The sequence below is a fragment of the Brevibacillus massiliensis genome (assembly GCF_000311785.1).
Lineage (GTDB): Bacteria > Bacillota > Bacilli > Brevibacillales > Brevibacillaceae > Brevibacillus_C > Brevibacillus_C massiliensis.
The window spans coordinates 203,869-261,539 of the sequence record NZ_HE978540.1; the positions used below are offsets into that span (position 1 = coordinate 203,869).

Here is a 57,671-nt window from a genome sequence, read left to right on the forward strand (position 1 = left end):
ATTGGACGTGCCGGTAATTTTTAAATCAGGCCGCTTTTGATTTTTCTCTTCCATGTCTGTTTCCTCCCATTGGTTTAGGTCCGTCACATCTTTTCATTAGACGTTACTCTCGCTCCCTTATCCTGCTGAAATACTCCTTTGTATTCGACCCGTTCGATCTCACAGCCAGGGCCGATCGCAACATTGTTTCCTCTGACGATTCTCGCCTGGGTCGCCTCCAGATAGATCTCGTCGCCTTCGATAGTGTCCGCGGTAAGCTTGGGGGTAAAGGATACGAAGGGAAACGAAGGCATCGCCCAAAACCGGTTTTTCCTTTTTTGACCCGGATCGCATCGCCGCCGATTTCCTTCGCCCGACAGCTGCCGTGCAGTTTGATCTGAATCGTACCCGCGTTCAGCAGTCCGTTGATGGTAAAACCCCCGTCCATCACACACGTTTCCGCCTGACAGTTCTCCGCCACCGAGAGGTAGCCCTCCACGTCAAGCTCTTCTCCGCTGAAGCCGCCGCCGATACTCGCGTGGCCCTGGATTGTCAGCTTATCGGCCGACATGCTGCCCGCGATGCTCACCATGCCTTCGATTCTGGCGTCTCCCACTTTTACGCTGCCTTTGATCGTGCACTTCCCGCTCGTTTTGAGATCGTTGCATTCCAGATCGCCGTGCACTTTTCCAATCCCTTCGATTTCCGCCTTGTCATAGGCGCCGCCGGAAGCATTTGCGATTCCCGCTATCTTCAGATCGCGCCCCTTTTGCTGGACCATAAAGGTAAGTCCTCCGTTCGTTACGATATTTTTATTTTTAACTCCTCGATGCTGCTTGCCAGATTGAGCCGGGTTACCACCTTTACCCCTGGCTCGAAGTAGATCTCAGCCGGGGTCGATAGCAAAAAGAACGTGGAAACCCCCATCTTGCGAATGAAGACCAGTTCACAGTTTTTGCCCTGAAACTTCGGGTAGTGGTCCTCCAAGACCCGCAGCAGCATTTTCCCTTCTTCCAGGCTGATATCCCCTGTCTGGAGCAGCTGATCCAGGATGGATACGTAAAGAATTTTTTCAAAGGGAAACACCTTGGCATCGCCCGCCTGCTCTGTATACAAATCGAGCGACGTATTCGAAACAATGTTACGTTTGATCAATTCCTCCTTAAAGACGGCCGTTTCAGCCAGGTTGGGCGAAAACACATCAGCCAATTCATCCAGCGACAGATCGTCTTTCATATTGATGATCTTATCGATTCTGGCGAGAATTTTCTCTTTGGGGAAAAACGTCTCCTGCCCGGTAAACGTAGACTTACGGATAAACCAGTCCTCGGGAATCAGATTTTTCCGCTTCCATCTGTACAATTGGCCGTAGGAAATGCCTGTCAGTTCAAGCAGCTCCTTTTTCGAGATCAAATCCTGTTCCATGTACTGAGCACCACCTTCGAAAACGAGTGTAACATAACAATGTTACGTTGTAAAGGAAAAACAATGCCCTATTCTCTGGTCTTGAAGTTGACTTCAATGTCCCGCGTTGTGTTTATCTACTTTTTACCTAATTTTCACAGAAGACTCCCACCTCTAAGCAAGGCGCAGGTGGCGGGAGTCTTCAAATAGACTTTCCATTTGCCAGACAATCCGCTTCCATCGGGCATATAAAACCTTCGTACAATTTCGTCACGAGGCCCAATAGATTTATAGCCGAAGTCAGTATCGCTATCAACATGAGTTGCCTTTAACTTGACGGTCATAGAACTGTGATTATTTTTTCCCCAAACATTGAATTCTTTACCGTTGTCCGGGGACGGTGTAAATTCTTTCGCATAAGCCAAGCTGATTTTCCTGCATAATCCCGGATACCCCGCTGCACCTCACTGCAGTACGGGATCGATAGACAGCTTTGCGCTTGCATCGGCGAAGCGATGAAGCGCATCTGGCTCCTTCGCCGAAGATCTAAAGCCAGCCAAAAAGAGGCCAAATGCCCTTCCGAAGCGAAGCGCATATGGCCTTGTTTGCGATTGGAAGCATTCGGTACAATAAAATGGTATCGATCCGATTTTTCCCAACCCCGCCATGCTCAGGCGGTGGTTGCCGTTCCGTACTTTTCCTTGAAGGATGCCAGCGAAAAACCTTCAAACAGCGCGAGGAAACTCGCTTCGTCGTTGAAATACTGGCGGCTCGTTTTCACATCGGGATGTTTCTCCAAAAAAAGAGCCGCTGCCATGTGGTTGACTGGCACGCCTTCTGCCTCCTGGTCGTAGATGCCCTTCTCGGCCAACACTTTTTCAAAGTATTTTGGATATGTGACAGTAAGCGTTTTCGTTTCTTTGCCTGCTACGTAGGTGGCGATGGAGCGAGTAAAGGTATCCGCCGGCGAACCGCCCTTGCCCGGCGGTATTTGTTCACCGGTTACTGACAGGATCTTCATCGTTTTTCCCCCTCATTTCATTCTCTCTTCATTATAGGCCGCCTGGCGGTTTCTTACAAATCCAAGATGAAAGCCGCAGCTTCATCCCGCTGCGGCTTTTCATCCTACATACTGATTTTCTCTGTCATCACGGCAAGTTCCCTGACGGCCGCATCGTCCACATCCAGCCCCAATCCCGGCTTCTCCCCCAGGTAGAGTCTGCTGCCCTGATAATTCATCCAAGCCACGTCCCGGGAGAACATCAGCGGACCAACCATTTCATTGGCGATGATGTTTCGCTTGGCACTGGCGAGATGGGCACCGGCGGCCGTGGCGACAGCTGATTCGACCATCGAACCGACCATGCACTCGATGCCCGCCATCTCCGCCTGGCTGACCAGCCTCAATGCCGGATAGAGGCCGCCGCACTTCATCAGCTTGATGTTCAGTTTATCGGCAGCCTGCTTGGCGATGACCTCGCGCAGCTCCCGGTCGCCATGTACGCCTTCATCCACCATGACGGGAATGTGCGTCTGCCTGCGAATCTCCGCCAGGGCAGTGATGTCATCCGCGAGCACCGGCTGTTCGATCCAATCCATCATGCAGTCCTCTACCTGCTTGAGGACGAACATCGCGGAAGCCCTGTTCTTCCAGCCCTGATTGGCGTCCACTCGCAAGAGAATCTTGTTGCCGACTGCCTGTCTGACGCACGAATCCGCTCGATGTCAACGACAGGATCGGTCCCTACTTTCACCTTGATCGTCGTGTAGCCTGCCTGCACCGCATCGGCCGCTTCGCGGGCCATCACCTCCGGATCGAGGATGCTGATCACATACGGGACGGCAAGCGAGTCGTGGTACTTGCCGCCTAGCAAGTTATAAACAGGCTGGCCGCAGGCTTTTCCCATCAGATCGTAGCAGGCGATGTCGATCGCCGCTTTGGCTGCCGGGCAGCCGTAGACGGCCGCAGACATCTTCTCGTGAATCCGCTCGATCTGAAATGGGCTTTCCCCGATGACGGCAGGAGCCAGTTTGTATTGCAACACCGCGAAGGTGCTCTCCCAGGTCTCCCCTGTCACATGCTCGTCCGGCGTCGCCTCGCCGTAACCGATCTGGCCGTCATCTGTCTCCACCTTGACCAGAATCGTCGGCATATCGCGATAGGCATGGTAGGATACGATAAACGGCCGGATCAGCGGCAGCCTGATGGCATAGATGCCGACGGATGCGATCTTCACACTTGCCCCTCCCTTTTCCTCAAGCATAACCGATCAGATGGGCAATCGTTACGAAAACAGCCCCCAGCACATACTGAATGATGATCAAAGGAAGAATCCACTTGGCCCATTTGACCCAGGAGATTCCGGCCAAGGCCAAGCCGGCCATGAAGTATCCCGATGTTGGAGTGAAGATGTTGGATATGCCGTCGCCAAGCTGGAACGCAAGAACGGCTGTCTGCCGGGTAACGCCGACAAGATCGCCCAGCGGAGCCATGATCGGCATCGTCAGCGCTGCCTGGCCGCTTCCAGATGGCACGATGTAGTTGATCAGACATTGCACGAGGTACATCCCGATAGCCGTCAAACTGCTCGGCAGGGTGCTTACGGCAGAGGCCAAACCGTACAGAATCGTATCCATGATCTTGCCATCCTGCAAGACAACCAGTATTCCCCGGGCAACACCGACGACGAGCGCACCCATGACCAATGTGCGGCATCCCTCGATGAACGCTTCCGCAATGTCGTTGACTCTCATCCGCGAGACGAGCCCCATGAGTATGCCCATCAGCAGAAACAGGCCGGCGATCTGGGTCAAGCCCCATTCGAATTTGGAGACGCCGACAGCCAATGTGACAATGGTGGCCAGGAGGATCAACAAGACGACCTTCTGGCTGCCGGTCAAACGCGTGTCATGTCCGGCAGCTGCCGTCTCTTGTACCGCTGCCAGATCAGCCGAGTACATCGGGCTTTTCGTCGGATCCTTCTTCACTCTGTCAGCATGCCGCATCACGTACCAAATGCTTACGGTGACAAAGACGACCCAGATGATCATACGGTAGCCGGCACCGGAAAACATTGGAAGTTGGGCAATCCCCTGGGCGACACCCACAGTGAATGGATTCATAAAAGCTGAGGTGAACCCGGCCGTTGTACCGACCAACACAATCGCTGCTCCCGTCAGTGAATCGAAGCCCAGCTTCATAACCACCGGAACGAGAATCGTAATGTACGGAATCGTCTCTTCCGCCAACCCGAGCATGGCTCCGCCAAGCGCGAAGAAGATCATCAGCACAGGAATGATCAGTTTTTCCCTGCCTGCCAGCTTCTGCGAGACGCTGCCCACCGCGCCTTCAATCACATTGGTCGCACGCAGGATGCCAAACGAACCGCCAACGAGAAAAATGTAAAAGATAATATCCGCCGCCTGCGTCATTCCCGTATAGATCGATTGGAAAATAGACATAAATCCGGCAGGCGATGAATCCGTCTGATGATAGCTGCCAGCCACGGCGATCATTCGACCGTTCGCGTCAGGCGCTCTGTCATACTCCCCGGCCGGAACCAGCCAGGTAGCGACAGCCGCAAGTACAATCACACAAAATAAAATAACAAACACGTGCGGAACCCTTGATTGCAGCTCCTGCGACAAGCGGTTTCCCGCAACGGACTCTGTGCCGCCTTTACTCATGTTGTTGTCCTCCTTACAAGCAGTTCACAATAACTCTATTATCGCGGCAGTAATTTTAATTGATTTAAAATATACGAAGAATTTGTCGAATCGTCAATATTTCCCTTCTTTTTACTATTCATCCCATTTTTTTCGTCCTCATGCAAACAGACCCCAAACAAGTTGATTACTCGTTTGGGGCTCTGCCAGAAACGCGGCTCTAATCATTTCTGATAGACCACATCTCCGCCGACTACGGTTGTCAGCACGGTAATATCTTTTAATTCCTCTTGGGGGCACGTCATCAGATCCCGGTCGATGACGATGAAGTCTGCCAGTTTTCCCGCCTCCAGCGACCCTTTGATGTTCTCTTCAAACGATCCTTCGGCCGCCCAGATGGTGAATGCTTTCAGCGCTTCCGTTCTGGTCATCTTCTCTTCGGGATACCAACCCCCGGATGGATTTCCGTCGCGATCCATGCGGGTTACGGCCGCATATATGCCGTGGAAGGGATTTACCAGCTCTACCGGAGCATCCGATCCGCCGACGATATGCGTGCCGACATCGAGCGTCTTGCGCCAGGCGTAGGCGTATTTGATTCGCTCCGGCCCCACCCGATTCTCAGCCATATTTTTGTCGGAAGTGGCATGCGTTGGCTGCATGGAGGGAATGATGCCAAGGTCGGCGATACGCTGGATTTCGCTGGCGTTGGCCACTTGAAAATGTTCAATTCTCCAGCGGTGATCGGGGAGCGGATCCTCCTTCAGCACCTTTTCATACGTGTTGATCGCTTGCAGTATCGCCCCGTCGCCGATCGCATGGGTCGCCACCTGCCAACCGTGCTGGCGGGCTTCCTTGACCAGGCGGTATAATTCTTCATCTGTAAACCGATAGTTTCCTTTATGGCCCGGACGGTCGCTGTAGTCAGCCAAGAGGGCTGCGCTGCGGGAGCCGAGCGAGCCGTCGCCGACAAGTTTGACCGAACTGACGTTTAAGCGGTCTTGGAACAGGCCTCTCTCCGGCCCATGCTGATAGTAGTATTCGAGACTTTCGCCTGTTGAACCGCCCTCGCCATTGGCTACCATGACGTTCAGCCTGACTTTCAGCTCACCTTTCTCGTACAAGCTTTTCATATCGTTGATGTAATTCAGATGCGTCCCGGCATCGGTCGCGCTCGTAATGCCGTTGGAGAACAGTTCCTGCTGTGCCTTTAGCAGCCCTTCTTGAATCCGCTCGGTGCTGTATTCGGGAACTTTTGCCTGAACAGGCACACCAGCGGTATCAATCAGGACGCCAGTGGGCTCTCCCTTGCTGTCCCGGATGATCTCCCCTCCTTGGGGATCGGGCGTATCTTTTGTAATGCCGCCGATCTCCAAAGCTTTGGAGTTGACCCAAATGGAATGCCCGTCTACCCTGTCCAGCAAAACCGGATTGTTCGGAGCGGCGGCATCAAGCTCCTGCTTGGACGGAAACATCTTGTCCGGCCACAGTTCATGGTTCCACCCATACCCCAAAATCCACTCGCCCGGCTGGCGGCGAGCCGCTTCTTCCTTCACCAGCTTCAGGATTTCCTCCTTCGGCTTGTTAAACCCGTTAATTTGAAGCAGATTGATTCCGATGGACGGGAAATGCAGGTGTCCGTCATTTAATCCCGGAATGACTGTTTTCCCCTGCAAATCGATAACCTTGGTGTTTGGTCCGATGTAATTCTTGGCGGTCCCTTGTTTTCCGACAAAGATGAGCTTCTGTCCTTTGATGGCCATTTCGCTGGCCTTTTCACTGCGGTTGTCCACCGTGTAGATGTTGCCGTTTACATAGACAGTGTCAGCAAATTCCTTGGAGTCAACAGCAAAACCGGAACCGGCAAAAACGCTGAAAAGGAGCATCACAGATAACACCATCGTCAGTATCTTTTTCAATGCTTCGTTCGCCTCCTGCGAAAGAAATTGGCACAGCTTGCTGTTTTGCCCATATGTATAATCCGGCACTGCAGCGAGACAGATGCCGGACCATGTTTATCATACGTGATGCAATTTGTTAATGTCAATACAATATTCTGAAATTACTAAATATTCAACCCTATTGATTTTTCGCTTACGCGTTTGTATCAGTCATTGCCGGAATATCGATCTCTTTGACGCAGGAGACTTTCGACAGGCTGGCTATGCATTTGACCAACGAAACGATGTCCTGCACGGGTATCCGCGTGCCGCCGTAAGCGGAAACAGCTGTATCCGCCCCCGCTTCATAAGGGACTTCCGCCGCAAGTTCACCCGGATTGATGCAGGTGACGCCGATGCCGTACTTTCTCGCGTGTTCCCGCAAGGAATGGCTGATCCCGCGCAATCCGAATTTGGACGCCACGAACGACACTTGGCTGTTGTTGGTATTTTCCAGGCCGGCGCTGGAGCCGATCAGGAAAATATTCGCCTTTTCCGACTTTTTCAGATGGGGCAGCAGCTGTTGGATGCACAGAATCGGCGAGGTTACATTGACATGGATGAGATTGGCGATCTCTTGCGGGTCGTCCTGCTCAAAGTCGTAGTCAGCCGAAAAGCCGCTGCTCTCCCAGATGCCGACGTTGTAGATGAGCACATCCAGTCTCTCCCCCTGCAGGGCAGCTGTGATCTGACCGCTTGCGGCATCATCGGACAGATCGGCTTCAATCCAACATCTTTGGACCCCGTCTTCCCGCTCCAGGCTCCTGGGACGGCTCCTCGATACGATCCAGACCTTGTCGCCTGGTTCGGGCAGCCCTTTTGCAAAGGCGTCCCCTAATCCTTTGCTCGCCCCGAATACGATAAAGTGCTTCATCTTATCCCCTCCACGCAGATTGGTCAAAGCCTTCCGACTTACTAGCCTCATTATAATGCAAGTTTAACGAAGAGGGAAAATTTGGGTTGACATCTTATTCCAGTTCTCGGTAAAATGCAATTAACTAATATTTTCCAAATTCGCCGAGTCACCTAAAACGATTTGACACAGGATTGCTGCTATTCCGAAAATAGCGAGCAAATTCCCACAACTACCACTATTTTTTTCGCTTGCCGGTTGGTAGAGTAGGCGCTTACCGCATGAAAAGAACATAGGCGTCGTTCAGCTTTATCGAATCTTGCTAAAAGCATTTTGTCCAGCTGTGGAAAGCGGCAGCCTTTGCTCCGCTGCTGGTCGTGCTTCAACTTCCGAACGCGGGAAACCGTATGACTGGCAACTAGTGTGACAGAAGTGCTGGAAGAGAGTGGGAGTATATTCTGCATGAACCATAAAAATGGAGGAAAGGAGTGAGGTGGAACGTTTGCTGGATCGACGCTGCGACTTCACCGTTTTGTCTACTCAAGCAGCAGTAAGTGCGGATTTTTTAAGAAAGGGGATCATTTTATGAAAAGAAAGTTACGTGCATTTTTAGTTGTTGCCATGTCGGCTGCGTTATTTTTGAGTTCGTTTGAAGCATCTGCTCGTGAGGACAATACGATTCCGCAATACATGTTGCCCGGCACAGTATTGATTTATGATGATAATCTTCAGATTGTCATAGAAAAAGGCGGGTATCCCAATTCCGATGTTAGACCGGCTTCCAGGAGTCTGGATGGACCGCATATTGCGAATGTTCCTGAAGATGCCACAGAAGAAGAAGCCAGGCAGATTGAGCTTGAGAATGAATTGGCAATAAAAGCGTTTCAAATGAGTTTGGCGGGCGATTATATTCAAGCGCCTCCACCTGAAATATATCCGGGAATGAAAGTAGTTTACGACGAAGTTACGGGCGAATTAAACAACATTTATTATGTGGATGAAAACGATCCTTCTGGTTATTCCCTTCATAATGAGCCGGTTTCAGAGCTGAATCCTAATGCCAATTCGGGACAAGCGGTTCCCAGTGCTGCTGGCAATGTTCAGTGGAAATGGGGGAAGAATGATCGAAACGTATTGACGTATCAGGCTGGTGACGATAGTTTTTTAGGAACAGGCAGAGCGACTCATTTTACGGGTTCAATCGGCAATAGAGATAATAAGCTGAAAGACTATGATTGTGCTACTCATAAGGAGTATGATTATTCTAAAAAGGGAGATAAGGATATTACAATAAGAAATTTAGATACAGATAAAGCCTTTACTTTTTATCAGGCATCTGTAGGGACTTTGCCTGATGCTATTATCGATATTTGGGGATTAAGCAATTTGCAAACGGTTGCGGGGAATACAAGAGATACTTCAGTGCCTAATGTAAGGTATTACCATAAGAGATTTTCGGATCAGAGCATACCTAGATAGCCTTTTATTAACCGCGAGTCGATATGCCAATTAATGTTTGTTAGGGTTTAATCCTTTTAATTGGTATACGCTGTTCTTTTAAAAGTTTTAGAAGTAATGGCGTATACCATTTCAACAGAGATATCATTCAAAATCTTTAGCTTAGGAGTATCATTTGAATATGAAAAAGAAAATGATAACGTTTGGCGGCATCATCGTTGTTGTTATCTTAGCTATCATTGCTATAAATCATCATACACTTGAGGTTAACACAAAAAGAGAATTAAAGGAATATTTACATATAACGGCTACAGCTTATAATAATGGAAAAAATGATGATGACGGGGTTTCTTTAGTGTTGTACCTTTATTCGATTCAGGATCAAAAAATGTCGGAATTCTTGAAGATTCCTATAGATCCTGGATATCCGGTGGCTTTTGCAGATCTTCGGAACAATAAAGTGTATTTTAGTGATAGCGTTACAGGTGACGAGGTTGATAATTTGTATGAATATAATCTAAAAACGAAAGAAAGAAAACAATTAACCTTTGGCAAGTTTCTTTTCAATGATTTGTTTATAGTAGATAACAAAATGATTACAAACGTTGCACCGCAATACGTTACCGTTACCCAACCGGCAATTTTTGATCGGACGACGAGAGAATTTACTTATCTAAATCCAGACGACGATGACACCTGGTGTTTCTCATTGTCCTATAATTATACGACGAAGAAGTTATTGAGTCTTACTGCTTCCGATTCCGAAATGAGAACACGTAAAGTTACGGAAGTTACACATATTAGACCAAAAACCCTGTATTTGATGGATTTGGATTTTGGACATTATCAGCCGATCTACCATACGGACCAATTTGAAATCAGACTGACCAGGCAGCTTGATGCAAATAGAATCTTAATGACATACGATCCCTTTATGGGTTCGTCCAAACCCAGGACGTTAAAAATGTTGTATATCGACAGTCAAAAGGTCGAAGACTTTGATGTTCCGGGTATTAAGGAAGTGAAATCTTTTTACCCGAGGGATCATGCGGAAGGTTTATTTATTTTAGGAAGGGATGCCAATAACCAATATGGACTTTTTTATTATGATATGGTTACAAAGAATCTAAGCAATGTATTTGAAAATTACCCGCTTCCAAAGGATCATCGCAGTTTGGTCGATTTCGTTTACAGTATGGATTGAATCCCTGCCATGCGTCTGGCGGGGATTTTTTCTGCGAAAGGAAAACAACCCAAGCCCGCATGAACATCGGACTCAGGTTGCGTAAAATGACCGGGATTACAACTGTTCAATCGCCTCTACAAGCAGCTTGTTGACCATCGGCGGGTTGGCCTTGCCCTTGGTCTGCTTCATGACTTGTCCGACCAGATAGCCGACCGCCTGCTTCTTCCCGGCCTTGTAGTCTGCGACGGATTGCGGGTTGGCGGCGATGACTTCATCGACGATGCGCTTCAGTTCGCCCTCGTCGCTGATCTGCACCAATCCCTGCTCCTCGACGATCTTGGCCGGCTCTTTGCCGGTCTCGACCATCTCCTTGAAGACGACTTTGGCGATCTTGGTCGAGATCGTGCCCTTTTCGATCAGTTTGATCATCTCGCCCAGCCCCTGCGGCGTGATTTTCACATCCGCCAGCTCGAGGTTGTTGGCATTGAGATAGCCGAACAGATCGCCCATCAGCCAGTTGGCGACCGCTTTGGGATCTGCGCCTGTCTTGACCGCCTCGTCGAAGAAGTCGGCAGAGTCTTTGGAGATCGTGATGACCCCGGCGTCTTCCCGAGACAGGCCGTATTCGTCGATATAGCGGGCCTGCCGCGCGTCGGGCAGCTCCGGGATCGACGCTTTGACCGCCTCGATCCACTCTTCGGAGATCTGCATCCGCACCAGGTCGGGATCGGGGAAGTAGCGGTAGTCGTGAGCTTCTTCCTTGGAGCGCATGACGACCGTCTTTTTGCCTGCCTCATCCCAGCGGCGGGTCTCCTGGGTCACTTTGCCGCCGGATTTGACCACTTCCCGCTGCCGCTCCACTTCGTACTCCAAGCCCAACTGCACGTTGCGGAAGGAGTTCATGTTCTTCAGCTCCGTCTTGGTGCCCAGCTCTTTTTGTCCGACCGGACGGATGGAGACATTGGCGTCGCAGCGAAGCGAACCCTGTTCCATTCTCACGTCCGAGACTTCCGTGTACTGCAGGATCGCCTTCAGCTTTTCCAGATACGCCTTGGCTTCTTCCGGCGAGCTGATATCCGGTTCCGAGACGATCTCTATCAGCGGAACGCCGACGCGGTTGTAGTCCACCAGCGTGCCGCCGCCGTACTCGGCATGGGTCAGCTTCCCGGCGTCTTCCTCCAGGTGCAGGCGGTTAATCCCGATCCGCTTCTTTTCGCCGTTCACTTCGATGTCGATCCAGCCGTTTTTGCCGATCGGCTGGTCGTACTGCGAGATTTGGTACGCCTTGGGCAAGTCAGGATAAAAGTAATTTTTTCGGTCAAATTTCGTTTCGCGGGAAATCTCGCAGTTGAGCGCGAGCGCCGCTTTCATCGCAAACTCGACCGCCTGCTTGTTCGTCACCGGCAGGACGCCCGGATGGCCCAGACAGATCGGGCAGGTATGCGTATTGGGCGGCGCACCAAACGTCGTCGGGCAGCCGCAAAAGATTTTACTATTCGTAGACAGTTCGGCGTGTACTTCCAGGCCGATTACCGTTTCAAATTGGCTCATCCTATTTCCCCCCTCACCAGTTCCGGCTTCTTGAGATGATGGGTGGTCGCCTGTTCGTAGGCGTGGGCCACGCGCAAGATGGTAGACTCGTCAAACGCCTTTCCGACGATCTGCATGCCGATCGGCAGGCCCTTGGACGAAAATCCGCAGGGAACGCTGATCGCCGGCAGCCCGGCCAGGTTGACCGGCACCGTACAGATGTCTTCCAGGTACATTTTTACCGGATCGTTGATGTGTTCGCCCAGTTTAAACGCAGTCGTCGGCGTCGTCGGGTGAAGAATCACGTCAAAATTGGCGAATACCTCAGTGAAGTCGCGGATGATCAGCGTCCGCACCTGCTGCGCCTTTTTGTAGTACGCATCGTAATAGCCGGAGGACAGCGCGTACGTCCCGAGCATAATCCGCCGCTTTACTTCCGGGCCAAAGCCCTGGCTGCGCGACTCCTTGTACATCTCGATCAGGTTGTCGGCATTGTCGGCCCGCACGCCGTACCGCACGCCGTCAAAGCGGGCCAGATTGGAAGAAGCCTCCGATGAGGACAGCAGGTAATAGGCCGGTACCGCGTACTCGGTATGCCGCATCGATACCTCGCTCCAGGTAGCCCCCATGCTCTCCAGTTGTTTTAAGGCGGCGAGGACGGCATCGCGGACTTCGCTGTCAATGCCATCGCCGATCAGTTCTTTCGGCACGCCGATGCGCAGTCCCTTGACGTCTCCGGTCAGAGCCGACAAAAAGTCCGGCACCTCCACCTTTGCGGACGTGGAGTCGTACTCGTCATAACCGGCAATCGCTTGCAGGACGTATGCGGCATCCTCCACATTCTTCGTGATCGGACCGATCTGGTCGAGCGACGAAGCGAACGCGACCAGACCAAACCGGGAGACCCGGCCGTACGTCGGCTTCAGTCCGACCACACCGCAGAAGGCGGCCGGCTGGCGAATCGAACCGCCCGTATCCGAACCCAGGGTGAAAAAGAACTCCCTGGCTGCCATCGCAGCCGCCGAGCCGCCGCTGGAACCGCCCGGCACGTACGCCGGGTTCCACGGGTTTTTCGTCTCGTAAAAACCGGAATTTTCTGTGGACCCCCCCATGGCAAACTCGTCCATGTTGCATTTGGCCACGATCACGGCATCAGCCGCTTTCAGCTTTTTGCTGGCGGTAGCGTCGTAGATCGGATCGTAATTGGAGAGAAACTTGCTGGCACAGGTCGTCCGCACTCCCTCTGTGACGATGTTGTCCTTCACTCCCGCCGGCAGGGCAAATAACAGCCCCTGCTCGGACTCTCCCTTCGCCAGACGCTCGTCCAACGCTTTTGCCTGGCGGCGAGCCCCTTCCTCATCCACGGTCAACACAGCCTTGATCTCTTGGTCCACTTCCTTGATTCGCGTCAGGCTGGCCTCGACCAAATCGCTTGCGGACAGCTGCTTGCTGCGCAGTTCGCTATGTATTTCAGACAGTTTTTTATCGAACAAAGACACGTTGTATCCTCCTTCCGCTGCTCTTATTCAAATACCGCAGGCACTTTCAACTGCCCGTCTTCCTGATCGGGAGCATTGCGCAGCGCCACTTCCCGGGGAAGCGACGGCCGGTTGACGTCTTCGCGCATGACGTTTTTCACGTCTGTCGCATGGCTGGTCGGCTCCACATTGGACGTGTCGAGCTCACTCAGCTTTGCGGCAAACTCCAGGATCGCATTCAGGTCTTTCGTATATCGGCCGATTTCCTCCTCAGGCAACTGCAACCGGGCCAAATCGGCTACGTGTTCTACCTCTTTTCGAGAGATTGCACTCATCTGTTCCACCTCCGCAAACATCTGCAAACCGTGTTCAACCTGTTTTTCCACATAATATTGATGATACTGTACGCGGCAGTGTTCGTCAATTTTGGCCTGGTCGGCCTTCTTTTCTTCTACTTATACATCTATTGCATGCCAGCTGCCGTGGACAGGCCTCTGCTGCTTGCGATACACGAGGACGAGCCGCCCTCCTTCATGCCGTACCGACGACGGCCGATCTCTTACATTTGCGGGCAGCAGCACGGTTTGCTCCAACTGCTGCGTTTTCCTTTTACTGTAAAACTCTCCGCCATCTCTGCGGACAGACTGTTCTTCGTGCAGCTCGCCCTTCAAATAAAAGCTTTGTCCGACAACACGTGCCTGCCATTTGAATTGATCGGGATGATGACCGGGAACCTTTGCGATGATTTGGACCGCATCGCCTTGATCCTTGACTCCAACCTGATGCCATTCGGCAAAAAGCGGCTGAAGATGCAAACTGTCATGCCAAAACAGGCGTTCAAACTCTCTGAACAGGTCGGGAAACAGCTCTTTCACCCATATCCACCTCCAAACATCCTGATACAGCATACGTCGGAGCGGAATGAGGCGTGTGGGCTTTCGCCGTCTTTACCCGACAGATTCTGTTTTGAACACAAACAGGCCCTGCACCTTGATGGACACAGGGCTTGGCGGGGCAATCCGGTCAATTCACAGATTTTCGCAATCTCCAATCCTTTTGCCAGCATGTTTCAAGTTGAGAATGTTTATTGTGATCGTCTTCGCTAGAGTTCTGTGTACGTCATTCCGTCGACAAAACGCACAGATCGTATACAAAGTGGTCATAAGGGCATCCATTCAAGGATTAGAATGGTTCAGATGCCTGTAAAACAGCTTGTAATAAACCTATAAAGGCATCATTCGTTGCGAAGCGCCCTCGCCTGTTCCAGCACCCTCTTCGCCCGCACCGCCACCGGGTAGTCGACCAGTTTGCCGTTCACCTGAATCGCCGCGCTGCCGGACGCGACGGCTTCGTCAAAAGCGGCGGCGATGGCCTGCGCCTCTGCGATTTCCTCTGCTGTCGGCGAAAATGCCTGATGAATGACCGGAAGCTGGTCAGGGTGGATCGCCAGCTTGCCCTGAAAGCCGAGCTGCCTTGCCAACAAGGCATCCCGCTTCAGACCTTCCCCGTCCTTCACCTGGACGAACACAGCGTCGATCGGCGGTTCGATCTCTGCCGCCCGGGAGATGACCACCAACTGCGAACGCGCATACAAGATCTCCTTGCCCTCCGTCGTCAACTGCGCGCCGATATCAAGGGTAAAATCGACCGAGCCAAACGCCAGCCGCTTCACCCTGCTGCTGGCAGTGGCGATCTCATAGGCGCGGTAGAGTCCGGCAGCCGACTCGATCAACGGGACGATTTCCGTTACCCCAGTCGGCAGGTTGTGCTGTGCTTCTACCAGAGCAAGCTGGCCGCAGGCAGCCAGTATCTGTTCCTTGCCCGCTGCTTTCGGGAGCACGATCCCGGCGGTTTCCGGACTGACGGCGCCGTTGATGTCTCCCGGGAAAAATGGCGTCGACGGGTCATTGACGCGGACGTACTGCACGCGGCTTTTATTCTCCCGCAGAGCCTGCCGCACCAACTGCCTGGCCTGCTCCTTCTCTGCCAGCGGCACGGCGTCTTCCAGATCGTAGATCAATACGTCTGCCGCCAGTTCCCCCGCCTTGGCCAACCGGCGTGACTGGTTGCCGGGGATGAACATCCACGAACGAAACAACGTCATGGTCTACAGCCTCCTCACTCCTGTTTGAACTGCTGTGCGCCCTGCTGGTACAGGTCCTGGCCGTACATGTCGTTGATCACCACCGCCGGGAAGTTCTCGATGACCAACCGGCGGATCGCTTCCGGGCCGAGGTCCTCATACGCTACCATCTCCTGGGATTTGATCGCTTTCGCCAGCAGCGCCCCCGAGCCGCCGACCGCTGCGAAGTAGACCGCCTTGTGTTGGACGATCGCGTCTTTTACTTCCTGATTGCGGTAGCCCTTGCCGATCATCCCTTTCAAGCCAAGTTCCAGCAGCCGCGGGGCGTATTTGTCCATGCGTCCGCTCGTCGTCGGCCCTGCTGACCCGATCACCTGCCCCGGTTTCGCCGGTGTCGGGCCGACGTAGTAAATCACCTGGCCTTTGACATCGAACGGCAGCGTTTCCCCTCTGTTCAGCGCTTCGATCATCCGCTTGTGGGCGGCGTCCCGGGCCGTGTAGACGACGCCGCTGATCAACACCCGGTCACCCGCGCGCAGATTTGCTGCCTCCTCTTCGGTCAGCGGGGCGGATATGTGTTTGGCCTCCATCGTCCCTCTCCTCCTCACAGTACGGCATGCTTGTGGCGGCTGGCGTGGCAGTTGATGTTGACCGCCACAGGCAGGGCAGCGATGTGGCACGGGTAGATCTCAATCTTCACGTCCAGCGCCGTCGTCCGGCCGCCCATTCCCTGAGGGCCGATGCCCAGTTTGTTGCATTCCTGCACCAGTTCTTCCTCCAGAGCGGCAAGCCCAGGACGCGGGCTGCGTTCGCCAATGGGGCGAAACAGCGACTTTTTCGCCAGGTAGGCCGCTTTTTCAAACGTGCCGCCGATGCCTACGCCGACGACCATCGGCGGACAGGCGTTGGGGCCGGCGTTCCGAACCGTATCGAGGATAAACGCCTTGACCCCGTCCAGTCCGTCAGACGGCTTCAGCATTTTCAGCGCGCTCATGTTTTCGCTGCCGCCGCCCTTGGCCGAGAAGTGAATCGTCATTTGATCTCCGGCGACTAATTCCACGTGAATCACCGCCGGCGCGTTATCCCCTGTGTTGACGCGCTCCAGCGGATGGCCGACGATGGAATTGCGCAGATACCCTTCGCCGTATCCCTTGCGCACCCCCTCGTTGATCGCGTCGTACAAGCTGCCGCCTACGATCCGGCAGTCCTGCCCCAATTCCACCAAAAAGACGGCAATGCCGGTATCCTGGCACATCGGCACCCGCTCGGCAGAAGCGATCCGGGCATTTTCGATCAATTGGGACAGCACGTCGCGCCCCGTTTCCGAGACCTCGGTTCGCAATGCCCGCCTGAAGGCCTGCACCACATCTTCGCCCAGGTCGTAGTTGGCCTCTTGGCATAGATCTGCCACCGCTTCCACAATCTCGTCGTACTGAACTTCTCTCATGAGCGAAACCACCTTTTCCAGACATGCCGGTTGGCATCCCGATTTAATTCGCCCAAGGCCTTCGTCAGCGGAATCTCCTTGGGACAGACCTGCACGCAGTTTTGCGAACTGCCGCAGCCCGCGATCCCGCCGTCGCCTGCAGCCACATCCAGCCTCTGCTGCCGCATCATCGCGCCGGTGGGATGGGCGTTGAAGTAGCGGATCTGCGCCATCGCCTGCGGCCCCAGGTAAGGTGAGCGGTCATTCACATTGGGGCATGCTTCCAGACAGCAGCCGCAGGTCATGCAGGTGGCATAGGCGTAAGACTCCTGCTGCTGCTCCTGCGATATCCGCGGTCCCGGTCCCAGCGCGTACGTGCCGTCGATCGCGATCCATCCCTTGATGCTTTGCAGCGCGTCAAACATCCGTTGGCGGTCGACTGCCAGATCCTTTTCGACGGGAAACGTGCCCATCGGCTCCAGGGTGATCGGCTGTTCCAGCTTGTCGACCAGCGCTGAGCACGCTTGCCTGACCCTGCCGTTGATCACCATGCTGCACGCCCCGCAGACCTCTTCGAGACAGTTGGACTCCCAGGCGACAGACCGCACTTTTTGGCCCATTGCGTTGACCGGATTTTTTTGTATCTCCATCAGCGCCGAGATCACGTTCATATTGGGGCGGTAGGCAACGACAAACTCCTCCCAGTACGGCTCGCTCTCCGGGCTGTCCTGCCGCTTCACTTTCAGTTGCACCGACTTCATCTTCCAACTCCTCCTCCCCGGTTATTGGCGGGCTGCCGCAGCGTTCCCGGCCGCCGCCGAACCCGCCGCCTCTTTGACGACGTCGTACCGGCGAGGACGCGGCTTGATATGGGAGAGGTCGACAGGCTCGTAGCGGAAAAGCGGCCCCTCCGGCGTGTAGATGGCAAGCGTTGTCTTCAGCCAGTTCTCGTCGTCGCGCTCCGGAAACTCCGGCTTGTAGTGGGCTCCCCTGCTTTCGTTGCGGTTCAGCGCCCCGAGTGTAATGACCCGGGCCAGCTCCAGCATGTTCCACAGCTGCCGGACGAATGTCACGGTCCGATTGCTGTAATGGGATGTGTCATCGAGGCCGATCCGCTGCCAGCGTTCCATCAGCTCCTGCAGCTTTTCGTCCGTCTTCTGCAGGCGGTCGTTGTACCGTACCACGGTTACGTTTTCTACCATCCAATCGCTCATCTCCACGTGAAGCTGATACGGATTTTCGTATCCGTCCATGCGCGAGATGCGCTGCAGGTACTCCTCCTGCCGCTTTTGCTCGGCGGCCAGCAGGCTGGTGGGCAGGTCTTTGGCCGACTGCTTCAGGCCGGCCGCGTATTGGACAGCTTTTGGCCCCGCGACCATACCGCCGTAGATAGCGGACACCAGCGAATTGGCGCCCAGCCGGTTAGCCCCGTGGTACTGGTACTCGCACTCGCCGCAGGCGAACAGGCCGGGGATGTTGGTCATCTGGTTGTAATCGACCCACAGCCCGCCCATCGAATAGTGCATCGCGGGGAAGATTTTCATCGGCACCTTGCGCGGGTCGTCGCCGACGAACTTTTCGTAGATGCTGAGAATTCCGCCCAGCTTCTGTTCGAGCTGTGTCTTCGGGAGGTGGGACAGGTCGAGATACACCATGTTTTCCCCGTTCAGCCCCAGCTTGAGATCGACGCAGACGTGGAAGATCTCCCGCGTGGCGATGTCGCGCGGCACCAGATTGCCGTAGGCCGGGTACTTTTCCTCCAGAAAATACCACGGCTTCCCGTCCTTGTAGACCCAGATTCGCCCTCCCTCGCCGCGTGCCGACTCGGACATCAGCCTGAGTTTGTCGTCGCCGGGAATGGCCGTCGGGTGAATCTGGATGAATTCCCCGTTGGCGTAGAGCACGCCCTGCTGATAGGCGATGCTGTGGGCGCTGCCCGTATTGATCAGCGAGTTGGTGCTCTTGCGGTAGATCATTCCGATGCCCCCGGTCGCCAAGATGACGGCATCGGCGGGAAACGCGCGAATTTCCATCGACTTCAAATCCTGGGCGACGATCCCTCGGCACACTCCCTCGTCGTCCTTGATCAGGGACAGCATCTCCCAGTATTCGAACTTCTCCACCCGTCCTTCCGATTCGTACCGGCGCACCTGCTCATCCAGGGCGTAGAGGATCTGCTGTCCGGTCGTCGCCCCGGCAAACGCGGTACGGGAGTACTTGGCTCCGCCGAGACGGCGAAAGTCGATCAGTCCTTCCGGCGTCCGGTTGAACGGCACGCCCATGCGGTCCAGCAGGTATATGATCTCCGGAGCCGCCTCGCACATCGCTTTGACAGGCGGCTGGTTGGCCAGGAAGTCTCCGCCGAAGATCGTATCGTCGAAGTGTTCCCAGGTGGAATCGCCTTCTCCCTTGGTATTGACCGCTCCGTTGATCCCTCCCTGGGCACAGACGGAGTGCGAGCGGCGAACCGGCACGACGGAGAACAGCTTGACCGTGCCGCCCGCCTCGGCGATTTTGATCACGCTCATCAGCCCGGCCAGTCCGCCGCCGACGACGATGATGTTTTCATTCATTTCAGATCCCCCTCTACCAAAATGAAATCAGCGTGCCCAGACCGACTCCCGCCAGCACGAGGAACAGCGCGGCGCGTACGGCGGAAGAGATCCGCTGCATACGCGGTCCGGTGGTGATCCCCCAGGTAATCAGACCCGTCCACAACCCATTGGAAAAGTGGAAGGTCGTAGAGATCACGCCCAGCACGTAAAAGCCGAAGACCACCGGCTGCTGCAGATGAGCCTGCACCGCCTCGTAATTGACCGGCGTTCCCAGAAACAAGCTGGACAGGCGGAAGGCCCAGAGGTGGTACAGGACAAATACCAGCGTGACCAGCCCGCTCACCCGCTGCGCGTAAAACAGCCAGTTTTGCCGATAGGAGTAGCGGTACGGGTTGTTCTTCGCCATCGTTCCGATGTAAATCCCGTAGCCGGCGTGGTACAACAGCGGCAGGGCAATCAACAGGATCTCGATCACCGGCAAAAAGGGAATGCCCAAGAGCGCCTCCACCTGCCGGTCGTACGCCTCTTTTCCCAACATGGCGACGGCATTGGAGTACAGGTGCTCCAGCAAAAACAGGCCAAGCGGCACCAGGCCGGCCAGGGAATGGAGCCTCCCCAGCAAAAATCGTCGGCTGGACAATTCGCTCACGACACCCGACTCCCTTCATTCCAGAACTGGGTCAAGTCAGATACTTCCTCCAGCCCCAGGACAAGGTCGACGTAACGCTGCCTCGCTTCCTTTGGCAGATGGGCAGACAGGAGGTGAAACTTTTCCGTCAACTCGGCTGCTGTCACGGCGTTTTCGGGATCGCCCTTCGGGTAGTCGGCGACAAGCTGCAGCGTCTCGCCCTGCACCGTCTCCACTTCCATCGAGGAGCCCCAGCGGTCGGGATACGCCGCGTCGACAGCGGGATCGAGCGCAAGCTCCACCCGCTCCATCAGCGAGCGAACGGCCGGATCGTGCAGCATCTCCTCGGAAAAGTCGGCCAATCCGGCCCTGCCTTTGACCAGGGCGAGCGCGACGCAGAACTGCAGGCTGAACTTCGCCGCATAGACCGTCTGCGGGTCGGGATTGTCGGTGATCGCCAGGACGGATTGGTAGCCCCCGACACGTATCCGCCGCACCTCCTGCGGCCCAATTCCGCGCTCGCGGCGCAGCTTCAGGGCGAGGTCGACCGCCGGATGGGTGTGGCGGCACGAAGCGTGAATTTTAAAAGAATTTTCCGTAATTTTAAAAGAACTGCCAAGCCCGTCAACGATCCGCGTCTCGTCGCAGGACTCCGTCATCGCCCGGAAAAAGCCCCGCTCCCCTTCGAGGATCCTGGACGGTCCGGTAAAACCCTTCTTCGCCAAGAGGGCGGCCAAGAGTCCGTTCATCGCCGCCTTGCCGGTGTGCAGCTGCTTGGACATCGCGCCGTCGACGATGAACTCCCACAAGCCTGCCGCCTGTGTACCCGCGTTGCCAAGGGCGTGGACGATTTGCTGTTCATCCAGCTCCAGCAGCTTGGCTGCAGCCGCGGCCGCGCCAAACGTACCGCAGGTGGCGGTGTTGTGCCAGTAGCGGTAATGGGACGGGCTGACCGCTTCGCCGATGCGAAAACAGACATCGTAGCCGATCGCAACCGCGGTGATCAGGTCTTTTCCGCTTTTCCGCTTCCATTCGGCAACAGCCAGCGCCGCCGGAATGACCACGGTAGCAGCGTGGATGATTGACGCTTTGTGGATGTCGTCCAGCTCTACGACGTGGGAGGCCGCTCCATTGACGAGGGCGGCGTGCGTGACCGAGGAGACGCCGCCGGTGACCAGTGTCGCCTGGCTGCTGCCGCCCAGTTCTTTTGCCAGCTCATCGATCATCCGCACCGGCAGTGCGGCCGTGCCGGCCAGCGCTGAACCGAGCCAATCCAGAATACACAGCTTGGTGAACGCCGCCACTTCGTCCGGAAGGTCCGCGTAGCGGGTCCTGACGATAAAATCAGCCAATTGTCTGCTGTGGGACATGTTACTTCGCCTCCTTTGCGGCGAGCACATGCTGCAGCACTTCTATCAGCTCATCGTAGCGGTCGACCACATGGGCGCCCGCTTCGCGCAGCCTGGCCGCTTTGCCCGAGGGCCGCCCGACCGAGCCTGAGATGAGCGCTCCGGCGTGGCCGAAGATGGTTCCCTCCGGCATCTGCTCCGTAAACCGCCCGGCGATGTACGAGATCAGCGGCTTGGTGAAACCGCCGTTTTTGACAAAGTCGGCTGCCTGCTCCTCGAACATCGTACCCGGCTCGGAAAAAGTGACGACCGCATGCGTATCGGGATCGAGTTCAAACAATTCCAGCAAATCGCGAATCGTCGTGCCGATCAAGGCGTCGCCGCCAATCCCTACGCTGGTGCTGACGCCAAATCCGGCCCGTTTGACCATCCACGATGTCTCCGCGGTCATCCCTCCGCTGCGGGAGATGACGCCGACATGTCCCGGGACAAAACAGCGCTCCGGATTGTCGCCGCCGATCGAGCCCAACTTCACCCGGTCGTTCGGGTTGATTAACCCTACCGTATTGGGACCGATGATTCGAACGTCGTGCAGCTTGGCCAGGTGCAGCATCTTGACCGTATCAAGCTGGGGGATGTTTTCCGTCGTCACCACGATCACCTTGATGCCGTTGTCGATCGCTTCCCGCACGGCATCCAGCGCAAAGGCCGGCGGAACGACGATCAGACTGGTGTTGACCTGATGTGCTTCCACAGCTTCCCGCACGGTGTTGTAGACGGGTACGCCATGCACGTCCTGCCCTTTTTTTCCGGGTGTCACCCCTGCCAATACCTTGGTGCCGTACTGAAGCGTATGCTGCGTCACCATCGACGCTTCCCTTCCCGTTATCCCCTGGATGACGATGCGGGAGTCCTGCCCAATCAAGATAGCCATGCTTTTTCCTCCTCTCTTGTCTCCGTCAGTACAAATCCGGATAAGCGGAGCGCATCCGCTGAAGCATCGTTGCCGCCGCCTCGCAGATCGTCACGTCCTCTCCGTAGTACTCCACGCCCGCTTCTGTGAAGATCTGTTTGCCCAATGTGTCATTGACTCCCGCCTCGCGGACGACCACCGGAAAAGTCTTGGGATCGACGCCCATCTCGGCGAGCGCCCGGACGATCCCCTTGGCCATCACATCGATCTGCGTGTTGTTGGTGATGTTGTGGGCGACAAACAGCCCTTTGACCCCGGGCTTGGAGAGAATTCCTCTGGTCAAGCCGTACACTTTTTCCTCGGATGGATTGCCGCCCGTTTCCGTGTAGTTGGCCGGACGTCCGCCCAGATCGACCAGCGCGTCAAAGCTGAGCAGGCTGCCCCCGCCGCCGCCGCACATAAAGCCGATCTCTCCGCCGTCCATCTCTGTGTAGCGGGCAGTTCCGCGGTAGTCGGCGTCGTTGACGGCGATTATCTGCCGCTCCAGCTCCGTCAGCGGACGCCACGCCCGCTCGCTGCCTACCTCCACCTTCCCTTCCAGCTCCTTCTGGCGGAACATCGCCGAGTCGTCGACCGCCATCACCGTGGCCGCCGCCATCAGCTCTCCCGCTTTGGTGATGACCAGCGGATTGACTTCCAGCAGGTAGCAGTCGTAGCGCAAAAACGCTTCGTACAGCTTGCCTGTGACCTCGCCCGCCCGCAGCAGCAGCCTGTCATCCAGGCCGAGACGGCTCCAGATTTCTTTCGTTTTGTATCCGGCCAATCCGTACAGCGGGTCGACGTGCTCGATGACCACCTTGTCCGGGTGCTCTGCGGCAAGCGTTTCGATCTCCACACCGCCCTCGGTTGAAGCGATGATGACGGGCATTTGCCTGTTTTTGTCGATCGTGATGGAAATGTACAGTTCCTTGGCAATCTCCAATTTTTCTTCGACCAGGATCTGCTCGACAGGAAAGTGGCTGACCGTCATATTGAGCAGTATTTGCGCCTGCTCCCTGGCTTCCTCAGCCGTGTCGGCAAATTTGACCGCCCCCGCCTTGCCCCTTTTTCCGACCGGTACCAGCGCCTTCAGCACAACCGGTTTGCCAAGCTGTTCACAGAGCTTGGCTGCCTGCTCAGACGTCCCGGCCACCCCGTTTTTCGGCACGGGCACGCCCGCCTGCCCGATCAACTGCTTGCTGTGATGCTCCAAAATTTTTCCCACTTGGGCCCCTCCTCTTCTCTCTGTCGATACGGATACAGGATATTGGATCCAATTATGTGCAGCAAAGGACTGATTACTCAATCCCTACGCTTTTTTTCACTGCTTAATTCCTGATGAATCAAATGTTCTTTAAACGCCTCACCTGTTCGCATGATGTGTTTGCGGATGACCTCAGACAGACGCCCCGCGTCACCTGCTTCGATCAACTGGAGCATTTCCCTGTGTTCGTTCAAGGAGCGCTCCATCTGACCGGGCAGCATGCCGGGCGTATGCGGCGGAAAGCCGTGCCACAGCATCTCCAAAATCATATTTGCCCGCCGCCAGTGACAGCCTTTTCGCAGCAGGCGGTGAAACTCCGCATTTTTGGCGATGAACTGCTCCGCGTTCCCATTCCCTGCGGCCGTTTCCATCTCTTTGTTCAACTGATGCAGCATTTGCTTGTCTTCGCTGCTCAGATTAGCCAGAAAACGCTCGGCTACGGCTGCTTCCAGGACAGATCGCAAATAGTAAATCTCTTCAATGTCGTCGGCGGTTACCTGCGTCACAATCGCCCCTTTATGCGGTTCCAGCGTGACCAGACCTTCTTTTTCCAACTGGCGCAGCGCCTCCCGAATCGGCATTCGACTGACACCCATGGCCTCTGCCAGCTCTTCCTGAACGAGCCGTTCTCCCGGCTGAAACTCCCGCTGCAAGATCGCCTCCCGCAGACGGGACACTACGCGCTCAAGCAGGGTGGAACGGTCATCTAATCGCAAGCGGCTTCGATTCATGGGTGCATCATCTCCTGAACATCGGGTTCTCAACTTCTTGTGGTTTCATCTCCCACCATTGTTGCAGAATCGGCTGCCGCAAGTCAATTGCCACTTACCTTGACATTTGCACCGGCAGCCAGAGCGACAATTCCGGCCAGACGACGATGATCACCAGCACGACGATCATCAGGCCGATAAACGGCATGACGCCCTTGACCACCTCTTCCAGCTTTGCCCGCGAGATGCCGCTGACCACAAACAGGTTCAATCCGACAGGCGGCGTAATCATCCCCAATTCCATGTTTACCGTCATGATGATCGCAAAGTGGATGACGTCAATGCCCAGCAGTTTCAGGATCGGCAGGAAGATCGGCAGGGTGATCAGGATAATCGACGTGGGCTCCAGGAACATGCCCATGATGAAGAACAGGATGTTGGACGCGATCAAAAACGTCCATTTATTTATATCGCCTTCCATAATCCAACTGGCGATATTCTGCGGCACCTGTTGATTTGTCAGATACAGACCGAACACGGTAGCGCCGGCGATGATAAAGAAGATCATCGAACTGGTGTTGACCGTCTCCCGCAAAATGGTACGGGTGTCCTTCCACGTAATCTGGCGGTAGACGAACACGGCGACCAACAGCGAGTAGACACAAGCTACGACAGAGGCCTCCGTCGGCGTCACCACCCCGAGGTAGATCGAGCCCAGGATCAAAAACGGCAGGAAGGCGGCCGGCAGCGCCTTTACACTAAGCTTGATCCGCTCGTTCCAGTCTGTCTTGGGCAGACGTCCGAAATTTTTCACTTTGGCATAGATGATCGCGACGACGACCAGTACAGCGGTCAAGAACAGCCCGGGTAAAAAGCCCGCCATAAACAGTTTGCCGATCGACTCCTCCGCGACTGTTCCGTACACGATGAGCGGGATCGACGGCGGGATGAGAATCCCCAGCGTACCGGAGGCGGCCACCAGCCCCATCGCGTAGCGCTTGCTGTACCCGGCCTCCACCATTCCCGGGATCATGATCGCCCCTACAGCCGCAGCGGTAGCCGGACTTGATCCGGAGATCGCCGCAAACACCGCACAGGCGAGAATCGTGACCACTGACAATCCGCCGGCATAATGGCCCACCCAGGCCCGCAGCGCTTCGATCAGCGCCTTGGAGATTCCGCCGCGGGCCATCAATACGCCGGCGAGGATAAATCCGGGAATCGCCATCAGCGTGGCGACGTTCAGGGAGGAGAAGATTTTTTGCGGCAGTACATCCAGGTTGAACCCGCTGTCAAGGAGCGCCAGCGAAGCCGATACCACCAGCGAGATGGCCACGGGAACGCGAAGCAGGAGCAGCACGAAGAAGACGAGAAAGACTATCCATTCCACTCGGCCTTCACCTCTTTTTTCAAACTGGACAGCAGGTTGTCAATGAAGCGGAATCCCAACATCAGTCCGCTGAGCGGGATGACGAGATAGACGATCCAGAGGTAGATCCCCACATCCGTCGACTTTTGCTGTGTCACCCAGTAAAGCGACAGCAGCTTGCCGCCGAAAAAGATAAAGAAAATACAGAACAAGACGCCCAGTGCGTTGGAAAACACGTTAAACACCTTTTGGAAAAAGGGGGGAACACGGTCGAACAAGATGTCTACCTGAATGTGATGCCCTTCCCGCAGCGCTACCCCAAGGCCTGTCAGCGTTCCCCAAACGATGCAGTAGGTAGAGATCTCATCCACCCATGCTTTCGGGTTGTTGAATACGTAGCGGCAGACCACTCCGTAAAAGATCAGGAACACGCCGACAGCGATTAGCGTCCCAGCGAAGTAATCCTCAAATGCGGCATATCTTTCCCGCCATTTTTCCATCGATCCACTCTCCTTGTTTAGATGATTGCAGGAGAGGCACCATCCCCAAGGAAGGTGCCTCTAACGTTCCAGCGGAGCAGTCGTCGTCCTTTACAGTTGTCTGGCGCCGTCAATGATCTCCTTGCCGACCGATTCAGCAAAATCGCTGTATACCGCTTCCATCACGTTGACGAATTTTTCCCGGTCCGCGTCGCTAAGATCGATGATCTTCATCTTTCCGGAGCCCCTCAGCTTGTCTTCTGAATCCTTGTCCAATTGAACCGCCAATTCGCGTTCGTATTTGGTCGCTTCCGCCATCGACTCGTCGAACGCCTTGCGGATATCCTCAGGAAGCTCGCTGTACCACTTTTTGTTGGTCAAGACGATGTAGTCGATCCGGCCGTGGTTGGAGACAAGCAGGTTCTTCTGCACTTCCTCGTACTTTTGCGTATCGATGTTGTTCCAGGTATTCTCCTGTCCGTCGACCGTCCCTTGCTGCAGGGCGGTGTAGGTTTCCCCGAACGGTATGGTGGCAGCTCCCGCTCCCAGCGCCTTAAACTGGGCCTCCAGCACCTTGCCGGCCTGTGTCCGGAACTTTTGCCCCTTGAATTCGTCCGGGCTTCCGATCGGCTTGCTCGAGGTAAATACCTTAAAGCCGTTTTCCCACATGGCGAGACCTTGCAGGTTTTTGTCCTCGAGGGAACTCATCAGCTTTTTGCCAAGTTCGCCATCCCAGAATTTGATGACGGAATCGTGATTTTTAAACAGGAACGGCATGTCGACGATCTGAAAAGCCGGATTAAACCCGACCAGCTTTGTCGCAGAAGGCGCGATGACTTGGACGTTGCCCGCCTGCAGCGCTTCCAGCTCGTCCTTGTCGCCGTACAGCTGCGAAGACGGATACACCTCTACCTTCACCTTGCCGCCCGTCTTTTCCGCCATCAGCTCGGCAAATTTATCCGCTGCCTTGCCTTTGGGGCTGTCTGCCGTAGTCACGTGAGAAAACTTGATCGTCAGCGGGTTCTCTTTCGTATACGCCGAGGCGTCCTGGGTTTTGGCACCGCCACCGCCGCCGCATCCCGCTGCCGCAAGCAGCAGGGCTGACAGTCCTCCCGCCATCAACATTTTCCAACCTTTTTTCATGAAAAGCCCCCCTTGTCCGCAATAAAATTCTTGCGTGATGAGATAACGACTTTGCAAATGAATCCGAATCTTCAGTTAATCACAGCAGCACTCCCCCTTTCAGCTCATACGCTTACTGCTCCCCAAGCAGCTGCCGGACGCGGCTGGAAAGCGGCTCCGGACCATGCCCCCGCTTGTACACCATGAAAGTACGGTGAAACTCGATCACCACTTTGTTGTCCTGGTTGTACCCGACTGTCTTTACCCGGACGATTCCGACGTGGGGACGTGACTTGGATTCCCGCTTCTCCAGTATTTCGCTGTACGAGTAAATCGTATCTCCTTCGAACACCGGGTTGGGCAGCCTGACTTCATCCCAGCCGAGATTGGCCATCACGTTTTGCGAGACGTCAGCGACCGATTGGCCTGTCACCAGCGCCAGCGTAAATGTGGAGTCCACCAGCGGGCGCCCGAAGTCCGTCTTGGCAGCGTACTGGGCGTCAAAGTGTATCGGATTGGTGTTTTGCGTAAGCAGGGTGAACCAGATGTTGTCAGTCTGTGTCACGGTCCTGCCGAGCGGATGGGGATAAATGTCACCCACTTCAAAATCCTCGTAAAAACGACCTGTCCATCCTTCCTTGATCCCCATGTCTCCTCCTTTTTCGACTCGACTTGCCAAAGTGCGAGAATGGATATTGGATCCATTTTTGAATTATCATATTATTCCTTACAGTCACTTGTCAATTATTTTTTAAGCGCTTTCATTCACGAAAAAGCTTACAAGTAACCCAACCAAGACCACCAGGTTACAGCCATCAAATACGTGACAGCGGTCGTTGCCAGCGTCAGCCAAAAGCCCGGTTTAAAGTAGTCCTGCTGCGTCACCCAGCCGGTGCCGTGCACCATGACACCCGGAATCGTCTCCACCACCAGAATAAACCCGAACAGACAGGTTAATCCGGCCACAAAGGAAAGCAGGAGCGCCGGAGCGTTCGGCGAGTGGGCGGAGAGCGCCACGACGACCGGAACAGTGGCGATTACAGCCGTTGACACGTTGGACGTCACTTTGTGGATCAACTGGGTGAGAACCGCTACGGTCAAGACCGCCAGGGCAGGATTGGAAAAGAGGTATAATGTCAGATCGTTTTCCATCCACCTGGAAAGATAGTCGGTCACCCCTGTCTCGTACAGCGCCCGTCCCAATGACAAGGTGACGCCGAGCATGATCAGAGGCGCAAATTTAACGTCGAGGATCTTGTCCCAGTCTGCGATCTTGATCCCCGGCCAGGCCATCAGTACGGCACCGATCAGCGCGGGAATCACCGGCGGCCATCCGTGGATTCCTTCGAGTGCCCACATGATGCAGACGGCAACCAGAATGGCAAGCAGCCGCTTCTCCTCCCGGGTAATGGGCCCAAGCTCGCCGATCATCGCCTTCATTTTGACTTTCAATCCGCCGGGAATTTCGTCCTTTACGGGAAAACAGCGGTGCAGCACCCACCAGGAGACGGGAATCAGGATCAGCCACATCGGAAAGGCAAGGATCAGCCAATCTACGTACGTCACGTGCTGGTGCAGGTATGTGTTGATCAAGTCAACCGTGATAACGTTGCCAATCGCCGCCGGCAATATGGCAACACCGCTTATGCCGCAGCTCACAACCACGCCCATCATCAGTTTTTTGCCCATCACATCGCCTGATTTGATCCCCAGGATGGAGGCGATGGAAAAGACGATCGGCAGAAGCATGGCGGTCCTGACGGCAGCCGCCGGGATGAAGAAGGCCATGACCTGCGGAATCAGGATAATGCCGGCCAGCACGCCTCCCTTTTTATCCCCCAGCCAATAGAGCAGTTGATACGCCAACCGCTTGCCGAGCGATGTCTGCTCTACAGCGCTGGCGATCATCATGCCTGCCACGATCAGAAAAATGGCCGGCGAAGCAAAACCGGACAGGATCAGATCGGTTGAAACGGCTCCCGATATCGGGAGCAAAAACAAAACCAGCACGGCGGTCATGGAGAAAGGAATCGGCTCCAGCACCCAAAGTACGATGACGGCCAGCGTGATCGCCAAAGTCACTCTCGGCGCATACTCCATGTAATCCTGCAGGCCAAAATAGATCAGAACAAAGGCAAGTGCTGACAGTGCAAACCAGAGCGGTTTTTTAAGCGTAAGCCACAGCCCTTTGTGATGCGGCTTCGGCGAGACGCCCTCCCTCTCGGTCTGCGGATTGCTAAGCGTCGACATAGACGTTCCCCCAATATCTGTTCTATTTTTAGGATATTGTATCCAATTGTATTTGTCCATCTATTTCGACTATTTTACCAAAAAAAGGCCGGCGCCGGTCGCATGCCGGCAGCACAAATCGCATCGATATCCCGGTAGATCGTTCTACGCTCCAACTTCATCACAATCACCCAATCGTCGTTTCACAATTACAAACCGGCCCGTTTCGTCGCCAATCGCTGCCCCATGAACAGCGAGCGACCTTCTTTGATCCCCTCTGTCCACTCGATCCGCCCCGGCTCGAACAGCAGAATCACCGTCGAACCGAATTCAAACCACCCCAGCTCCCGGCCTTTCTCGTACTGGGGCTTGCCGGCGATGGCATCGCTGATCTGCCGCCCGTTGCGGACATTTGTCGTCGCTGTTCCATAGGCTACCTTGACGCTCCCGACAAACAGCGCCCCTACTTTGACCAAGGCAACATGCCCAAACTGCTGGGAATCGATGTAGGTGATCAAGCGTTCATTGCGGGCAAACAGTTTTTCAACGTGTTCCACACCAAGCTGATTGACAGGGTAGAGCCGTCCCGGGAGGTATGTGTAACGCTCCAGCCTGCCGTCTACCGGCATATGAATGCGGTGATAGTCGCGCGGACTGAGATAAATGGTGATAAACTGGCCGCCGCAAAAACGGGCTGCCATCTCGTTGTCATCGCCCAGAAGCTCCGCGACGCTGTATACTTTCCCCTTCGCCTGGAATAGCGTTCCCTGCGCAATTTTGCCCATCTGGGAAACGGTGCCGTCGACGGGACTTACGACCACGTCTGCGCCCTGTGCGATCGGGCGGGCTTCCGGCTTCAACCGGCGGGTAAAGAAGTCTTTTAAAGAGCGGTACTCCTTCAGCGGCTTCTCCACTGCCGAAAGGTCAATCCGATAGTGTTTGACGTATCTGTGAATAGCCAGCCGGCTTAGGCGGGAAGCGGTAATCTTTCCCATCGTCCGCGACATTGTATTTTGCGGCAGGCGATGGATCAAACCGCGAATGAACCGTTTATTCATAAGTTCCCCTCATTACTTCCGACAAAGTTTCCGTTCAAACTGACGCTGATTGCTTTAGATTATCACAAGTGCACGTCAAAAAGCAAAAGCTGCCCGCTCATGAGAGAAGGCAGCTTTTGCTCATTTTTTTAGCTTCGCCAAGCCGTTTACAATACCTCGGAAACCAGTTTTGCCTGCGTAAACAACAACAGATAGTCAGGACCGCCTGCTTTGGAATCCGTTCCCGACATGTTGAATCCGCCAAACGGATGCACTCCCACCAAAGCCCCGGTGCACTTGCGGTTGAAGTAGAGATTGCCGACGTGGAATTCGGTCCGGGCTTTTTCCAAATGCGCCCGATTGCGGCTGATCACAGAGCCTGTCAGGCCGTATTCCGTGTTATTGGCAATTTCCAGCGCATGGTCAAAGTCCTTCGCCTCGCAGAAGGCAACGACCGGACCAAAGATCTCTTCCTGCATGATCCGGGCATCAGGAGCGACGTCTGCAAACACGGTCGGCATGATGTAATAGCCGTTGTCCGGACCCTTTTCGCCGCCCGCCATCAGCTTGCCCTCTGTCTTCCCGATCTCGATGTACTCGAGAATCTTGTTGTAGGCTTTCTCGTCGATGACCGGGCCCGTGTAAAAATCGTTGCGGACGACATCGCCTACAGTTAAGGCTTTGGTCAGTTCTACGACGCGGGACAGCACTTGATCGTACACATCTTGATGGACGATAGCCCGCGAGCAAGCCGAACACTTCTGTCCGGAGAAGCCAAACGCCGAAGTGACGATCGTCTGCGCTGCCAATTCCAGGTCTGCGTCGCTGTCTACGATGATCGAGTCCTTGCCGCCCATCTCTGCGATCAACCGCTTCATCCACTTCTGGCCCGGACGGTGTTTTGCCGCCAGCTCGTTAATGCGCAGCCCGACATCGCGGGAGCCCGTAAAGCTGATAAACCGGGTTAGCGGGTGCTCGACGAGAAAATCTCCCACTTCGCCGCCGCTGCCCGGCAGGAAGTTGACTACGCCCTTCGGTACGCCGGCGTCTTCCAGGATTTCCATGAACTTGGCCGCGATGACCGGAGTGGTGGAAGCCGGCTTCAAGACCACTGTATTGCCGGATACAAGCGCGGCTGTCGTCATGCCGACCATGATCGCCAGCGGGAAGTTCCAGGGCGGGATCACGACTCCGACGCCCAGCGGAATGTAGTACAGCTCATTGTCCTCGCCCGGAATCCGGGGAAGCGGCTGACGCTGGGACAGCTTATCCATTTGCCGGCCGTAGTACTCCATAAAATCGATTGCCTCGGCAGTATCGGCGTCTGCTTCCGCCCAGCTCTTGCCGGCTTCTTTCACCAGCCAGGCCGAGAACTCATGTTTTCTCCGGCGAAGGATCGCAGCCGCTTTGTACAGATAGCGGGCACGGGCATCTCCCGGTACAGCTTTCCAGGATTCAAATGTTTGAGCCGCAGTCTGAATCGCCCTCTCTGCCAGCGCCTGGTCAGCCTGCGACACGATACCGACGACCTGCTGTTTGTTGGAAGGGTTGATCGAGCGAATCTTCTTCTCGGTTTTGATGCGTTCTCCGCCGATGATCAGATCGTACTCGCGACCCAGTTCACTCTCTACTTTTGCCAACGCTTCTTCAAACGCTTGTTTGTTCTCGGGCAGACGGAAATTGGTAAACGGTTCATTTTTAAATTCGATTAGCATGCAGCTCACCCTCCTGCTTGATATTTCAAAAAAATAAATAATGCAAGTAGCATACCAACTCACCTAAAGCTTATTCCAGCAGTAGTGTTTGCATTCCAGCGTCAATCAAACCGTTTTGTAATATGAACATATTTGTTCGGTTTGTGTTTAATTGAACACAAGTGTCAAAGACACCAAGCGAATCTATATGGGTTACCTGCGTTCGATTCAGCGGATCATCGTTAGGCCAATGGGTAGACCATGACGCCGGCTTTTGGACCAAGTATCCACATCGCGGCAAACTACCGTTCAAGTCGGGGATGCGGTCCAGGCCGGCGATAATTTTGTGATATAATGGATATTTAGCTAGAGATGGAGGGTGAATCACAGATCATGAAAAACCCTTGGAAAATTGCTTTTTTTAGCTTATCCGGCGTTTTTGTTCTCAGTGTAGCAGCAGTCGTGCTCTTTGTGAATCATGTCGGATTTGATCATCTAAAGCTGTTGCTCACATTGAATCAAACAGATAGTGACTACCTCATGCCGATGTACATACTGAAAAAAACAGATCAAAAAATCGTTCCGTTGGAAGTCACCCCGGAAGGTCACGGCATATACCTGACCGATGTACGACGCAGTTCTGATGTTCAAGAACTTCTGGAGGAGCGAATGAAAAAGGAAGGCTGGACCTATGACATACAAATCGGCAGCGGTTATATATTCAAAAAGGATAATGAAGAAGCAGTAGTGGAGACAAGAATATGGAACAGCAATTACGTAAGAATAACCGTTCCTAACAATGTCGTAAACATTGCGGGTTAATGAAAAAAGAATCCAAATTGGTGGACAATGACCCTGACAGGCACCTATTTGTAATTCTTTGGAGGGCGGACAGGAGAAGTGCGTACACAGATCCAGCAGCTGCAAGCCCAAGTAAAGCGTCTGGAAGAGGAACGAAAAAACAAAAGCGGATAACCGATGCAAAAAACCAGGCACAGCGCTTTTACAGCGCCGTGCCCGTCTCTGTTCCAACTGTTATCTTCTGTAGATGTGCATGAACGGTTCGCCATCTGCAGGGCGTACGTATACCGCCAGCGGCTGGTTGGTCGTTCGCACGTAGAGGTTGACGTGGACATTCTTGTCGAAGAGCTGATCGATCAGCGCCGCAGCGTACTGCGTAAACTGCAGCACCTCCGTACGGGAATCGTATTCGGCTGTCGCCGTAATCGTCAATTCGATCAATTGACCGCTCATGAACCGCCCCAAGCCGGTAACCCCGATGTACTCGCCAAAGAAGGATTGGAGCTGCTTCATCAGCTTGTCGTACTGCAGGGATATCTGCGAATAGTCGTTTTCAAGCTGTGCGCTGGGGAAAAGGTAGTACGCCTCATCAATCGGCTGCCACTTGGAGACGGAGCTCTCTTCGGCGTTTACCGTTCCCGAGAGGATAAATCGGCCCGGCACGAGGGTCGAATTGCGGTCAGCCACTTGATACAAGACAATGACCATCGGGATTTGCGGGTTATCCGCTCTCACCTTTTGAACAATGCGGCTGGCCATTTGCTCTCCTTTGGCCCGAAGCTGATCTATTGTATACTGCTGCTCCTTGTCCGACGCATCCTTGTACACGGGCGAGAGGGCTAGTCCCAGGACAATCCCGGCCAACTGCTTCTGCTGCATGTCCAGGTAATCGTGTTCCAGGACGTGAACAAGCAGATTCGGCCCTTTGTCGGGATTGAGCCCCTCCGGATTCTCACTGGTGGAAGAAAGCCATTTTTTCACCTGATCCCGCGAGATTCTTTGGCCTTCCTGGAAGAAGTACTGACTTGGCGAAAATGTTTGTTGGGCAATTTCCATCAAGCCCATTTCCTGATGGCCAAAGTCTGCTCTGCTGCTGGACAGGCGGGAAAACATTCCGCGGGTTTGATTTTGTTGGTATGGGACGATACCTGTGTAGTAGTTTTCGCTTACCTTGACATCTGCCGAGACAGAAGGAGTCGCCGGCGCCTCTTCCTTTTGCCCCGGAAGCAGCGAGCAAGCCGACGCGGTTAGTGCCAAAGAAATCGCCGCACCAATCAAGAAAATTTTACTCCCTAATCGTTTCATCTCAAATACTCCTTTATACTTCGAAAAAAACAGGGCCTAATCCCACTTTCTCCATTTTCCTTTCGTGAGGGTATAGAGGGCAGCCGATTCGCCTACAGCGACAATTTTATCCGATCCGAAGCCGGGCCCGAGCAAGACAAACGGCTCGGGTGCCTTCGCTGTAAGAGGTGTCCAATCGCGGCCACTTTGGACGAGTACCCCTTTGTCAGTAGACAAGTAAAGGGTGTCATCCTGGCTGTCGATCGCAAGCGAGTAGACTTGATTCACATCCGGGACCGGTTCGCTCTGCAAAGGCTCTTCCCCCACCGACAACAAGCCTGACTGCGTCACCAGATACAAGCGCTGCTGGGCGGGGTGAAAAGCCATAGCGTAGACTTCCTGATCAATCGAAAGCCACTTTTCCCACTTTTGCCCGCCATCTGCAGACTGATAGATTCCATCTTCGGCTACGTACGCGTACAACTCCACCTTCTCCTTCTGGCGGATTCCGGTAAAGCTGCGGATGTTTACCCCTTTGGGCAAGCCTTGATCGATTGTTTTCCACGTCTGTCCGCCGTCTGAAGAGAATTTGCAAATTCCCTGTCCGCCGATGAATACCCGGCGGGGATCGGCAGGGTCAATGAACAGGCCCGCCACGTCATCCTTCCCTACGTCAGGCGAACTCAAAACCCACAACTTGTCGTTCGCAGACGCGTAAAGCCCGGAATGCGTGCCCAACCAGATGCGGGAGGCGTCCGGTGACTTGGCAGCGAACTGCAGAAAACCGCCCTTTTCCAGCACGTCCTGATACGTCAGGTCGCCCTGTACCGAAGCGGCCTGCACCGGCGGCAGTTCCTGCACCGTACCGCTCGTCTGCATGCCGCAGCCGGCAACCGCAAGCCCAATGCAAATCCCTGCCAGTATACCCGGCAAGACAGTTCTCCTCTTCATACCCCTCACATCCCTTTGACAAATGCTCTCTTTCTCATTCAGTGAGCCGTCATTTGCTTCAAGAGTTCCAGGAAGCCCGCTTCATCCAGTACCGTAATACCCAATTTCTGGGCCTTTTCCAATTTTGATCCAGCCTTTTCTCCGGCGATTACCAGATCCGTCTTGGCGCTGACGCTTCCCGTCACTTTTCCTCCCATAGAGGTAATCTTCTCTTCTGCCTCCTGACGGGTCAATGTCGCCAAAGTACCGGTTAAGACGACTGTTTTTCCGGAAAACGGAAGATCTGCCGCCTCTGCCAGTCGAACTCCCTTGTACAAGGTATTGACACCCGCCGCTTCCAGCCGCTGAATCAAATCGCCAACCTGCGGCAGCGAAAAATAAGTGACGATGCTTTCAGCCATCTTGGGTCCAATTTCATCAATCGCCATCAGCTCTTCCTGTGTTGCCTGTGCGAGTTTGTCCAGGCTGCCAAAGTGCTCTGCCAACACGCGGGCTGCCTTGGCCCCGACCAGGCGAATCCCCAAACCGAACAGCAGCCTCTCAAGAGAGTTTTGCTTGCTCGCTTCGATCGCGTCCAGCAGATTATCTACCGACTTCTCGCCCATCCGCTCCAGTCCGATCAATTCCTCACGCCGCTCTTTCAGGTAGTAGATGTCAGCCACACTGCCGATCAATCCCTTGGCAAACAGCTGGGAAACCACTTTTTCACCTAAACCTTCAATGTTCATCGCCAAGCGGGAGACGAAGTGGATGATGCCCTCGCGGATCAGTGCCGGACAGTCCGGATTGATGCAGCGAAGTGCGACTTCTTCATCCAGCCGCACCAGTTCACTCCCGCACTCCGGACAATGGGTCGGCATGTGAAAAGGCTGTTCATCGCCGGTGCGCCGCTCGGGCAGCACTGCGACGATCTCCGGTATGATGTCACCCGCTTTCCGCACGATGACGGAATCGCCGATCAAGAGGCCTTTTTCGCGAATGATATCTTCGTTGTGCAAAGAAGCCCGTTTGACTGTCGTCCCCGCGATGCTGACGGGCTCAAGCAGTGCGGTCGGGGTGACGACACCTGTCCGCCCGACACTGATCTCGATTCCCACAAGCTTGGTCACAGCCTCTTCGGCGGGAAATTTGTACGCAATGGCCCAGCGGGGACTCTTGGCCGTAAAGCCGAGCGCCCGCTGATCGGCATAACGGTCCACTTTAATGACCATTCCATCGATTTCGTAGGGGAGGTGGGGACGCTTCTCCGCCCATCCCTCTACAAATGTTATGACGTCTTCTATGCTGCTAAAGACACGCCACTCCGGATTTATTTTAAAACCGAGCGAGCCCATCAGCTTCAGGGCCTCGCTGTGCGATTCAACCGTCTCCCCTTCCAGCTCGCCGAGGCCGTAGATAAACGTGTCGAGCGAGCGGGAGGCGGCGATCTTCGGATCGAGCTGCCGCAGGGAACCGGCCGCCGAATTGCGCGGATTGGCAAACAGCGCTTCTCCCTGCGCTTCCCTTTCCTTGTTCAGCTTTTCGAACGCCCGCTTCGGCATGAACGCTTCTCCGCGCACTTCCAGCGTCAAAGGCCTGGTCAAGCGGAGCGGAATGGAGCGGATCGTCTTCAGATTTTGGGTAATATCCTCGCCCGTCTGTCCGTCACCGCGAGTGGAGCCCTGGACAAAATAGCCATTTTCGTATTGAAGCGATACGGCCAAACCGTCGATTTTCAATTCGCAGACGTAGCTCACCTCATCCCGGCCCAGCGTTTGCCTCACGCGCCGGTCAAAATCCCGCAGATCCGCCTCGCCAAACGCATTGGCGAGACTGAGCATCGGCGTCTTGTGCACGACCTTTTCAAACGCCGCCAGCGGTTCTCCGCCCACCCGCTGCGTCGGCGAATCGGGCGTCACCATATCGGGGAACAGGTCTTCAAGCGTTTGCAGCTCGCGCATCAGACCGTCGTACTCCTGGTCTGTAATTTCCGGGCGGTCCTCTACAAAATACAGACGGTTATGGTGGTTAATTTGTTTCCGAAGCTCCTCAATCCGTTTTTCTGCAGCCAATCGCTCCATCGTTCTACACCTCTTTGGCCCCGGGCTTACGCCTTCTCGATCGGGGCGAATTTAGCCAGTAATTTTTTTACACCAACCGGACTGGAAAAGGCAATATCCAATTCCAGGCTATCGCCGCTCCCCTTCGTGCTGACGACCGTGCCGATTCCCCACTTCCCATGCTTGACCTTGTCTCCCGCCTTCCAGTCCACGCCTGCTGCGGCGCCGTGCTGCGGGAGCTTGCCGACCGCCTGCTCGAAGCGGACCGGGCCTTTGGCTGCTGTCGCCGCGGTTCTTCCGCTTCCGCCCGCGAACACCCGCGGCTCGCCGCTGCGGTTGCCGTATCCCTGCCTGTTCCATCTGACTTCCTCGCCAGGCACATCTCCTTCCAGCAGTTCCTGAGGGATCTCGGAGAGAAAGCGGGACGGAGGGTTGCTGTTCGTCCGGCCAAACAGCGTCCGCGAATACGCCCGCGTCAGGTACAGGCGCCGCTCCGCCCGGGTAATGCCGACATAGGCCAGTCGCCGTTCTTCTTCCATCTCGTCGTCGTCAAACAGGGAACGGCTGTGGGGAAAGACTCCTTCTTCCAAGCCCACCAGAAACACCACCGGGAACTCCAGCCCCTTGGCGCTGTGCAGGGTCATCAGAACGACCTGCCCCTCTGCCGAAGCCAGGTCGGCTTCGTCCTCGCCGCCCAGCGAATCGATGTCGGCAATCAGCGCCAGGTCGGTCAGGAAAGCAAGCAGGCTGCGATCTTCGCTCTTCCGTTCAAACTCCTGCGTGACGGACAGAAATTCGTCGATATTTTCCAGCCGGGCCGCCGCTTCCAGCGTCTTCTCTTCTTTGAGCGACTCGCGGTACCCGGTTCGCGTGAGCACTTCTTCAACCAGCTCTGTCACGCTTACATAATCCACCATTTTGACCAGATTATCAATCATTTCGGCAAAGGCGCTGATCGCCCCTGTCATCCGCGCTGAGAGGCCCAGATAGCCGACATCCTGAATCGCCCGGTACAGGGAGACGCCGTGGGCCGCCGCATACGCCTGCAGCTTTTCCACTGTGCTGTCGCCGATTCCCCGTTTGGGCACGTTGATGATCCGCTCCAGACTAATATCGTCATCCGGATTGGAAACGAGCCGCAGGTAAGCCAAAATGTCCTTGATCTCCTTGCGGTCGTAGAACTTGGTGCCGCCGATGATCGAGTAGGGGATATTGGATTTGATCAGCACTTCCTCCAACACCCGTGACTGCGCGTTGGTGCGGTAGAGGATGGCAAACTGGTCGTAGCGCTTGTACTCGGCGAGCTGCTGCTTGATCGTCTCGACGATAAAGTACGCCTCATCGTGCTCCGAATCGCCGTTGTAGACATAGATCTTTTCGCCCTGCGGATTATCCGTCCACAGCTTCTTTTCCTTGCGCATGCGATTGTTGGAGATGACGCCGTTGGCGGCCTGCAGGATCGTCTTGGTCGACCGGTAGTTTTGCTCCAGTTTGATAACCTTTGCCTCCGGATAGTCTTTCTCAAAGTTAAGGATGATAGAAATATCGGCGCCCCGCCATTTGTAAATGCTCTGGTCGGCGTCGCCCACACAGCAGATGTTCCGGTATTTCTCCGCCAGCATGGAGATCAGGACGTACTGCGCCCGGTTGGTGTCCTGGTATTCGTCCACATGGATATAGCGAAACTTTTTCTGATAATACTCCAGCACATCAGGCACTTCTTTAAACAGCCGGATGGTCGTCATGATCAGGTCGTCAAAGTCGAGTGACTGGTTGCTTTTCAGCTTTTTCTGATACAGCTCGTAGACCTTGGCGACCGTTTGCTGAAAGTAGTCTCCCGCGTTCTTTGCGAATTGAACGGGGTCGATCAGTTCGTTCTTCGCTCCGCTGATCATCGCCAGGACGCTTCTAGGCTCAAATTTTTTCGCATCCAGATTCAACTCTTTCAGGCACTGCTTGACGACCGTCAGCTGGTCTCCCGCGTCCAATATGGTAAAGCTGCGGCTGATGTCCAGACGGTCGATGTCCCGCCGCAAAATCCGTACACACAACGAGTGGAAAGTGGAAATCCAAATGTCTTCCGCTTCCCTGCCAACGATCCGGGCGACCCTCTCCTTCATCTCCCGCGCCGCCTTGTTCGTGAAGGTAATGGCCAGAATACTCCAGGGAGCGACCTTTTTCTGCCCTACCAAATAGGCAATGCGCTGAGTCAGCACCCGCGTTTTTCCGCTGCCCGCACCAGCCAGGATCAGCACCGGCCCTTCGGTCGTCAGGGTTGCCTCTGTTTGCTGCGGGTTCAGCCCTGTAAGAATTTGAGTTTGTTCAGACATCGGTAAAGCCACCTTTCCCACGTGCATATGTTCCTATTGTGTCACAGAATAGCTTCTCGTGCCAGTTTTAAGTTTGGGCCGCCAGACGAAAAAACGTAGCGCAAGAAATTCCTCCTGCACTACGCCTGTTCGTGTCTGCATCATGCTCCCGATAGCGGCGGATCACTGCTGTTTGACAGCGGAAACGGTCGCCAGCGCCGCCTTCAGGTCCTCGTATATAATGTTGCCGACCACCACTGTATCGGCGATCTGTGCCATTTCGCGGGCTTGTTCGGGGGTGCGAATCCCCCCGCCGTAAAACACGTGTGCCCCCTCTGCCCCCGCCCGGCAGGCGCGAACCACTTCAGGGTCTCCGTACGCTCCGCTGTACTCCACGTAAAAAACCGGGAGGCGGAGCAGCTTTACGGCAGCCTGGGCGTAGGCCGCCGCTTCCGCCGGACCCGTGACCGTCCGGGCCTTGGTCAGGCGGGCGGCCGAGGCTGCCGGATTGAGGATGAGATACCCTTCCGCAACAATCTCCTCCCAGTGGATGTACGCTCCATACTCCGTCAAACCGGCCACATGGGGCGCCAGGAACCAATCGGGGTCACCGGCGTTGAGCACAAGCGGAATGAAGTATCCGTCAAATCCGGGAACAACCGCCGACAGGTTGGACACCTCCAGTACAGCGGGTACGGAAAAGCGGCGAACCCGGGCCATCAGGTCGAGCGTATTGTCGTAAGTCACACCCAGCGTGCCGCCGACGATGACCGCATCGGTGCCTGATTCGCAAATCGCTTCCAAATCGCCGTCGCCCAGCGGCTTATCCGGATCGAGCTTAAATACATGACGCCAAGTGCTGTAATCAATCACAATCTGCTGCCTCCATACCAAAATTATCTGCCGATTCGCTCCAAGGCAAGCTCATACCCGTTATTGCCGTAATTGAGGCAGCGTTTGACCCGCGAGATGGTCGCCGTGCTCGCGCCTGTTTCCGCTTCGATCTGGTTGTAGGTAAAGCCTTTGCGGAGCATCCGGGCAACCTCCAGCCGCTGGGCCAGCGATTGCATCTCGTTAATCGTACACAGATCGTCAAAAAACTTGTAGCATTCTTCTATGGTTTCCAGTGCCAAAACCGCTTCAAACAGTTGGTCAATCCCTTTTCCTTTTAACTTTTCCAATTGCATGAGATCACCTCATTCATGAACCCGTTCAATTTTCCACTGTGAAATTTTTACGCGTTAAAGCCCAGCTTACCTCTTTATCTTAGGGGAAAAGGGTTCGCTTTACAAGCGCTTATTGGAATTGAACTGCGGTCTTAAGGCCGGGCGAATCGGGCACGAAGTTGATCCATGTGTTTCCGGGCAAGAGCGGCACTTCTTCGCTGTACGTCGCATCCGTATACGCCCGGATCACGCCGCCGCTTCGCTTCCACTTCACGCTGCGGGCCTTCCCCTGCTGGAATAAATACCCGTCCCCCGGACCGGTCACATCCACGGTGCGCCGCCCCTCACTGTCAATTACCCGGTGTTTTGACGCGACAACCAGCAAATTTGTCACAGCAAGCTGTTCATTCGTCGTCAGGTCCATGTGCGGCTTGCCGTCGGAAAAGCGGAGATAACGCCCTTTTTCCTCATCGTATTTGTAGCTGGCCGAATACAGCGAATGAAACTTCACCGATATGTCCGTCGCGGGGCTTCCTTCGGTAATTTTGGCGTCTGCGGGAAGGAATGGAAAGCGAGGCAGCTCAGAGGTCGTCCGAAACCCTTTGGCTTCCATCGCCTGGTTGATTTTATCCAGATCCGTGTAGACGTTGTGAGGCGGTTTGCGAAAACTCTCCCGCCAAAAATACTTGGAGTTGGCGATTTCATCGAGATCCGCGTAATTGGGCCCGGCCAGCGTCGCAAGCGCCTCCTCGCTTCCTCCTACGTGAACCATGACAGCGTCGAACCCTTCTGCAATCTTTATGTAATACGGACGGATACTCCGTACCGGGCCGATTACCTGCGGTTTTTGGCTCTGGTAGATCGCCTCAAACCGGGTAATTTCCCCTTCCGCCAGGATTTCATAGACGATATCGGCCTTGTCCAGTCCCGATTGCGGCCTGGCTTGGGTCTGGTTATTGATCATGACCATAATCGGCCGGCGTCCGTCCAGTTTCTCCTTCGATCCCAGTCCGGTAAACGGCGCCGTATACGGATACACGGTCACACGGTCAACCGGTTCTTCCGCGGGCGGGTCAGGCTCCGGTTTGGGCTCTACGGCAGTCTTCTGGCCGCACCCCGCTATCAACACGCCGAGAACCAACATCGTCGCCAAAGATGTAAGAAGTCTCACAAATGTATTCTCTCCCTTCGCAAAGTTGTCCAAAAAGCACGTCGACTGGTCTTGTTTGTTTTCTGCATCGTTACATAAATTCCTTCCTTACACAGGTTTCCCACATTTATGTTATGAGCTTGCCATACTGCTTTGCTAATCTAAAAAGAAAATCCTAAAATAAAGAGAGAACCGTTCCAATACGGATCGCATACAAGGGAGGAATCGGCGATGAGCGCCCCTAAACCCTATCTCGTCTACCTCGTAGACGATGAAGAAAATTTACTGGAGTTGCTTAAATCCTACTTGCAAAATGCCGGCTACCAGGTGAAGACCTTTCAAACGGGCGAAGAAGTCCTGCAGGTCCTTGACATAGATACCCCGCACCTGTGGATTCTTGATATTATGCTGCCGGATATCGACGGTTATGAGTTGCTTCGCCAAATCCGCAGCAAGTCAGACGTGCCCATCATCTTTATTTCGGCGCGCGATCAAGACATGGACAAAATCATCGGCCTGGAGCTCGGCAGCGATGACTACCTGGCAAAGCCCTTTCTGCCGCGCGAACTCGTCATCCGCGTCCAGAAGCTCCTGCAGCGATCCTATGAAAAGGGAGTATCTCCGATAGCTGGGCTTGCCGTGCCCCAGTATCAGGACTGGATTCAGATCGGCCCTTATCTGATCTCGGAAAAAGGGCGGATGGTCAAGGAGGGAGAGCAGCCGATCGAGCTGACCACCAAGGAGTTTGACATGATCGCCTATTTTCTCCACAACCAGGGGCAGGCTTTGCACCGGGAGCAGATCCTGGCAGCGGTCTGGGGAGATGACTACGTCGGGTCGGATCGGGCCGTCGACGATCTCGTCAAGCGCATACGCAAAAAGTTGCCCGGTTTCCCGCTGGAAACCGTATACGGCTTTGGTTACCGGATGACAGTGAAATGAAACTGACCAAGCGCTTGAAAGATTGGCCGCTCTCCCGGCAAATCCTGATCTTGTTTATGCTGCTGACCACTGTCCTGGGAGCCGGTGTCGGGATTCTCTATCCGTTTGCCGTCAAGCACTACCTGGTCGACAATACCTTCTCGCTTCTGGAGGAGGAGTTTGACAATCTGTCCGGCCACATCACCTTTACGGAAAATCACGAACTTCTCCCGGTCCCGGCCAGCGCACCGCTGTTTTTGCAGCTGCTTCTCTCCAATTACGACTACTCGTTCGACATGATCGTCTTCGCCGTGAACGGCAAACCGCTGGGGGCCCGCACGACCGAGCAGCTCCCCGTCGACGACGCACAGGAGCTGTACCGCTTGGCAGCCCATTATCCGAAGAACAAAGTACAGCACGGCACGCTGCAAAGAGGCCAGGAAACGTATCTGTTCGTCAGCAAATTGATGGATTACCACGGGTTCCCCTACTACCTGGTGCTCTACTCCAAAGAGCGGGAACTGAATCAGATCAATGCGATTCTGACTCGCCAGTTCTTGCTGATTTTCGCTGTTTTGCTGCTGGTTAGCTGGCTCCTGGCAATCTGGTTCAGCCGCTACCTGACCAGTCCGATTCAGCGGCTGCAGGAGTGGTGCCATAAAATTGCCAACCGCCAGTTCGACACTCCGCTGAAAATGGATCGGGGAGACGAGATCGGCCAGCTCGCCCGATCGTTTGAAACGATGCAAGACCGCCTGAAGGAGTACGACGAGTCGCAGCGCCATTTCGTGCAAAATATCTCACATGAATTAAAGACGCCGATCATGGCGATCCAAGGGTACGCCCAGGGGTTGATCGAAGGCGTATTTCAGGGCCCGCAGGCGGAAAAAGGTCTGCAGGTGATCATGGACGAAAGCCGCAGGTTGGAGAACGTCGTCGGGCAGCTGCTCTATTTGACGAAGATCGAATCAGTGGCCCAGATGCTGCAGGCGACACCGCTCAATCTGAGTGAACTGTTTCCGCTCCTCGAGCAGCGCCTGGGCGTCTTGCAGCCGCAAATCAAATGGCGGATCGAGCTGCCCGCACTGCTGCCGACGGAAGGGGATGGCGAGCAGCTTAGCACCGCGTTTCAAAATATTATCGAAAACCAGCTTCGCTACGCCAAGCGCGAATTAATCATCCGGGGCAGACAGAGGGGCAATGATATCGAGTTGATGCTGGGAAATGACGGACCGCCGATTGAAGAAACGCTGCTGCCGCACTTGTTCCAGCGCTTTCGCAAGGGAAAGGGCGGCAAACACGGACTTGGGCTGGCGATCGCCAGGGCCGTGATCGAAGCCCACGGCGGCACCATTGAAGCCCGCAACATGGACCCGGGCGTCTGGTTTGTCGTGCATCTGCCCGTCACGACCGAACACAAATCGGATTAGCGACTGATACGACCCGCCTCACGCTTGAAAGAGGCGGGCTCGGCATCAATAATCTGGCCGCCGTCACATTTCTAGAAGATAATGACAGCTGGAATCCCCCACCTCTAAGCAAAGCGAAGGTGGGGGGAGTCTTCATTGACGAATGCAGACCGAATTGCTATGTTTAATGAATAGTGGGATTATTCTATCAAATCAAAGGGGGTATTTCTATCGAATTGAAAAAAGGTGTTGCCTTGCTGTTGTCCACACTTCTTCTCGCCGGTTCGCTGCTCGCCGGCTGCAGCGGGGGTACCAGCAGCCCGCCGCCGGCAAGCGAAACGAAAGAAACGCCTGCCGCGCCCGCTTCATCCGGCGGCTCGAACGTGATCAAGATCGCGACCCAAAGCCCGCTTTCCGGGCCTCAATCACTTGAAGGGGAAGCGATCAAACTGGGAGCCGAGCTGGCTGTCAAAGAGAACGCCGAAGCGTTTAAAAACATGGGCTTCGAGCTCCAGCTCTACCCCCAGGACGACCAGGCAGACCCCAAGCAGGGCGTGGTAAATGCGGAGCTGTTGATCGCCGATCGCGATGTCTTCGCCGTCGTGGGCCACTACAATACCGGCGTGGCGATTCCTTCCTCCGCAAAGTATGAAGCGGGACACGTCACGATGGTCTCCCCTGCGAACACCGGGGTTGAACTGACAGAGAGCAACAGAAAAAGCGTAAACCGTCTGGTCGCCCGCAATGACCAGATCGCACCTGCCGCCGCCAAATACGCAAAAGACCAGTTGGGAACGAAAAATGTCTTCCTCGTCCACGACAAAACCGCCTACGGACAGGGGCTTGTCGACGAAGTTCGCAAGGCGTTTCGCGACCTTGGCGTGGAAGAACTGGGCTATGAAGGCATAACGGCCGGGGAAAAAGATTACAGCGCGATCGTCAACCAGATCGTCGCCAAAAAGCCCGACCTCGTCTTCTACGGCGGCATGTACAACGAAGCGGGGTTGATCGCCCGCTCGGCAAAAGAAAGAGGTTTCACCGGCAAGATCATGGGGGGCGAAGGACTGGAGTCCAACGACATGTACAAAATCGCCGGAGATGCAGCGGAGGGGATCATCTACGCTACCGTTGTCGGGGACGTCCGCGCCACCGATGAGGGCAGGCAGTGGGTAGAGAAATACAAGTCGACGTTCGGCAAAGAACCGGGCGCTTTTTCTGCCTTTGCCTACGACGCCACCTTGGTCATTCTGAACGGGCTGGAAGCCGCGATCAAGGAAAATGCCGGCAAAAAACCGACCAAAGAACAGGTGCAGGAAAAGGTGCGGGCCACCAAAGACTTTAAAGGCTTCTTTACGCAGGTCTCGTTCGACGAAAAAGGCGACAATACATTCTCCAAGGTGTACATCTACAAGTTCGGCAAGGAAAAAGCCGAATTTATCGGGGAAGCCGCAAACTGAAGGGTAAGGAAAAAAGCTGTTGAGACGATTTGGCCTCAACAGCTTTTTTCGCTTATACGAGCATGCCGCCCTGCTTCGAGTATTTGATGACGCCCTCAGCCGCCCGATACGCCAGCGCCCCTACCGTGCCGGTGGGGTTGTACCCGCTGTTGTGCGGGAAGGCGGAAGCGCCTACCACAAAGACGTTTTCTGCATCCCACATTTGCAGGTAATGGTTTACGGCAGAGGTGGCTGGGTCAGCCCCCATGATGACGCCGCCCGTGTTGTGCGTCGATTGATACGGGACGATATCGTACGGGCCCAATTCCTTATTCGCCACGACAGTATCGGCGCCCATCTCCTTCATGATCTCTTCGCATCTGCTTACCTGGAAACGAGCCAGCTCGCGGTCTTGATCTTCAAAATCGAAGGTAAGCCGAATCAGCGGGTCGCCGAAGCTGTCTTTATAGGTAGGGTCAAGGTCGAGGTAGTGATGCCGAAACGGCATGCACGCCCCCTGCGCCCCGACTGACAAGGTGCGATTGTAGTACTTTAGCGAAGCGGCTTTGAAGTCTTTCCCCCATCCCGGCTTCCCCTTGGGCACGGGGTTGTTCTGAATCGGCCTTAAACCGAAATTGGATATGCTAATGTTGGCGCCATGGATAAATTTCAGGTCGGTGTGATCGAAGTTGTCGCCATTGTAGTCATCCAAACACATGGCAAGCGCCCCGGCACCGGCAAATATGTTGAATTCCTTGTTTTCGAAAAAGCCTGTGGCATTCCCTTTCAGCACCTGATACGCGTAGTTTTTGCCGATCACCCCGGTACCGCTGGCGGCATCGTACGGTTTGCCCAGCTTGGACATCAGCAACAGCCGCACGTTGTTGAACACGTAGCTGGTCAGCATGACAATATCCGCAGGTTGTTCGATCTCTTCGCCGGTAGTGGTATCGATGTACAAAACGCCTGTCGCCTTGCTGCCGGAGTGCAGTATCCTCCTCACATTGGAGTGGGTCCGCAGTTCAAACTTTCCGGTTTTCAGCGCGACCGGAATGACCGTGACGACGGGATCCGCCTTCGCCCCGTATTCGCAGCCAAACCGCTCGCAGAACCCGCAGTACTGGCAGGCCGCACGCGAGATCCCGTCTGGATTGGTATACGGCTCCGAAAGATTGGCGGAAGGCAGGGCGTACGGATGAAGGTTCATCTTTTTCGTTACATCCCGAAACATGACGAGCTGCGGCGACATTTTCATCGGCGGGGTAGGGTACTTGTCGGAGCGCTTGCCTCCGAGGGGGTTTTCTTCGCCGGAGATGCCGCAGGTTTTCTCAAATTTATCGTAGTAAGGCTCCAGCTCGTCATAGGTGATGCCCCAGTCTTGAATCGTCATATCCGCAGGAATTTTGTTCTTCCCGTACCGTTCCAGCGTTTTGGTCCTGATCTGAAAGTCGTAGGGCAAAAAGCGGAACGTATGGCCGTTCCAATGTACGCCCGCCCCTCCCAAATTGTCACCGAGCAAAAAAGAGCCATACTGCCGCATCGGCAGGGCCCGGATTTTCTCATTGCTGCGGAACGTAATGGTTTCCTTCGACAGATCCTGCATCAGCTCGTAACGCAAAGCGTAGCGAAGTTCATCGTGCACCATGTAGTAGTCTTCCGTTTTCCGTTCCTTTCCCCGCTCCAGGCCAACCACATGCAGCCCTTGCTTCGTCAGTTCGGATGCGATGATTCCCCCGCCCCAACCGACCCCGATAACTACGACGTCTACCTTCGGCAATTTCTTTGCCATGTTCTCACCCCATCGACTCTAGTGTGTAAGATGTTCTCGCAAGCTCACGGGAGGTATTTTCTGGAACTCCTTGTCAATGATATTGGCATAAGACATTTGATTTCCCGGAAAGTTTTTCATTTTCCAGCCAGCCATGTTTTTGTTGCCGCCATACAGCGGATCCGCGTACACACCCTCAAGCGTACTGCTGCGAAGCAAATTGAAAAAACCGCTCGGAGAAATGGTCGTCAAGTTGACCTCATCCTTTTCAAAGGCTGTCAGCACAGCGTCCTGTTCCTCCGGAGCCAGCTCTTCAAATTTTTTCTGATACTTGCTCATACTGTAGTTCTGTATTTCGCGCAGCCCGATATCGAAAATTTCCCTCCGTCTCAGGCGCCCCTGGTATCCTTGTACCTTTTCTCCCTTATAAAAAGGCGGCTGCATGTACTCCCGGGCGTTGAATCCCCATTCCCCGGCCAGCTGGTGATCTATAAAGAAAGCGGCTCCCAACTCACTGGCACCAGGACCGTTCTCATCTTTGGGGAAAATCCGCTCGGTCGCCGCATCGACGATCTTAAATTGCTCCTGGGTAAAGTACATCAAGGCCTGATTGTAGTCCTGTGCGGCAGGCGCTGCCCCAGGCGCGGGCACCGGAGCTGGCGCCTGCGGGTTCGTACGGACAAGACTCCCAACCACGCCGCCAACTATCAATCCTCCGAGGGCATATCCCGTATTCTTTAAGAAATTTCTCCTTGAAACTGGTTGTTGATCGTTTTGTTCTGCTTGATCCGGCATATTCGCCCACCTCCTGATTTAGCTGGAAAAAAGGAATTCAGTGGCAACATCGCTTTTATCTTGTCCAAAAGCGAAAAAGTTACTCCAAAAAAAACCATCGATACAAGTAAAAAGGAAGGGAACGATAATAGCGAGATGCTAACCTAAAAGTTGGAGGTAATGCAATGAAAGCGAAATGGGTACGCCTCGCGATTCCTTCACTCTGTTCCATTATGTTGATCTCCGGCTGCTATACTCATAACGCCGCACAGCCCCCGGCAGGAACGAAGTCGATCACAGGTGCTCCACGCGTCCGGACAGCACCGGCCGCACCGGGAGCTCCAAGAGGACCGGCCCTTCCCGGGAACCACTACGGCAAACCAGTAAACAGGCAGGATGCTGGCGTTATTCCCAGTGAATTCGGTATAAAGACAGAAACGACAAACCGGCATGGCCACAACTTCAGCGGAATGGGTACAGGCGTCTACAGCAGAATCGGCAGTTCCGGCCTGCACGAAGGCGGAGTCTCTTCCCATATCCAATCGAGACTGCATTCTGAAGGCATTGACGGGATAAAAGTGCTTGTCCTCGATGACACGGTGATCCTGGGCCAAGACAAAAAGCACATCTCCGCCCATCGCTATGACCCGATGCAGCATAAACTGTTGAACCCTACGGCGGGGGAATCGGGAAAAGGGGCTAGAACCAGCAGCGATCCGGGAATGGGCACAAAAGGGACGTCCAAAGCAGTCGATCACGACAACCTGGCAGCGGCCCGCGAGCACATTCATTCCCTCTTCGGCTCAGATGTTCGCGTCATGACGGTAACAGGTCGCCCCGCCATCCAAGCGATTGACCGAATCAAAGCAAAGCTGAAATCCGGCTCCGCCTCCCACGCTGAGCTGTCCCGCGATCTTTCCACCATCATGCGATCGGCGAAGAAGTAGTAAAAAGCAAAGGAACTGCCCGGCGTTGGGTAGTTCCTTTTATCTTGCTCGTTGACGTTTGATCAGCGGGCGCCAAACTTTTTCCAGCAACTGTATTCCCGCGGCAATCTCTTCGCTCTTCATCCCGCCAAATCCCAGCAGTATTTGCGGGGGAAGGGTTTCGTATCTGCGGCTGAGCCAGCTTTTCTTGGTCGACTCGACGTGGATGCCGTGCTGCCTGGCGAGTTGTACCAATTCATCAACCGGGGTTTGCGAGGCGATCTCCAGCATGATGTGCAGTCCGGCGTCAATCCCCAAAATGCGTACGCCGTCTCCAAAGCGGCGCTTCACCTCTTGCAGCAGGATATCGTGTTTGCGCTGGTACAGCTTGCGCATCCTGCGCAGGTGCCGTTCCCATTCTCCGGTCTCCATGAACAGCTGCAGTGTCCTCTGATGAATTTTGGAAACTGTCTGTTCGCAGTACATCAAGTGGTTCCGGAATTCTTCCAGTAAATGGGCGGGAACCACCATGTAGCTGACCCGCAGCGAAGGCAGCAGGGACTTGGAAAAAGTGCCGACGTACACGACATTTCCGTCGCTTCCGGCCAATCCCTGCAGCGAAGGGATCGGCCTGCCATGATAGCGAAATTCCCCGTCGTAGTCATCCTCGACGATCAAGCCTCCGCTTTCACAAGCCCACTGCAGCAGCTTTACCCTTTTGGCGATCGGCATGACCATGCCGTACGGATACTGGTGGGACGGCGTCACATAAACCATCCCGGCGCCGCTTTGCTGCAGTTCATCAATGTTTAATCCGTCAGCTTCCAACGAGATCGGACAGACAGAAAATCCGTGCCGTTCGAATACAAAGCGCGCCCCTACATATCCGGGATCTTCCATCGCTACGGTCGGGCCGCTTTTTTTCAACACCTGGCAGAGGATGCCGAGAACGGTCTGCGTTCCTGCGCCGATGATAATTTGTTCCGCAACGCAGGATACCCCGCGGGAATGGTGCAGGTAGTCGGCTATGGCTTTGCGCAGCCCCCACTCCCCCTGGCGAGACCCGTAGGAGAATTCCTCCAGCAGCTCCGCGGCTAAAGCCTGATTGCCCAGCTTCCGCCAAACGTGGACGGGAAAGCTCCTCATGTCGATATTGGATGTGTGAAAATGAAAACGAATCTCTCCAGGCCCCGCTGGCGGATGCCGGTGCTTGTCTGCTTGGGTCTCGACAGGTACTTCTGGTTTTTTTGCTGTCAAAACCCCCTCCAAGGGCACAGCGAAAAACCCGCTTCTCTCCCGACTTTCTATATACCCTTCGGCAACCAGCTGATGATAGGCCAATTCGATTGTCGTCTTGCTCACATGCAGGGACCTGGTCAACTGCCGGACGGACGGCAGCCGGGTGTGGGCAGGTATCTTGCCTGCAACGATCTCCTTTTTTATGTGTTCGTACAGCTGCAGGTACATCGGTTGGCTGCCGGTCTCTTCGATTCTCGGGATCATTTCCAGCATGGTTTTCACGCTCCATCTGACCTGATTGTAGCGATTAAATCTGACCCTTTTCCCCATGTCAGACTTCTTTTATGATAGGGAACAAACAAGCACAAGGAGAAGGATACTTATGAGTTTTAAGCGCCAAACGCTTGAGCAAGAAAAGATTCAACAGTTTCTCCATAACGCCCGGATCGGTCACCTTGGATTATACGACGGCGAGTACCCCTACGTCATCCCGCTTAATTTTGTCTGGTGGAGGGACTCCATCTACTTCCACGGTGCCGACAGCGGAAAAAAGAGTGAATGCATGCAGCGGCATCCCCAGGTCAGTTTCACTGTCAGCGAAGAATACGGTACGTTGGCCGACCCGGTTCCCGGCGATACGGACACGGCCTTTATGAGCGTCATCGTGACAGGCAGAGTGGAGCGCCTGACCGATCTGGATGAAGCGACTGAAGTTCTGCAGCAATTGCTGAACAAATACGTCCCAGGCTACTTTGAATCTCCTTTGGCCAAGCATCACGTGAAAACCTATCGGTCATCGCGGGATTTGGGAGTCACCGTGTTCCGGATCCAAACGGATACGCTTACCGCAAAAGAAAATCCGTTGAAAGAGGGCAAGCTGTTTTATCCGGGACGCACCCAAAAGCAAGACTTGCGCCAGTCCTGACGAATGAAATTCGACTCCTTCCCAATACTAAGCGAAACGAAAGGACGATGATTTCCCTCTTTCGTGAAGGAGGCAGGCATGAAATTATTCATTCGCAAGGCAATACTATCCACTGCTGTTCTGGCCATCCTCTTCTCCCTTGGTACAGAGACCGCCTATACGCGGGAAAAAAATCGCAAGTACTTCGAAGAGCGCGGAGAAGCCGTCTGGGAGGTGCCGACAAACCAAAAGGTGATCGCCCTGACTTTCGATGACGGGCCCAGTCCCGAATATACGCCGCGAATGTTGGATCTGCTGAAGAAGTACGATGCGAAAGCGACATTTTTTGTCGTCGGCTCGCGTGTAAACAAGTACCCGGAGCTGGTACGGCGGGAAATAACAGAAGGGCATGAAGTCGCCAACCACACATACAACCATAAATACTTCACTCGGATGACGCCGGACTCCATCAAAAAAGAGATAAAACTGGCCGAAGACGCCATCGTCAAAGCGACCAATCTGCGCCCGCGTCTCTTCCGTCCCCCCGGCGGCATCTACAACGAAACCATCATCAACAGCGCCAAAGAGCTGGATTACCTGGTTGTGATGTGGTCATGGCATCAGGATACGCGCGACTGGAGAAATCCGGGGGTCAAACGAATCGTGGGCAAAGTGCTGAACAACGCCCGAAAAGGAGATATCGTCCTGTTTCACGATCACGGCGGCAAACGGGAACAGACGATCAAGGCACTGGAACAGATCCTGCCTGAGCTGACGCGGAGGGGCTACAGCTTTGTCACTGTATCCGATTTGCTGCAGCTGCGCAGCAATCTGAAAGTGGACAATTGAGCAGAAACCCTTTTGTCGCCCAAAAAAACCGATGAATCTCGGCGGATTCATCGGTTTTTCCTGTCGATTATGCCAGATAAGCTTCGCGCACCTGCGGATTGGAGAGCAACGCCTTCGCTTCTTCCTGCAGGATGATTTCTCCCGTCTGAATGACATAGCCCCGATTCGCCACCGAAAGCGCCTGGTTGGCGTTTTGTTCGACCAGCAGGATCGTCATGCCTTCCTGGTTCATCTCGGTGATGATGTGGAAAATTTGTTCGACCAAAATGGGCGCCAAACCCATCGAAGGCTCGTCCAGCATCAAAATTTTCGGCCGCATCATCAACCCGCGGGCGATCGCCAGCATCTGCTGTTCGCCTCCGGACATCGTTCCGCCCTTCTGATTGATCCTCTCTTTCAGCCGGGGAAAGTAGTGAAAAGCAAGTTCAAAGCCTTCGTCGATGACTTTTTTATCCTTTACCCCGAAAGCGCCCATCTCCAGGTTTTCCTTTACGGTAAGCTTCGGAAAAATGCGGCGCCCTTCCGGAACATGTGCGATCCCCGAGGCGGCAATTTCGTGGGTTTTTAATTGGGTGATTTCCTTGCCGTTAAACAGCACCTTTCCTTCGCGGGCACGCGCTTGGCCGCATATCGTTTTGAGGGTGGTTGACTTGCCGGCTCCGTTCGAACCGATCAAGGTAACGATCTCCCCCGGCTCTACTTTTATGCTCAGCCCCTTTAGAGCGTGGATCCCGCCGTAATAGGTGTGTACATTTTGCAATTCTAACAGTGCCATCGCTTTTCCCCCCTTACGACGCTTCCGAAGTGCTCTTGCCGAGGTATGCTTCGATCACTCGTTGATTATTGCGGATTTCGTCAGGTGTGCCTTCCGCAATTTTACGGCCGTAATCCAGAACGTGGATGTACTCGCTCAGTCCCATGACCAGCTTCATGTCGTGCTCGATCAGGATGATCGTCAGGCCAAGTTCGTTGCGGAGCTTGCGGATAAAGTCTGTCATCTCAACCGTTTCCCTCGGGTTCATGCCGGCTGCCGGTTCGTCGAGCAGAATGATTTTGGGATTGGTGGCGAGTGCCCGGGCGATCTCCAGGCGGCGCTGAATCCCGTAGGGAAGGCTTCCTGCCGCTTCGTTCGCCACATCGGCAATGCCTACGTACTCTAGCAGTTGATAGGCTTCCACCCGGGAGCGCTCTTCCTCCTGCCGCACCCGTTTTAGATTGAACAAAATACCCAGTATCCCGGCCGACAAACGGCTGTGAACGCCCACCATGACATTCTCCAGAGCCGTCATCTGTTTAAACAGGCGAATATTTTGAAACGTGCGGGTAATCCCGCGCCCGGCGATTTTGTCAGGCCTAAGCCCTTTGATGCTCTTCCCGTCAAACAGGATATCTCCCTCATCCGGCTCATAAAAGCCCGTGATCATATTGAAAAACGTCGTCTTCCCCGCACCGTTGGGGCCGATGACAGCGGTAATCGAACCGTCTTCGATCTTTACCGTCACATCTTCATTTGCGACCAGACCGCCAAACCGTTTGGTCAAGCCGTTCGCTTCCAGTATCGCCATTTCGATTCCTCCCCTGACTTATTTCTCGCTTGCGCTTCTGGACAAGATCCCAAGCTTTTCCCTGGCGTACGGGCTGTTCTTAATGGCGTCGATGTCGTTTTTATTCCGCTTCGCCGGGATGAGCCCATTGGGACGGAACAAGGCGACAAGTACCAGCAAGAGGCCAAAGATAAGCCGTTGGAACTTTGACGGATCCAACTGGCTTGGCAGGTTGATGACGCCCGCTGCTTGCAGTGAATGCAGGAAATTGGAGAACTCCTTTAACAATTGGACTTGGAGGACGGTGACGAACGCAGCCCCGAGCACGACGCCGGGAATACTGCCCATTCCGCCGAGGATGACCATGACAAGGATCGAAAACGATTCCATCAGCGTAAACGAGGTAGGGTCGATAAATGTCTGCTTGGCGGCGAATATGACTCCGACAACCCCGGCAAAAGAAGCGCCGGTGGCAAAGGCGGCCAGCTTCGTGTGCAACAGGGAAATCCCCATCGACTGGGCGGCCAGTTCATCCTCCCTGATCGCGATCCAAGCCCGGCCCAACCGGGAGTGCTCAAAGCGGACGTTTGCCAGCACGATCAAGGCAATACAAAACAAGACGATAAAGTAGAAGTAAAACGGCTTGTTCAACGCGAAGCCGAACAGCTCCGGCGAGGCGATCGGGGTAAGTCCCTGCGGACCGTTTGTAATGTTGACGGGCTTGTCGAGGTTGTTGAACACGATTCGAATAATCTCTCCAAAGCCCAGCGTTACGATCGCCAGGTAGTCCCCTTTGACCCGCAGCACAGGCAAGCCCAGCAGGATTCCAAACAAGGCGGCGACGAGCAGACCGACGAGCAAAAACGGCCAAAACCATTCTCCGCTGAGCGGAAACAGGTTTCCCTCGATGAAGTTATTCGCCTGTGACGTTGCAAAAATCCCGTAAGCGTAAGCCCCGGCTGCAAAGAAAGCGACATAGCCGAGGTCGAGCAGGCCGGCAAACCCGACGACGATGTTGAGGCCGAGCGCCATCGCCACGTATATCCCTACCTGCGAAGCAACCTCCATGTAGTAGCGGTTCTCACCGGCTACCAGCGGGATGATCAGCAGCAGGATAGCCCCGCCGAGCACTAATCTCATCCATTTGGGCGAATCGGTATAGTAGACGAAGATGATCGAAAACAGCACACCCATAAAAGCGATAACCGACTGATCCAGTACTTTTAGGGCGATCGAAAAAGCGATGACCCAAACGATCGTAAACCACAGCGGAATTTTCCGATCCTTAAAAAATCCTTTTACTGGTATTTTAGCCATTTTGTCTCACCTACACTTTCTCTTTTACCGCTTCGCCAAACAGGCCTTCCGGTTTGAACAGAAGCACGAGAATCAAAATCGAAAACGCGATGACGTCCTTGTATTCCGCACCGAAAGCGCCATTTGTCAGCTGTCCCATATAGGCGCCGGCAAGCGACTCGACCAGCCCGATGACAACCCCGCCAAACATCGCCCCCTTGATGTTTCCGATACCGCCCAGAACAGCAGCCGTAAAAGCTTTCATCCCGAGAATAAAGCCGATGAACGGGTCAATCGAACCGTAGTTTTGCGCGAACAGAACACCAGTGGCGCCACCGAGGCTGGAGCCGATCAGAAAGGTAAGCATAATTACTTTGTCTACGTTTATAGTCATCAGCGAAGCCGTCGATTGGTCCTGCGAAACGGCCCGCATGGCGATTCCCCACTTCGACTTGCTAATAAATAAACTTAAACCAACCATCATTGCGATCGCGATGACGATGATCACAATCGACTTTGAAGGGATTTGTGCAAACCCCAAGTCAAATTTCCCGGTAAATAATTGCGGACCGTTCAGGATAAATGCGTTGCGTGCGATTGCTTCCGTAAACCGGACAAGGTCCTGCAGCAAAAATGAAACACCAATTGCGGAAATGAGTGGAACGAGCCTGGGAGCGTTACGAAGCGGCCGATAGGCTACACGTTCGATCGTAATACCCAAGAGGCCGGTAATCGCCATCGATATGATCAGCGTGATGAGGAAAGCGACAAATGGATTCATTCCCTCCAATGCTCCGAGTGAATCCGTGATCAGCAGAACTTCCGTCCCGACAAACGCACCCACCATGAAAATTTCCCCGTGGGCAAAGTTGATAAATTCCAGAATCCCGTAAACCATCGTATAACCCAATGCTACAACGGCATACATAAAACCAAGTGTTAGACCGTCAATCAATACTTGTGGCAGCATGCTAAGCATTGTTTGTTCCCCCTCGCTCCTTTGTTAACTTGTATGGCAAGTCCATCCTATCTCCAAAAAGAAGGGGCGAACACCCGACGTGTCGCCCCCAAATGGATGAGGCTAAGCAAAAGCTTTCATTGAAGTAACACTCGATGTTCACGTAATCTGCTAGATAGCTTTTTGGCTGACAAAAGCAGCGAAGTACTTCTGCCAGTTAGGATCAACCTCTTGAGACCGATCTCTTGATCTCTATTGAGAGGGGTTCAAACAGCTTACTCAACTCTTTCAACGTACTCCGCTTTTCCGTTGTTTACCTTCCAGATGAATACGTCGGCATATTCGTTGTCGCCTTTTTCATCAAACGTCACTTTGATGAATTTTCCCTGGAAATCCTTCGTGCTGTGGACGGCCTCCAACACTTGTTCGCGCGTTGGCTTCTTGCCTCCGTTGGCTTCAATCGCCCTCTTCAGCCCGTCCAGCATGACGTTCATCGCATCAAATCCGTAGACGGAGTAGTTTTCTGCGTTCTTGCCCATTGCTGCCTTGTAGTCCTCCTGCCACTTTTTCCCGTCATCCGTACCGGAAATGTCGCCGGTGATCGAGGTGTACAGGATTCCTTCCGCAGCCGCTCCGGCAATCTTGATCAATTCAGGCGAATCAAGTCCGTCTCCACCCATGAAGTACCCCTCAAAGCCCTTGTCGCGAGCTTGTTTCGCGAGGATTCCGCCTTCCGGATAGATCCCTCCGAAGTAAATCATATCCGGCTTTTTGGAAACCGCTTGGTTGAGAACCGCGCTGTAGTCCTTTTCTCCCTGGGTAATGCCGTCGTACCCAAGCACTTGAACGCCGCCCTTTTCAAAGGTGGCCTTCGCTTGATCGGCCAGCCCCTGTCCGTATGCGGTCTTGTCGTGAATGAAGAAGACTGACTTGACCCCAAGCTTTTCCATCGCGTACTTCGCGCCTTTCGGACCCTGCTGGTCGTCACGGGCACAGATGCGGTGAACCGCCTTTCTTCCTTCCTCCGTCAGTTGAACCCCGGTACTGCCCGGCGAGATCATCGCCAAGCTGGCCGAGTCGTACTTCGCGGAAGCGGGAATGGACACGCCCGTGTTGTAATGCCCCACTACCCCTAACACGTCTGGGTTGGAGACGAGCATTTCCGCGTTTGTCACCCCTTGTTTCGGATCGGCTTGGTCGTCCTGAGGGAACAACTGCAGGTCAAAGCCCATTTTTTTAAATTCATCCTGCTGCAGTTTTAAAGCGTATTCGGCACCTGTCTTCAAAGAATCGCCGACGTTTGACTGCTGTCCCGACAGCGGAGTCTGGGTTGCAATCAGGATTTTCTCCAGCGTGCCGCCCGAAGCCGCCTGGCCGCTTCCCCCTGATGAAGCGGAAGACTCCCCTCCACTAGAAGAAGCAGGTTCGCTTCCGCCTCCACCGCTGCTGCTACCACCTCCTCCGCAACCGGCTAAGGCCATTCCGACAGCTAGAACTGCACTGAGAATTCCTAGATGAGTCCGCTTTTTCATTTGTAAATCCCCCTATTTCTATAT

General features: G+C 54.5%; 52 protein-coding genes and 1 pseudogene. 9 read left to right on the forward strand and 44 right to left on the reverse strand.

Features of this window, described 5'->3' with window-relative positions:
• Positions 1-103: 103 nt before the first annotated feature.
• The 8 genes and pseudogenes from HGBM_RS27435 to HGBM_RS13630 form a co-directional block, all read right to left on the reverse strand.
• On the reverse strand, positions 104-760 hold the full coding sequence (locus HGBM_RS27435) for a bactofilin family protein (protein ID WP_051029671.1): 657 nt from the start codon (positions 758-760) through the stop codon (positions 104-106).
• Between the two features lie 20 nt (positions 761-780).
• Positions 781-1,404, reverse strand: a complete 624-nt coding sequence (locus tag HGBM_RS13600; protein WP_019121660.1) for a YhbD family protein — start codon at positions 1,402-1,404, stop codon at positions 781-783.
• 134 nt (positions 1,405-1,538) lie between these two features.
• Positions 1,539-1,808, reverse strand: coding sequence for a hypothetical protein (locus tag HGBM_RS31320; RefSeq protein WP_019121661.1), 270 nt, complete (start codon positions 1,806-1,808; stop codon positions 1,539-1,541).
• Between the two features lie 245 nt (positions 1,809-2,053).
• Positions 2,054-2,404 carry a hypothetical protein gene (locus tag HGBM_RS13610; RefSeq protein ID WP_019121662.1) on the reverse strand — a complete coding sequence of 117 codons (351 nt, stop codon included), beginning with the start codon at positions 2,402-2,404 and terminating at the stop codon, positions 2,054-2,056.
• 104 nt (positions 2,405-2,508) lie between these two features.
• Positions 2,509-3,620 (reverse strand): annotated as a pseudogene (locus HGBM_RS27440) (mandelate racemase/muconate lactonizing enzyme family protein).
• Positions 3,621-3,639: 19 nt separating this feature from the next.
• Complete coding sequence (locus tag HGBM_RS13620; RefSeq protein ID WP_019121663.1) at positions 3,640-5,070, reverse strand: YfcC family protein; 1,431 nt, start codon at positions 5,068-5,070, stop codon at positions 3,640-3,642.
• A 203-nt stretch (positions 5,071-5,273) separates the two neighbouring features.
• A complete protein-coding gene (locus HGBM_RS13625; RefSeq protein WP_019121664.1) occupies positions 5,274-6,968 on the reverse strand; it encodes an amidohydrolase in 1,695 nt (564 codons plus the stop codon).
• Positions 6,969-7,143: 175 nt separating this feature from the next.
• Positions 7,144-7,863 (reverse strand): SDR family NAD(P)-dependent oxidoreductase, encoded by a 720-nt coding sequence (locus HGBM_RS13630; RefSeq protein WP_019121665.1) that lies wholly within the window; start codon positions 7,861-7,863, stop codon positions 7,144-7,146.
• Between the two features lie 564 nt (positions 7,864-8,427).
• Here HGBM_RS13630 and HGBM_RS13635 point away from each other — a divergent pair.
• Together HGBM_RS13635 and HGBM_RS13640 are read left to right on the forward strand one after the other, a co-directional pair.
• Complete coding sequence (locus HGBM_RS13635; protein WP_019121666.1) at positions 8,428-9,321, forward strand: hypothetical protein; 894 nt, start codon at positions 8,428-8,430, stop codon at positions 9,319-9,321.
• Between the two features lie 160 nt (positions 9,322-9,481).
• Positions 9,482-10,504 (forward strand): hypothetical protein, encoded by a 1,023-nt coding sequence (locus HGBM_RS13640; RefSeq protein WP_019121667.1) that lies wholly within the window; start codon positions 9,482-9,484, stop codon positions 10,502-10,504.
• A 96-nt stretch (positions 10,505-10,600) separates the two neighbouring features.
• Here the strand turns inward: HGBM_RS13640 and gatB are convergent, their stop codons facing one another.
• The 21 genes from gatB to pruA all read right to left on the reverse strand — a co-directional run bounded on the left by gatB (position 10,601) and on the right by pruA (position 32,412).
• Positions 10,601-12,037 (reverse strand): Asp-tRNA(Asn)/Glu-tRNA(Gln) amidotransferase subunit GatB, encoded by a 1,437-nt coding sequence (gene gatB / locus HGBM_RS13645; RefSeq protein ID WP_019121668.1) that lies wholly within the window; start codon positions 12,035-12,037, stop codon positions 10,601-10,603.
• A complete protein-coding gene (gene gatA, locus HGBM_RS13650) occupies positions 12,034-13,515 on the reverse strand; it encodes an Asp-tRNA(Asn)/Glu-tRNA(Gln) amidotransferase subunit GatA (RefSeq protein WP_019121669.1) in 1,482 nt (493 codons plus the stop codon). Before gatA ends, gatB begins: the two co-directional genes overlap by 4 nt.
• A 23-nt stretch (positions 13,516-13,538) precedes the next feature.
• Positions 13,539-13,829: an Asp-tRNA(Asn)/Glu-tRNA(Gln) amidotransferase subunit GatC gene (gene gatC, locus HGBM_RS13655; RefSeq protein ID WP_026074405.1), complete on the reverse strand. Its 291-nt coding sequence runs from the start codon at positions 13,827-13,829 to the stop codon at positions 13,539-13,541.
• 120 nt (positions 13,830-13,949) lie between these two features.
• Entirely contained in the window at positions 13,950-14,369 is a 420-nt protein-coding gene (locus HGBM_RS13660; RefSeq protein ID WP_019121671.1) for an Hsp20/alpha crystallin family protein, read from the reverse strand.
• Positions 14,370-14,728: 359 nt separating this feature from the next.
• Complete coding sequence (locus HGBM_RS13665) at positions 14,729-15,598, reverse strand: HpcH/HpaI aldolase/citrate lyase family protein (protein ID WP_019121672.1); 870 nt, start codon at positions 15,596-15,598, stop codon at positions 14,729-14,731.
• A 14-nt stretch (positions 15,599-15,612) separates the two neighbouring features.
• Positions 15,613-16,167 (reverse strand): Fe-S-containing hydro-lyase, encoded by a 555-nt coding sequence (locus tag HGBM_RS13670; protein ID WP_019121673.1) that lies wholly within the window; start codon positions 16,165-16,167, stop codon positions 15,613-15,615.
• Between the two features lie 14 nt (positions 16,168-16,181).
• A complete protein-coding gene (locus HGBM_RS13675) occupies positions 16,182-17,024 on the reverse strand; it encodes a fumarate hydratase (RefSeq protein ID WP_019121674.1) in 843 nt (280 codons plus the stop codon).
• Positions 17,021-17,764 carry a succinate dehydrogenase iron-sulfur subunit gene (sdhB, locus tag HGBM_RS13680; protein WP_019121675.1) on the reverse strand — a complete coding sequence of 248 codons (744 nt, stop codon included), beginning with the start codon at positions 17,762-17,764 and terminating at the stop codon, positions 17,021-17,023. The genes HGBM_RS13675 and sdhB overlap by 4 nt, the downstream gene beginning before the upstream one ends.
• 21 nt (positions 17,765-17,785) lie before the next feature.
• Positions 17,786-19,576 carry a succinate dehydrogenase flavoprotein subunit gene (sdhA, locus tag HGBM_RS13685; RefSeq protein ID WP_019121676.1) on the reverse strand — a complete coding sequence of 597 codons (1,791 nt, stop codon included), beginning with the start codon at positions 19,574-19,576 and terminating at the stop codon, positions 17,786-17,788.
• A 13-nt stretch (positions 19,577-19,589) separates the two neighbouring features.
• Positions 19,590-20,207: a succinate dehydrogenase cytochrome b558 subunit gene (locus HGBM_RS13690; protein ID WP_019121677.1), complete on the reverse strand. Its 618-nt coding sequence runs from the start codon at positions 20,205-20,207 to the stop codon at positions 19,590-19,592.
• Positions 20,204-21,556 carry an MmgE/PrpD family protein gene (locus HGBM_RS13695; protein WP_019121678.1) on the reverse strand — a complete coding sequence of 451 codons (1,353 nt, stop codon included), beginning with the start codon at positions 21,554-21,556 and terminating at the stop codon, positions 20,204-20,206. Before HGBM_RS13695 ends, HGBM_RS13690 begins: the two co-directional genes overlap by 4 nt.
• Position 21,557: 1 nt before the next feature.
• Entirely contained in the window at positions 21,558-22,469 is a 912-nt protein-coding gene (locus tag HGBM_RS13700) for a succinate--CoA ligase subunit alpha (RefSeq protein ID WP_019121679.1), read from the reverse strand.
• Positions 22,470-22,494: 25 nt separating this feature from the next.
• Positions 22,495-23,712, reverse strand: coding sequence for an ATP-grasp domain-containing protein (locus tag HGBM_RS13705; RefSeq protein WP_019121680.1), 1,218 nt, complete (start codon positions 23,710-23,712; stop codon positions 22,495-22,497).
• A gap of 77 nt (positions 23,713-23,789) precedes the next feature.
• Positions 23,790-24,482, reverse strand: a complete 693-nt coding sequence (locus HGBM_RS13710) for a GntR family transcriptional regulator (RefSeq protein ID WP_019121681.1) — start codon at positions 24,480-24,482, stop codon at positions 23,790-23,792.
• Positions 24,483-24,576: 94 nt separating this feature from the next.
• Complete coding sequence (locus tag HGBM_RS13715; RefSeq protein WP_019121682.1) at positions 24,577-25,851, reverse strand: TRAP transporter large permease; 1,275 nt, start codon at positions 25,849-25,851, stop codon at positions 24,577-24,579.
• Positions 25,839-26,330 (reverse strand): TRAP transporter small permease, encoded by a 492-nt coding sequence (locus HGBM_RS13720; protein ID WP_019121683.1) that lies wholly within the window; start codon positions 26,328-26,330, stop codon positions 25,839-25,841. Before HGBM_RS13720 ends, HGBM_RS13715 begins: the two co-directional genes overlap by 13 nt.
• A gap of 90 nt (positions 26,331-26,420) precedes the next feature.
• The gene (locus HGBM_RS13725) at positions 26,421-27,452 is read right to left on the reverse strand and encodes a DctP family TRAP transporter solute-binding subunit (RefSeq protein ID WP_019121684.1); all 1,032 of its coding nucleotides are present in this window, start codon (positions 27,450-27,452) and stop codon (positions 26,421-26,423) included.
• A gap of 112 nt (positions 27,453-27,564) precedes the next feature.
• The gene (locus HGBM_RS13730; protein ID WP_019121685.1) at positions 27,565-28,080 is read right to left on the reverse strand and encodes a MaoC family dehydratase; all 516 of its coding nucleotides are present in this window, start codon (positions 28,078-28,080) and stop codon (positions 27,565-27,567) included.
• A gap of 128 nt (positions 28,081-28,208) precedes the next feature.
• A complete protein-coding gene (locus tag HGBM_RS13735; RefSeq protein WP_019121686.1) occupies positions 28,209-29,681 on the reverse strand; it encodes an SLC13 family permease in 1,473 nt (490 codons plus the stop codon).
• Between the two features lie 188 nt (positions 29,682-29,869).
• Complete coding sequence (gene asd, locus HGBM_RS13740; RefSeq protein ID WP_019121687.1) at positions 29,870-30,718, reverse strand: archaetidylserine decarboxylase; 849 nt, start codon at positions 30,716-30,718, stop codon at positions 29,870-29,872.
• 146 nt (positions 30,719-30,864) lie between these two features.
• A complete protein-coding gene (gene pruA / locus HGBM_RS13745) occupies positions 30,865-32,412 on the reverse strand; it encodes an L-glutamate gamma-semialdehyde dehydrogenase (protein ID WP_019121688.1) in 1,548 nt (515 codons plus the stop codon).
• Positions 32,413-32,784: 372 nt separating this feature from the next.
• Here pruA and HGBM_RS13750 point away from each other — a divergent pair, with 372 nt between their 5' ends.
• Positions 32,785-33,213, forward strand: coding sequence for a hypothetical protein (locus tag HGBM_RS13750; RefSeq protein ID WP_019121689.1), 429 nt, complete (start codon positions 32,785-32,787; stop codon positions 33,211-33,213).
• 213 nt (positions 33,214-33,426) lie between these two features.
• On the opposite strand, the gene HGBM_RS13755 is transcribed toward HGBM_RS13750, so the two are convergent.
• The 7 genes from HGBM_RS13755 to HGBM_RS13785 form a co-directional block, all read right to left on the reverse strand.
• On the reverse strand, positions 33,427-34,497 hold the full coding sequence (locus HGBM_RS13755) for a CamS family sex pheromone protein (protein WP_019121690.1): 1,071 nt from the start codon (positions 34,495-34,497) through the stop codon (positions 33,427-33,429).
• 36 nt (positions 34,498-34,533) lie between these two features.
• The gene (locus HGBM_RS13760) at positions 34,534-35,427 is read right to left on the reverse strand and encodes a WD40/YVTN/BNR-like repeat-containing protein (protein ID WP_147512885.1); all 894 of its coding nucleotides are present in this window, start codon (positions 35,425-35,427) and stop codon (positions 34,534-34,536) included.
• Between the two features lie 38 nt (positions 35,428-35,465).
• Positions 35,466-37,487 (reverse strand): NAD-dependent DNA ligase LigA, encoded by a 2,022-nt coding sequence (gene ligA, locus HGBM_RS13765; RefSeq protein ID WP_019121692.1) that lies wholly within the window; start codon positions 37,485-37,487, stop codon positions 35,466-35,468.
• Positions 37,488-37,513: 26 nt separating this feature from the next.
• Positions 37,514-39,796: a DNA helicase PcrA gene (gene pcrA / locus HGBM_RS13770; protein WP_019121693.1), complete on the reverse strand. Its 2,283-nt coding sequence runs from the start codon at positions 39,794-39,796 to the stop codon at positions 37,514-37,516.
• Positions 39,797-39,958: 162 nt separating this feature from the next.
• Positions 39,959-40,648 (reverse strand): heptaprenylglyceryl phosphate synthase, encoded by a 690-nt coding sequence (gene pcrB, locus HGBM_RS13775; RefSeq protein ID WP_019121694.1) that lies wholly within the window; start codon positions 40,646-40,648, stop codon positions 39,959-39,961.
• A 23-nt stretch (positions 40,649-40,671) separates the two neighbouring features.
• Entirely contained in the window at positions 40,672-40,962 is a 291-nt protein-coding gene (locus HGBM_RS13780) for a YerC/YecD family TrpR-related protein (protein WP_019121695.1), read from the reverse strand.
• Between the two features lie 109 nt (positions 40,963-41,071).
• A complete protein-coding gene (locus HGBM_RS13785) occupies positions 41,072-42,112 on the reverse strand; it encodes a DUF3048 domain-containing protein (RefSeq protein ID WP_019121696.1) in 1,041 nt (346 codons plus the stop codon).
• A 210-nt stretch (positions 42,113-42,322) separates the two neighbouring features.
• Between HGBM_RS13785 and HGBM_RS13790 the strand changes: the two genes are divergently transcribed.
• The 3 genes from HGBM_RS13790 (at position 42,323) to HGBM_RS13800 (ending at position 45,878) form a co-directional block, all read left to right on the forward strand.
• Positions 42,323-43,033: a response regulator transcription factor gene (locus HGBM_RS13790; RefSeq protein WP_019121697.1), complete on the forward strand. Its 711-nt coding sequence runs from the start codon at positions 42,323-42,325 to the stop codon at positions 43,031-43,033.
• The gene (locus HGBM_RS13795; RefSeq protein WP_019121698.1) at positions 43,030-44,442 is read left to right on the forward strand and encodes a sensor histidine kinase; all 1,413 of its coding nucleotides are present in this window, start codon (positions 43,030-43,032) and stop codon (positions 44,440-44,442) included. Before HGBM_RS13790 ends, HGBM_RS13795 begins: the two co-directional genes overlap by 4 nt.
• A gap of 215 nt (positions 44,443-44,657) precedes the next feature.
• Positions 44,658-45,878 carry a branched-chain amino acid ABC transporter substrate-binding protein gene (locus HGBM_RS13800; RefSeq protein WP_019121699.1) on the forward strand — a complete coding sequence of 407 codons (1,221 nt, stop codon included), beginning with the start codon at positions 44,658-44,660 and terminating at the stop codon, positions 45,876-45,878.
• 52 nt (positions 45,879-45,930) lie between these two features.
• On the opposite strand, the gene HGBM_RS13805 is transcribed toward HGBM_RS13800, so the two are convergent.
• Both HGBM_RS13805 and HGBM_RS13810 read right to left on the reverse strand, forming a co-directional pair.
• Positions 45,931-47,646: a GMC family oxidoreductase gene (locus tag HGBM_RS13805; protein WP_019121700.1), complete on the reverse strand. Its 1,716-nt coding sequence runs from the start codon at positions 47,644-47,646 to the stop codon at positions 45,931-45,933.
• An 18-nt stretch (positions 47,647-47,664) separates the two neighbouring features.
• A complete protein-coding gene (locus HGBM_RS13810) occupies positions 47,665-48,420 on the reverse strand; it encodes a gluconate 2-dehydrogenase subunit 3 family protein (RefSeq protein WP_019121701.1) in 756 nt (251 codons plus the stop codon).
• Positions 48,421-48,584: 164 nt separating this feature from the next.
• Here HGBM_RS13810 and HGBM_RS27445 point away from each other — a divergent pair, with 164 nt between their 5' ends.
• On the forward strand, positions 48,585-49,346 hold the full coding sequence (locus tag HGBM_RS27445; RefSeq protein ID WP_019121702.1) for a hypothetical protein: 762 nt from the start codon (positions 48,585-48,587) through the stop codon (positions 49,344-49,346).
• A gap of 39 nt (positions 49,347-49,385) precedes the next feature.
• Here HGBM_RS27445 and pdxR read toward each other — a convergent pair whose 3' ends face one another.
• Positions 49,386-50,837, reverse strand: a complete 1,452-nt coding sequence (gene pdxR, locus HGBM_RS13820; RefSeq protein WP_026074409.1) for a MocR-like pyridoxine biosynthesis transcription factor PdxR — start codon at positions 50,835-50,837, stop codon at positions 49,386-49,388.
• Between the two features lie 109 nt (positions 50,838-50,946).
• On the opposite strand from pdxR, the gene HGBM_RS13825 reads away from it, so the two are divergent.
• Complete coding sequence (locus HGBM_RS13825; RefSeq protein WP_019121704.1) at positions 50,947-51,489, forward strand: pyridoxamine 5'-phosphate oxidase family protein; 543 nt, start codon at positions 50,947-50,949, stop codon at positions 51,487-51,489.
• Between the two features lie 78 nt (positions 51,490-51,567).
• A complete protein-coding gene (locus HGBM_RS13830) occupies positions 51,568-52,317 on the forward strand; it encodes a polysaccharide deacetylase family protein (RefSeq protein WP_019121705.1) in 750 nt (249 codons plus the stop codon).
• 67 nt (positions 52,318-52,384) lie between these two features.
• Here HGBM_RS13830 and HGBM_RS13835 read toward each other — a convergent pair whose 3' ends face one another.
• From HGBM_RS13835 to HGBM_RS13855, 5 genes are all read right to left on the reverse strand, one after another.
• Positions 52,385-53,092: an ABC transporter ATP-binding protein gene (locus HGBM_RS13835; protein WP_019121706.1), complete on the reverse strand. Its 708-nt coding sequence runs from the start codon at positions 53,090-53,092 to the stop codon at positions 52,385-52,387.
• 13 nt (positions 53,093-53,105) lie between these two features.
• Entirely contained in the window at positions 53,106-53,882 is a 777-nt protein-coding gene (locus HGBM_RS13840; protein ID WP_019121707.1) for an ABC transporter ATP-binding protein, read from the reverse strand.
• 18 nt (positions 53,883-53,900) lie between these two features.
• Positions 53,901-55,178, reverse strand: a complete 1,278-nt coding sequence (locus HGBM_RS13845; RefSeq protein ID WP_019121708.1) for a branched-chain amino acid ABC transporter permease — start codon at positions 55,176-55,178, stop codon at positions 53,901-53,903.
• Positions 55,179-55,188: 10 nt separating this feature from the next.
• On the reverse strand, positions 55,189-56,136 hold the full coding sequence (locus tag HGBM_RS13850; protein WP_019121709.1) for a branched-chain amino acid ABC transporter permease: 948 nt from the start codon (positions 56,134-56,136) through the stop codon (positions 55,189-55,191).
• 254 nt (positions 56,137-56,390) lie between these two features.
• A complete protein-coding gene (locus HGBM_RS13855; protein WP_019121710.1) occupies positions 56,391-57,647 on the reverse strand; it encodes a branched-chain amino acid ABC transporter substrate-binding protein in 1,257 nt (418 codons plus the stop codon).
• Positions 57,648-57,671: the final 24 nt, after the last annotated feature.

What these genes read in the sequence shown, in the direction of transcription:
- HGBM_RS13675 (WP_019121674.1), bottom strand. Translation starts at nt 17,024, where the DNA reads ATGAGAGAAGTTCAGTACGACGAGATTGTGGAAGCGGTGGCAGATCTA.
- HGBM_RS13640 (WP_019121667.1), top strand. Translation starts at nt 9,482, where the DNA reads ATGAAAAAGAAAATGATAACGTTTGGCGGCATCATCGTTGTTGTTATC.
- HGBM_RS13665 (WP_019121672.1), bottom strand. Translation starts at nt 15,598, where the DNA reads ATGACGTTGTTTCGTTCGTGGATGTTCATCCCCGGCAACCAGTCACGC.
- ligA (WP_019121692.1), bottom strand. Translation starts at nt 37,487, where the DNA reads ATGGAGCGATTGGCTGCAGAAAAACGGATTGAGGAGCTTCGGAAACAA.
- HGBM_RS13855 (WP_019121710.1), bottom strand. Translation starts at nt 57,647, where the DNA reads ATGAAAAAGCGGACTCATCTAGGAATTCTCAGTGCAGTTCTAGCTGTC.
- HGBM_RS13795 (WP_019121698.1), top strand. Translation starts at nt 43,030, where the DNA reads ATGAAACTGACCAAGCGCTTGAAAGATTGGCCGCTCTCCCGGCAAATC.
- gatB (WP_019121668.1), bottom strand. Translation starts at nt 12,037, where the DNA reads ATGAGCCAATTTGAAACGGTAATCGGCCTGGAAGTACACGCCGAACTG.
- HGBM_RS13670 (WP_019121673.1), bottom strand. Translation starts at nt 16,167, where the DNA reads ATGGAGGCCAAACACATATCCGCCCCGCTGACCGAAGAGGAGGCAGCA.
- HGBM_RS13850 (WP_019121709.1), bottom strand. Translation starts at nt 56,136, where the DNA reads ATGCTTAGCATGCTGCCACAAGTATTGATTGACGGTCTAACACTTGGT.
- HGBM_RS27445 (WP_019121702.1), top strand. Translation starts at nt 48,585, where the DNA reads ATGAAAGCGAAATGGGTACGCCTCGCGATTCCTTCACTCTGTTCCATT.
- HGBM_RS13720 (WP_019121683.1), bottom strand. Translation starts at nt 26,330, where the DNA reads ATGGAAAAATGGCGGGAAAGATATGCCGCATTTGAGGATTACTTCGCT.
- pruA (WP_019121688.1), bottom strand. Translation starts at nt 32,412, where the DNA reads ATGCTAATCGAATTTAAAAATGAACCGTTTACCAATTTCCGTCTGCCC.
- HGBM_RS13630 (WP_019121665.1), bottom strand. Translation starts at nt 7,863, where the DNA reads ATGAAGCACTTTATCGTATTCGGGGCGAGCAAAGGATTAGGGGACGCC.
- HGBM_RS13810 (WP_019121701.1), bottom strand. Translation starts at nt 48,420, where the DNA reads ATGCCGGATCAAGCAGAACAAAACGATCAACAACCAGTTTCAAGGAGA.
- HGBM_RS13845 (WP_019121708.1), bottom strand. Translation starts at nt 55,178, where the DNA reads ATGGCTAAAATACCAGTAAAAGGATTTTTTAAGGATCGGAAAATTCCG.
- HGBM_RS13710 (WP_019121681.1), bottom strand. Translation starts at nt 24,482, where the DNA reads ATGAATCGAAGCCGCTTGCGATTAGATGACCGTTCCACCCTGCTTGAG.
- HGBM_RS13790 (WP_019121697.1), top strand. Translation starts at nt 42,323, where the DNA reads ATGAGCGCCCCTAAACCCTATCTCGTCTACCTCGTAGACGATGAAGAA.
- HGBM_RS13805 (WP_019121700.1), bottom strand. Translation starts at nt 47,646, where the DNA reads ATGGCAAAGAAATTGCCGAAGGTAGACGTCGTAGTTATCGGGGTCGGT.
- sdhB (WP_019121675.1), bottom strand. Translation starts at nt 17,764, where the DNA reads ATGAAGTCGGTGCAACTGAAAGTGAAGCGGCAGGACAGCCCGGAGAGC.
- HGBM_RS13635 (WP_019121666.1), top strand. Translation starts at nt 8,428, where the DNA reads ATGAAAAGAAAGTTACGTGCATTTTTAGTTGTTGCCATGTCGGCTGCG.
- asd (WP_019121687.1), bottom strand. Translation starts at nt 30,718, where the DNA reads ATGAATAAACGGTTCATTCGCGGTTTGATCCATCGCCTGCCGCAAAAT.
- HGBM_RS13700 (WP_019121679.1), bottom strand. Translation starts at nt 22,469, where the DNA reads ATGGCTATCTTGATTGGGCAGGACTCCCGCATCGTCATCCAGGGGATA.
- HGBM_RS13735 (WP_019121686.1), bottom strand. Translation starts at nt 29,681, where the DNA reads ATGTCGACGCTTAGCAATCCGCAGACCGAGAGGGAGGGCGTCTCGCCG.
- sdhA (WP_019121676.1), bottom strand. Translation starts at nt 19,576, where the DNA reads ATGAATGAAAACATCATCGTCGTCGGCGGCGGACTGGCCGGGCTGATG.
- HGBM_RS13620 (WP_019121663.1), bottom strand. Translation starts at nt 5,070, where the DNA reads ATGAGTAAAGGCGGCACAGAGTCCGTTGCGGGAAACCGCTTGTCGCAG.
- HGBM_RS27435 (WP_051029671.1), bottom strand. Translation starts at nt 760, where the DNA reads ATGGTCCAGCAAAAGGGGCGCGATCTGAAGATAGCGGGAATCGCAAAT.
- HGBM_RS13750 (WP_019121689.1), top strand. Translation starts at nt 32,785, where the DNA reads ATGAAAAACCCTTGGAAAATTGCTTTTTTTAGCTTATCCGGCGTTTTT.
- HGBM_RS13835 (WP_019121706.1), bottom strand. Translation starts at nt 53,092, where the DNA reads ATGGCACTGTTAGAATTGCAAAATGTACACACCTATTACGGCGGGATC.
- HGBM_RS13730 (WP_019121685.1), bottom strand. Translation starts at nt 28,080, where the DNA reads ATGGGGATCAAGGAAGGATGGACAGGTCGTTTTTACGAGGATTTTGAA.
- pcrA (WP_019121693.1), bottom strand. Translation starts at nt 39,796, where the DNA reads ATGTCTGAACAAACTCAAATTCTTACAGGGCTGAACCCGCAGCAAACA.
- HGBM_RS13825 (WP_019121704.1), top strand. Translation starts at nt 50,947, where the DNA reads ATGAGTTTTAAGCGCCAAACGCTTGAGCAAGAAAAGATTCAACAGTTT.
- HGBM_RS13600 (WP_019121660.1), bottom strand. Translation starts at nt 1,404, where the DNA reads ATGGAACAGGATTTGATCTCGAAAAAGGAGCTGCTTGAACTGACAGGC.
- HGBM_RS13695 (WP_019121678.1), bottom strand. Translation starts at nt 21,556, where the DNA reads ATGTCCCACAGCAGACAATTGGCTGATTTTATCGTCAGGACCCGCTAC.
- HGBM_RS13760 (WP_147512885.1), bottom strand. Translation starts at nt 35,427, where the DNA reads ATGAAGAGGAGAACTGTCTTGCCGGGTATACTGGCAGGGATTTGCATT.
- HGBM_RS13840 (WP_019121707.1), bottom strand. Translation starts at nt 53,882, where the DNA reads ATGGCGATACTGGAAGCGAACGGCTTGACCAAACGGTTTGGCGGTCTG.
- HGBM_RS13755 (WP_019121690.1), bottom strand. Translation starts at nt 34,497, where the DNA reads ATGAAACGATTAGGGAGTAAAATTTTCTTGATTGGTGCGGCGATTTCT.
- HGBM_RS13780 (WP_019121695.1), bottom strand. Translation starts at nt 40,962, where the DNA reads ATGCAATTGGAAAAGTTAAAAGGAAAAGGGATTGACCAACTGTTTGAA.
- gatC (WP_026074405.1), bottom strand. Translation starts at nt 13,829, where the DNA reads ATGAGTGCAATCTCTCGAAAAGAGGTAGAACACGTAGCCGATTTGGCC.
- HGBM_RS13830 (WP_019121705.1), top strand. Translation starts at nt 51,568, where the DNA reads ATGAAATTATTCATTCGCAAGGCAATACTATCCACTGCTGTTCTGGCC.
- pdxR (WP_026074409.1), bottom strand. Translation starts at nt 50,837, where the DNA reads ATGCTGGAAATGATCCCGAGAATCGAAGAGACCGGCAGCCAACCGATG.
- HGBM_RS13610 (WP_019121662.1), bottom strand. Translation starts at nt 2,404, where the DNA reads ATGAAGATCCTGTCAGTAACCGGTGAACAAATACCGCCGGGCAAGGGC.
- HGBM_RS13725 (WP_019121684.1), bottom strand. Translation starts at nt 27,452, where the DNA reads ATGAAAAAAGGTTGGAAAATGTTGATGGCGGGAGGACTGTCAGCCCTG.